At 71.5% G+C, this 57,671-nt stretch carries 52 protein-coding genes (1 of these 52 running past the window's edge); 18 read left to right on the top strand and 34 right to left on the bottom strand.

Annotation, left to right across the window (positions count from 1 at the left end; translation table 11 throughout):
- From WBN91_RS18595 to WBN91_RS18585, 3 genes are all read right to left on the bottom strand, one after another.
- A protein-coding gene (locus tag WBN91_RS18595) for a 3' terminal RNA ribose 2'-O-methyltransferase Hen1 (protein ID WP_337725029.1) crosses the window boundary here: on the bottom strand, nt 1-765 show its 5' portion. The gene continues 621 nt to the left of window position 1, outside the view; only the first 765 of its 1,386 coding nucleotides appear in the window; it begins with the start codon at nt 763-765; its stop codon lies off the left edge, out of view.
- 42 nt (nt 766-807) lie between these two features.
- A complete protein-coding gene (locus WBN91_RS18590) occupies nt 808-1,653 on the bottom strand; it encodes a maleylpyruvate isomerase family mycothiol-dependent enzyme (RefSeq protein WP_337725028.1) in 846 nt (281 codons plus the stop codon).
- Nucleotides 1,654-1,726: 73 nt separating this feature from the next.
- A complete protein-coding gene (locus tag WBN91_RS18585; protein ID WP_337725027.1) occupies nt 1,727-2,488 on the bottom strand; it encodes a TIM barrel protein in 762 nt (253 codons plus the stop codon).
- Nucleotides 2,489-2,638: 150 nt separating this feature from the next.
- Between WBN91_RS18585 and WBN91_RS18580 the strand changes: the two genes are divergently transcribed.
- Both WBN91_RS18580 and WBN91_RS18575 read left to right on the top strand, forming a co-directional pair.
- Nucleotides 2,639-3,100, top strand: coding sequence for a VOC family protein (locus tag WBN91_RS18580; RefSeq protein WP_337725026.1), 462 nt, complete (start codon nt 2,639-2,641; stop codon nt 3,098-3,100).
- A 291-nt stretch (nt 3,101-3,391) separates the two neighbouring features.
- The gene (locus WBN91_RS18575; protein WP_337725025.1) at nt 3,392-6,415 is read left to right on the top strand and encodes an AfsR/SARP family transcriptional regulator; all 3,024 of its coding nucleotides are present in this window, start codon (nt 3,392-3,394) and stop codon (nt 6,413-6,415) included.
- On the opposite strand, the gene WBN91_RS18570 is transcribed toward WBN91_RS18575, so the two are convergent.
- On the bottom strand, nt 6,412-7,524 hold the full coding sequence (locus tag WBN91_RS18570; RefSeq protein WP_337725024.1) for a S1 family peptidase: 1,113 nt from the start codon (nt 7,522-7,524) through the stop codon (nt 6,412-6,414). The genes WBN91_RS18575 and WBN91_RS18570 overlap by 4 nt on opposite strands.
- A 233-nt stretch (nt 7,525-7,757) precedes the next feature.
- On the opposite strand from WBN91_RS18570, the gene WBN91_RS18565 reads away from it, so the two are divergent.
- Nucleotides 7,758-9,941: an RICIN domain-containing protein gene (locus WBN91_RS18565; RefSeq protein WP_337725023.1), complete on the top strand. Its 2,184-nt coding sequence runs from the start codon at nt 7,758-7,760 to the stop codon at nt 9,939-9,941.
- Between the two features lie 40 nt (nt 9,942-9,981).
- Here WBN91_RS18565 and WBN91_RS18560 read toward each other — a convergent pair whose 3' ends face one another.
- The 4 genes from WBN91_RS18560 to WBN91_RS18545 all read right to left on the bottom strand — a co-directional run bounded on the left by WBN91_RS18560 (nt 9,982) and on the right by WBN91_RS18545 (nt 13,890).
- Complete coding sequence (locus tag WBN91_RS18560; protein ID WP_337725022.1) at nt 9,982-10,857, bottom strand: RNA polymerase sigma-70 factor; 876 nt, start codon at nt 10,855-10,857, stop codon at nt 9,982-9,984.
- A 98-nt stretch (nt 10,858-10,955) separates the two neighbouring features.
- A complete protein-coding gene (locus tag WBN91_RS18555; protein ID WP_337725021.1) occupies nt 10,956-11,171 on the bottom strand; it encodes a hypothetical protein in 216 nt (71 codons plus the stop codon).
- Nucleotides 11,172-11,314: 143 nt separating this feature from the next.
- Nucleotides 11,315-12,151 (bottom strand): class I SAM-dependent methyltransferase, encoded by an 837-nt coding sequence (locus tag WBN91_RS18550; RefSeq protein WP_337725020.1) that lies wholly within the window; start codon nt 12,149-12,151, stop codon nt 11,315-11,317.
- 119 nt (nt 12,152-12,270) lie between these two features.
- Nucleotides 12,271-13,890 (bottom strand): LuxR C-terminal-related transcriptional regulator, encoded by a 1,620-nt coding sequence (locus WBN91_RS18545; RefSeq protein WP_337725019.1) that lies wholly within the window; start codon nt 13,888-13,890, stop codon nt 12,271-12,273.
- Between the two features lie 113 nt (nt 13,891-14,003).
- Here WBN91_RS18545 and WBN91_RS18540 point away from each other — a divergent pair, with 113 nt between their 5' ends.
- The 5 genes from WBN91_RS18540 (at nt 14,004) to WBN91_RS18520 (ending at nt 18,137) form a co-directional block, all read left to right on the top strand.
- Complete coding sequence (locus tag WBN91_RS18540) at nt 14,004-14,483, top strand: hypothetical protein (protein WP_337725018.1); 480 nt, start codon at nt 14,004-14,006, stop codon at nt 14,481-14,483.
- A gap of 88 nt (nt 14,484-14,571) precedes the next feature.
- Complete coding sequence (locus tag WBN91_RS18535; RefSeq protein WP_337725017.1) at nt 14,572-15,399, top strand: DUF4097 family beta strand repeat-containing protein; 828 nt, start codon at nt 14,572-14,574, stop codon at nt 15,397-15,399.
- A 32-nt stretch (nt 15,400-15,431) separates the two neighbouring features.
- The gene (locus WBN91_RS18530) at nt 15,432-16,661 is read left to right on the top strand and encodes a serine hydrolase domain-containing protein (protein WP_337725016.1); all 1,230 of its coding nucleotides are present in this window, start codon (nt 15,432-15,434) and stop codon (nt 16,659-16,661) included.
- Between the two features lie 404 nt (nt 16,662-17,065).
- Nucleotides 17,066-17,566, top strand: a complete 501-nt coding sequence (locus tag WBN91_RS18525; RefSeq protein WP_337725015.1) for a hypothetical protein — start codon at nt 17,066-17,068, stop codon at nt 17,564-17,566.
- 49 nt (nt 17,567-17,615) lie between these two features.
- A complete protein-coding gene (locus WBN91_RS18520) occupies nt 17,616-18,137 on the top strand; it encodes a DUF1360 domain-containing protein (protein WP_337725014.1) in 522 nt (173 codons plus the stop codon).
- 20 nt (nt 18,138-18,157) lie between these two features.
- On the opposite strand, the gene WBN91_RS18515 is transcribed toward WBN91_RS18520, so the two are convergent.
- The gene (locus WBN91_RS18515) at nt 18,158-18,568 is read right to left on the bottom strand and encodes an ATP-binding protein (RefSeq protein ID WP_337725013.1); all 411 of its coding nucleotides are present in this window, start codon (nt 18,566-18,568) and stop codon (nt 18,158-18,160) included.
- A gap of 180 nt (nt 18,569-18,748) precedes the next feature.
- On the opposite strand from WBN91_RS18515, the gene WBN91_RS18510 reads away from it, so the two are divergent.
- Nucleotides 18,749-19,120, top strand: a complete 372-nt coding sequence (locus WBN91_RS18510; RefSeq protein WP_337725012.1) for an STAS domain-containing protein — start codon at nt 18,749-18,751, stop codon at nt 19,118-19,120.
- A gap of 75 nt (nt 19,121-19,195) precedes the next feature.
- Nucleotides 19,196-19,843, top strand: a complete 648-nt coding sequence (locus WBN91_RS18505) for a HemK2/MTQ2 family protein methyltransferase (protein ID WP_337725011.1) — start codon at nt 19,196-19,198, stop codon at nt 19,841-19,843.
- 3 nt (nt 19,844-19,846) lie between these two features.
- Here WBN91_RS18505 and WBN91_RS18500 read toward each other — a convergent pair whose 3' ends face one another.
- The 8 genes from WBN91_RS18500 to pfkB all read right to left on the bottom strand — a co-directional run bounded on the left by WBN91_RS18500 (nt 19,847) and on the right by pfkB (nt 28,328).
- The gene (locus WBN91_RS18500) at nt 19,847-22,378 is read right to left on the bottom strand and encodes an ABC transporter substrate-binding protein (protein ID WP_337725010.1); all 2,532 of its coding nucleotides are present in this window, start codon (nt 22,376-22,378) and stop codon (nt 19,847-19,849) included.
- A gap of 127 nt (nt 22,379-22,505) precedes the next feature.
- Nucleotides 22,506-22,769 carry an HPr family phosphocarrier protein gene (locus WBN91_RS18495; RefSeq protein WP_337725009.1) on the bottom strand — a complete coding sequence of 88 codons (264 nt, stop codon included), beginning with the start codon at nt 22,767-22,769 and terminating at the stop codon, nt 22,506-22,508.
- An 11-nt stretch (nt 22,770-22,780) separates the two neighbouring features.
- Entirely contained in the window at nt 22,781-24,376 is a 1,596-nt protein-coding gene (ptsP, locus tag WBN91_RS18490) for a phosphoenolpyruvate--protein phosphotransferase (RefSeq protein WP_337725008.1), read from the bottom strand.
- Between the two features lie 28 nt (nt 24,377-24,404).
- The gene (locus WBN91_RS18485; protein WP_337725007.1) at nt 24,405-25,445 is read right to left on the bottom strand and encodes a zinc-dependent dehydrogenase; all 1,041 of its coding nucleotides are present in this window, start codon (nt 25,443-25,445) and stop codon (nt 24,405-24,407) included.
- Nucleotides 25,442-25,897 carry a PTS sugar transporter subunit IIA gene (locus tag WBN91_RS18480; protein WP_443217746.1) on the bottom strand — a complete coding sequence of 152 codons (456 nt, stop codon included), beginning with the start codon at nt 25,895-25,897 and terminating at the stop codon, nt 25,442-25,444. The genes WBN91_RS18485 and WBN91_RS18480 overlap by 4 nt, the downstream gene beginning before the upstream one ends.
- On the bottom strand, nt 25,890-26,192 hold the full coding sequence (locus WBN91_RS18475; RefSeq protein ID WP_337725005.1) for a PTS lactose transporter subunit IIB: 303 nt from the start codon (nt 26,190-26,192) through the stop codon (nt 25,890-25,892). Before WBN91_RS18475 ends, WBN91_RS18480 begins: the two co-directional genes overlap by 8 nt.
- Nucleotides 26,193-26,206: 14 nt before the next feature.
- Nucleotides 26,207-27,319 (bottom strand): mannitol-specific PTS transporter subunit IIC, encoded by a 1,113-nt coding sequence (gene mtlA / locus WBN91_RS18470; protein WP_337725004.1) that lies wholly within the window; start codon nt 27,317-27,319, stop codon nt 26,207-26,209.
- 73 nt (nt 27,320-27,392) lie between these two features.
- Nucleotides 27,393-28,328 carry a 1-phosphofructokinase gene (gene pfkB / locus WBN91_RS18465; protein WP_337725003.1) on the bottom strand — a complete coding sequence of 312 codons (936 nt, stop codon included), beginning with the start codon at nt 28,326-28,328 and terminating at the stop codon, nt 27,393-27,395.
- Nucleotides 28,329-28,498: 170 nt separating this feature from the next.
- Between pfkB and WBN91_RS18460 the strand changes: the two genes are divergently transcribed.
- Together WBN91_RS18460 and WBN91_RS18455 are read left to right on the top strand one after the other, a co-directional pair.
- Complete coding sequence (locus WBN91_RS18460; RefSeq protein WP_337725002.1) at nt 28,499-29,260, top strand: DeoR/GlpR family DNA-binding transcription regulator; 762 nt, start codon at nt 28,499-28,501, stop codon at nt 29,258-29,260.
- 149 nt (nt 29,261-29,409) lie between these two features.
- Entirely contained in the window at nt 29,410-29,646 is a 237-nt protein-coding gene (locus WBN91_RS18455; RefSeq protein WP_337725001.1) for a hypothetical protein, read from the top strand.
- Nucleotides 29,647-29,661: 15 nt separating this feature from the next.
- On the opposite strand, the gene WBN91_RS18450 is transcribed toward WBN91_RS18455, so the two are convergent.
- The 3 genes from WBN91_RS18450 to WBN91_RS18440 form a co-directional block, all read right to left on the bottom strand.
- Nucleotides 29,662-30,024, bottom strand: coding sequence for an HNH endonuclease (locus WBN91_RS18450; protein WP_337725000.1), 363 nt, complete (start codon nt 30,022-30,024; stop codon nt 29,662-29,664).
- A gap of 35 nt (nt 30,025-30,059) precedes the next feature.
- A complete protein-coding gene (locus WBN91_RS18445; protein ID WP_337724999.1) occupies nt 30,060-31,424 on the bottom strand; it encodes an EF-hand domain-containing protein in 1,365 nt (454 codons plus the stop codon).
- Nucleotides 31,425-31,627: 203 nt separating this feature from the next.
- Complete coding sequence (locus WBN91_RS18440; RefSeq protein WP_337724998.1) at nt 31,628-32,281, bottom strand: ArsR/SmtB family transcription factor; 654 nt, start codon at nt 32,279-32,281, stop codon at nt 31,628-31,630.
- A gap of 35 nt (nt 32,282-32,316) precedes the next feature.
- Between WBN91_RS18440 and WBN91_RS18435 the strand changes: the two genes are divergently transcribed.
- Nucleotides 32,317-33,675 (top strand): MBL fold metallo-hydrolase, encoded by a 1,359-nt coding sequence (locus tag WBN91_RS18435; protein ID WP_337724997.1) that lies wholly within the window; start codon nt 32,317-32,319, stop codon nt 33,673-33,675.
- A complete protein-coding gene (locus tag WBN91_RS18430) occupies nt 33,672-34,889 on the top strand; it encodes an MFS transporter (protein ID WP_337724996.1) in 1,218 nt (405 codons plus the stop codon). Before WBN91_RS18435 ends, WBN91_RS18430 begins: the two co-directional genes overlap by 4 nt.
- On the opposite strand, the gene WBN91_RS18425 is transcribed toward WBN91_RS18430, so the two are convergent.
- The 8 genes from WBN91_RS18425 to WBN91_RS18390 are packed head-to-tail and all read right to left on the bottom strand — an operon-like array spanning nt 34,886 to nt 39,561.
- The gene (locus WBN91_RS18425; RefSeq protein ID WP_337724995.1) at nt 34,886-35,218 is read right to left on the bottom strand and encodes a YnfA family protein; all 333 of its coding nucleotides are present in this window, start codon (nt 35,216-35,218) and stop codon (nt 34,886-34,888) included. The genes WBN91_RS18430 and WBN91_RS18425 overlap by 4 nt on opposite strands.
- Nucleotides 35,219-35,220: 2 nt before the next feature.
- Nucleotides 35,221-35,469: a hypothetical protein gene (locus tag WBN91_RS18420; RefSeq protein WP_337724994.1), complete on the bottom strand. Its 249-nt coding sequence runs from the start codon at nt 35,467-35,469 to the stop codon at nt 35,221-35,223.
- Nucleotides 35,450-35,896 (bottom strand): MerR family transcriptional regulator, encoded by a 447-nt coding sequence (locus WBN91_RS18415; protein ID WP_337724993.1) that lies wholly within the window; start codon nt 35,894-35,896, stop codon nt 35,450-35,452. Before WBN91_RS18415 ends, WBN91_RS18420 begins: the two co-directional genes overlap by 20 nt.
- Nucleotides 35,893-36,234: a hypothetical protein gene (locus WBN91_RS18410; protein WP_337724992.1), complete on the bottom strand. Its 342-nt coding sequence runs from the start codon at nt 36,232-36,234 to the stop codon at nt 35,893-35,895. Before WBN91_RS18410 ends, WBN91_RS18415 begins: the two co-directional genes overlap by 4 nt.
- Before the next feature lie 53 nt (nt 36,235-36,287).
- The gene (locus WBN91_RS18405) at nt 36,288-37,040 is read right to left on the bottom strand and encodes a cation transporter (protein WP_337724991.1); all 753 of its coding nucleotides are present in this window, start codon (nt 37,038-37,040) and stop codon (nt 36,288-36,290) included.
- Complete coding sequence (gene cmtR / locus WBN91_RS18400; RefSeq protein ID WP_337724990.1) at nt 37,037-37,381, bottom strand: Cd(II)/Pb(II)-sensing metalloregulatory transcriptional regulator CmtR; 345 nt, start codon at nt 37,379-37,381, stop codon at nt 37,037-37,039. The genes WBN91_RS18405 and cmtR overlap by 4 nt, the downstream gene beginning before the upstream one ends.
- A 30-nt stretch (nt 37,382-37,411) precedes the next feature.
- A complete protein-coding gene (locus WBN91_RS18395) occupies nt 37,412-38,362 on the bottom strand; it encodes a sigma-70 family RNA polymerase sigma factor (RefSeq protein WP_337724989.1) in 951 nt (316 codons plus the stop codon).
- A gap of 11 nt (nt 38,363-38,373) precedes the next feature.
- Nucleotides 38,374-39,561: an NAD(P)/FAD-dependent oxidoreductase gene (locus tag WBN91_RS18390; RefSeq protein ID WP_337724988.1), complete on the bottom strand. Its 1,188-nt coding sequence runs from the start codon at nt 39,559-39,561 to the stop codon at nt 38,374-38,376.
- Nucleotides 39,562-39,766: 205 nt separating this feature from the next.
- Here WBN91_RS18390 and WBN91_RS39185 point away from each other — a divergent pair, with 205 nt between their 5' ends.
- The gene (locus tag WBN91_RS39185; RefSeq protein ID WP_443217745.1) at nt 39,767-39,928 is read left to right on the top strand and encodes a hypothetical protein; all 162 of its coding nucleotides are present in this window, start codon (nt 39,767-39,769) and stop codon (nt 39,926-39,928) included.
- A 34-nt stretch (nt 39,929-39,962) separates the two neighbouring features.
- On the opposite strand, the gene WBN91_RS18380 is transcribed toward WBN91_RS39185, so the two are convergent.
- The 6 genes from WBN91_RS18380 to WBN91_RS18355 all read right to left on the bottom strand — a co-directional run bounded on the left by WBN91_RS18380 (nt 39,963) and on the right by WBN91_RS18355 (nt 53,884).
- Complete coding sequence (locus WBN91_RS18380; protein WP_337724986.1) at nt 39,963-43,880, bottom strand: NB-ARC domain-containing protein; 3,918 nt, start codon at nt 43,878-43,880, stop codon at nt 39,963-39,965.
- Between the two features lie 525 nt (nt 43,881-44,405).
- Nucleotides 44,406-45,272 carry a hypothetical protein gene (locus WBN91_RS18375; protein ID WP_337724985.1) on the bottom strand — a complete coding sequence of 289 codons (867 nt, stop codon included), beginning with the start codon at nt 45,270-45,272 and terminating at the stop codon, nt 44,406-44,408.
- Nucleotides 45,269-49,330, bottom strand: coding sequence for an AAA domain-containing protein (locus tag WBN91_RS18370; RefSeq protein WP_337724984.1), 4,062 nt, complete (start codon nt 49,328-49,330; stop codon nt 45,269-45,271). Before WBN91_RS18370 ends, WBN91_RS18375 begins: the two co-directional genes overlap by 4 nt.
- Before the next feature lie 343 nt (nt 49,331-49,673).
- Nucleotides 49,674-51,911 carry a S8 family serine peptidase gene (locus WBN91_RS18365; protein WP_337724983.1) on the bottom strand — a complete coding sequence of 746 codons (2,238 nt, stop codon included), beginning with the start codon at nt 51,909-51,911 and terminating at the stop codon, nt 49,674-49,676.
- A gap of 145 nt (nt 51,912-52,056) precedes the next feature.
- Nucleotides 52,057-53,088 (bottom strand): glycosyltransferase, encoded by a 1,032-nt coding sequence (locus tag WBN91_RS18360; protein WP_337724982.1) that lies wholly within the window; start codon nt 53,086-53,088, stop codon nt 52,057-52,059.
- A 133-nt stretch (nt 53,089-53,221) separates the two neighbouring features.
- Nucleotides 53,222-53,884 (bottom strand): winged helix-turn-helix transcriptional regulator, encoded by a 663-nt coding sequence (locus WBN91_RS18355; protein ID WP_337724981.1) that lies wholly within the window; start codon nt 53,882-53,884, stop codon nt 53,222-53,224.
- Between the two features lie 94 nt (nt 53,885-53,978).
- Between WBN91_RS18355 and WBN91_RS18350 the strand changes: the two genes are divergently transcribed.
- The 3 genes from WBN91_RS18350 to WBN91_RS18340 all read left to right on the top strand — a co-directional run bounded on the left by WBN91_RS18350 (nt 53,979) and on the right by WBN91_RS18340 (nt 57,526).
- Entirely contained in the window at nt 53,979-54,743 is a 765-nt protein-coding gene (locus WBN91_RS18350) for an SDR family NAD(P)-dependent oxidoreductase (RefSeq protein WP_337724980.1), read from the top strand.
- A 234-nt stretch (nt 54,744-54,977) separates the two neighbouring features.
- On the top strand, nt 54,978-56,591 hold the full coding sequence (locus tag WBN91_RS18345; protein WP_337724979.1) for an FAD-dependent oxidoreductase: 1,614 nt from the start codon (nt 54,978-54,980) through the stop codon (nt 56,589-56,591).
- A 98-nt stretch (nt 56,592-56,689) separates the two neighbouring features.
- Complete coding sequence (locus WBN91_RS18340) at nt 56,690-57,526, top strand: NYN domain-containing protein (RefSeq protein ID WP_337724978.1); 837 nt, start codon at nt 56,690-56,692, stop codon at nt 57,524-57,526.
- Nucleotides 57,527-57,671: the final 145 nt, after the last annotated feature.

Below are 57,671 nucleotides of genomic sequence, written 5' to 3'. Positions count from 1 at the left end.
CAGCGAGACCTTGCGCTCGGCGATCGTGGGCTCGGCCAGCGCGTTGTCCAGGTCCTCCGGCTCGACGTCGTCGAGGTCGGCCAGCCGCGCCAGCGCCGACTCCACCAGCGGCCTCTTGCGCGCCAGGTACCGGGTGGTGATCAGCTCGCGGTCGGGGTGGGTCGACAGCCAGCCGTCACCGGCGCGCAGCAGCTTTTCGACCTCGTCGTCGTCCACCCAGTAGTGCTTGCTGCCGTCGAGGACGGGCAGCAGGACGTAGAGGTGCTTCAGCGCGTCCGACAGCTTCAGGGTGCCGGTCAGCGTCACGGCTCCGTAGCGGGAGTCCGTGCCGTCGGTCAGCGGGATCGGTTCGACCTCGGAGGCCCAGCCCAGCGGGGTGAAAAGTCGGTCCACCAACGCGAACGGCAGCACGGGGATGTGAACCCGCAACGGGATCGGCGTGGCCGCCAGCTCGGCGCGCGACTGGCTGCGCCCGTTCATGGCCGTGCGGAACACCGAGCCCAGGGCGACGGTGAACAGCGAACCGGCGACGTACGGGCGGTCGTTGACGTACTGGGTGAGCGTGCTGCCGGGACCTCGCACCAGCGCGACGGGGTCGACCTCCAGGAGCAGCGCGACGGTGCACTCCTGGTCGTCGGCGCGCGGGTAGAAGACGTGCGCGGTCCCCGCCGAGGTCCGGAACTCCTGCGCCCGGTCGGGGTGCTTGTGCAGGAGGTGTCCCAGGTCGGTGGCCGGCTGGTGGGTCGTGGTCAAGGTCAGCAACACGCACGGAAGTGTGACCGACTCGGCCGCTCGCGCGCGGCTGATTTACGACAACGGCTGGGCGTTGGTGGGCAGCCGGACCGTCCTCAAGAACTCCGGCAGCAGCCAGGGCCTCTTCCCGGAGACGATCAGCTTCCCGCTCAGCCCCGCTTTCAGCCGGCTGACCCGGCCGAACAGGAGGAGGTTCAACGTGGCCGGGTCGAACCGGACCCGCACGTCGGCCTTTTCGTCCTCGACGGTCACGTGTCCCCGGTGCAGCACCAGCGTGACCGGTGTGGTGTGGCGCGACCGGAAGGCGACCGCGATGCGTCGGTCGCTGGGCGGCGGGCCGTCGAGGAGCTTGCCGGTGCCGTTGCGGATCATGCCGACGATGAAGAGGTCGAAGAAGGGCGCGGCTTCACGGACCGGCATCGGCCACGGCGCACGCAGGGCACGGGCGATGTCCCAGCCGTGGACCAACATTTCGTTGACCAGATGGGCCAGCACGCCCCCGACCGGCACCCGCGAGTCCCCCAACCAGGGGATCGGCCGCTCGTGGTCCGTGCCTTCGGTCATCTCCAGCAGATTGTCCACAGTGGACTTCAGGTTGTCCGACAGCCTTTTGTGGTCACGGTCCGCGAAGTGCCGCAACGCCATGCTGTTCAAATCGGCGACCGTATCGACCGTGACCGAACGCACCCGATCGGCAAGCTGCTTGACCGGTACCGTCCCGCCTTCAGGCGTGAGTATCGCCGTGTACATGGTGGCGATCGAGTTCACGTGGGCGATGGTGTCCGCGACAGTCCAGTCGTCAGTCGCCTTCACCAACGGCGGCGCCCCGGCCACCATCTCGGCAAACCTCCGCGCCACCCCTGGCAACACCTCACGCACCACTGCCACTTGGTCGGCCACGCGCCCACCCCCATCGTCGCCGTTGAACCATAACAGCGTGATGGATGGTCGGACTTCTCCGTTGTTGCGGACTTCAGACGAGCCCGCGGATGTACTCCAACGCCTCCACGGTCCCCACGGTCGGCATGCACTCCAACCCGATCCGCCCGCTGTACCCAAGATCCCGCAGCACACTCAGCTCATGCGCCCAGTCGACCGTGCCGGTCCCCGGCTCATGCCGCCCCGGCACATCAGCCGTCTGCACGTGCCCCACCCGATCAACCCGCCCAGCCAACACCACCTCAGGCCGCTCCCCCATCACCAACGAGTGGTAGTGGTCGTAGAGCATCTTCACGTGCGGCGACCCGACCTCGTCCACGATGTCCAGGCACTCGACGGTCGAGTCGAGAAACGTCCCCACGTGGTCCACCCGCGAGTTCAGATTCTCCAGCAGCAATACGGCTTCATACCCGTCCAACACCTCCGCAGCCTGCCGCAAGCCATCCACCACAGCCCGCCGCTGCTCCTGCCGAGACACCCCATCCCGCTCGTTCCCGACCGTGATCACCAGGTAGGGACACCCCAGCCGATCGGCAAGAGCCGCCGACTCCCCCACCGCCTCGAGAAACACGTCGTGCGTGCCCGGGTCGACCAGGGTCCCCATCGGGTCCACACACATCGTCTGCAACACAACCCCGGTCTCCCGCAACGCAAGCTCCAGCCCGCCCACGTCCCGCCCCCGCCACCCCCAGATCTCCACAGCAGGCACCCCAAGGTCAGCCGCGGCCTTCACCCGCTCAGCCACCCCGTCCCGCTCCCCGAAGAGCCACTCCAGATTGGCGGACAACTCGTACATGCAGACCCCCAGTCACTCAGGACCGCACGTTAACGCACTCAATCACACACAACCAGCCACCTGGCAACAACTCGCCACGCCCCATCACCTTTCCCCGATCGGCAGGAATCGAGGACAGCACCTGACCGCAAAGAGTGCGACAGTGGTCCCATGAGCCGTCAGATCCAGATCACCTTCGACGCCCACGACCCCGCCGCCCTGTCCACCTTCTGGCGCGACGCCCTGGACTACGTCCACCCAGCCCCACCCGGCGTGACACTGCCCGAAGGCGCAGACCCCCTGGCGGCCTGGGACGACTTCCTGTCCCGCCTGGGCGTCCCGGAAGACCAACGCAACACCCGCTCGGCGATCGAAGACCCCACCGGCGAAGGCCCCCGCCTGTTCTTCCAAAAGGTCCCGGAGGACAAGGTCGCCAAGAACCGAGTCCACCTGGACCTCCGCGCCGCCCCCGGCCTCCAGGGCGAGGAGCGCATGGCGGCCCTGGAAGCCGAGTGCGAGCGACTGGTGGGCCTGGGCGCGACCCGCCTCCGCCGCCACGAACCCAGCCCTCCGATGGAAGCCGGCTTCATCGTCATGCAGGACCCGGAGGGCAACGAGTTCTGCCTGGACTGACCCCGAAAGCCAAGCCGCCGAGGCGCATCCCCTGACCGAAGCACTCCTCCAGGAAGCGCTCGGCGGCTTCGTGCATCTCCAGCCCGACCGCCGCGAGCGCGGATGCCGCCCACGAATGCGGCAAGCGTAGCCCCGGGTCGCCGCCGGCGGGGCGAGACGGCCAGGAAAACGGGTAACGCCAGGAGCGAAAGCAACTTTTTGCGCATGTCGCGCATCTCCCCTCATGAGTGCTGCGCGACATGGTCGGCGACCTGACTTGCAGTAGACTTGCAACAAGGGGGAGGTACCGGAGTGGAGTTCCGGGTCTTGGGCGCCGTGGAGGCGTGGGCGGACGGGGCGCGGCTCGATCTCGGCTCCCGCAAGCAACGTCTGCTCCTGGCGGTCCTCCTGCTCGAACCCGGACGCACCGTGCCGCGCGACCGGATCACCGACCTGCTCTGGCCCGACGACCCGCCGATGAGCGCCCGCAACACCGTGCAGACGCTGGTGTCCCGGCTGCGGGCGGCGTTCCGGGCCGGCGGGCCGGAGTTGCGGTCCGAGGGCGCGGGGTACGTGCTGCGCGTCGACCCCGAAGACGTTGACCTGCACCGGTTCCACCGGCTGGCCGCCCGCGCTCGCGAGGCCGACGACGAGAAAGCCGTGCTGCTGTTCGACGAAGCTTTGGCGCTGTGGCGGGGCGAGCCGCTGGCGGACGTGGCCGCGCCGGAGACCGCGCGGCGGCTGCTCGCCGGTGTCGAGGAGGCCCGGTGGACGGCCTTAGAGGACCGCATCGACGCGCAGTTGCGGCTGGGGCGCGGGAGGGACGTCCTGGCCGAGCTGACCGCGCTGGTCGCCGCGCACCCGTCACGGCAGCGGTTCGTCGGGCAGCTCATGCTCACCCTGCACCGCGACGGTCGCACCGACGACGCCCTCCACGCCTACCGCGCGCTGCGCACCCGTCTGGCCGAGGACGCCGGGCTGGACCCGTCGCCGGACTTGAAACGGCTGGAAGCGACCATCCTGGCCGACGAGGACGGAACGGCGCGGGAACAGGTGCGGCCTGCCCAATTGCCGCACGACGTGCGCGGGTTCGCCGGTCGCACCGCCGAGTTGGCCCTGCTGGACCAGGCCGGGGACGGCTGCGACGTCCACGTGCTGACCGGCATCGCGGGTGTGGGCAAGACCGCGCTGGCCGTCCGCTGGGCGCACCGCGCCCGGCACCGCTTCCCCGACGGCCAGCTGTACGTGGACCTGCGCGGCTTCGACGCCGAGCACGAGCCGCTGCGCCCCGCCGTCGCCGTGACCCACCTGCTGCGCGCCCTGGGCACCGACCCGCGCGCGATCCCGCCCGACCCGGACGAGCAGTTCGCGCTGTGGCGGTCGCGGCTGGCCGACCGGCACGTGCTGCTCGTGCTGGACAACGCCCGCGACAGCGGCCAGGTCGTCCCGCTGCTGCCGCCCTCGGGCACGGTGCTGGTCACGAGCCGGCTGCGGCTGGGCGACCTGATCGCCCGCTGCGGCGCGCGGGCGCTGACCGTGGGCGTGCTGCCCGAGGAGGACTCGCGCCGCCTGCTGGAGGCCGTGCTGGGCGGTCCCGTGCCGGCGTCCGAGGCCGCCGAGCTGGCCCGGCTGTGCGGGCACCTGCCGCTGGCGCTGCGCCTGGCGGCGGCGAACCTCAGCGACGGCGACGTGCCCGGGATCGCCGACCTGGCCCGGGAACTGGCCGAGGGCGACCCGTTGACCGGGCTGAGCGTCGACGGGGCCGAGGAGAGCGCGGTGACGACGGCGTTCGCCCTGTCCTACCGCGCGGTCGGGGCCGAGCACCGGCGGTTGTTCCGGCGGCTGTCCCTGGTCCCGGGCCAGACCTTCACCGACCGCCAGGCGGCAGCGCTGACGGGAACCCCCGTCCCGCAAGCGAAACAGCGGCTCAAGGCGCTGGCCGCCGCGAACCTGGTCGAGCGCCACCAACCCGGCCGCTACCGCTTCCACGACCTGCTGCGCTGGTACGCCGCCCGCCAGGTGCTCGCCGACGAACGCCCGGAGGACCGCGACACCGCCCGCCGGCGGCTGTTCGAGCACTACCTGACCGCCTCCGACGCCACCGGACGCCTGCTGATCCCGCACTTCCTGCGCCTGCCGCGCGAGGCGGCGGAGGTCTTCGCCGACGCCGACGAAGCCCTGGCGTGGCTGGACGAGGAGTGGCCGAACGTCGCCGCCGCGGTCGAGCACGCGGCCGAGCACGGCCCCCACGAGTTCGCCTGGCACATCGCCGACGCCCTGCGCGCCTACTTCCACCACCGGGGCCACCGCACCGAGTGGATCCGGGTCGCGACCCGGGGCCTGGTCGCCGCGCAGGCCGCCGGCGCGCCCCAGCCGCAGACCGCGATGCACCTGAGCATCGCCCTGGCCTGCGTGAACAGCGGCCGGTACGACGAGGCCCGCGGGCACCTGACGACGGTGCTGCGGGAGGGGTTGGCCGACGCGTGGCCCGAGGGTCAGATCGCCGTGCTGAACAACCTCAGCGCCGTCCACCAGCGGTTGGGCGAGCCGCGCGAGGCGATCCGGCGCGGACTGGAGTGCCTGCGGCTGACCGAGGACCACCCGACCCCGCCGGGTGCCGTCTCGATGGCCCTGGCCAACGTGGGGTTCGCCTACGAGCAGATCGGCGAGCTGGACCAGGCGCTGGTGCACTTCACGCGGGCGCTGGACCTGGCCGAGCGCGGCGGTGCCCGGTTCAGCGTGGCTGTTCTGTTGGTGGATTTGGGCAACGTGCACCGAGACCGGGACGACCGGGTCGCGGCGGCGGAGTTCTACGAGCGGGCGCTGGCCGCCAACCGGGAGCTGGGCTACCACTACGGCGAGGCCGCCGCGCTGTCCGGACGGGCGCTGCTGACCGCCGGCGGTGAGGCGCGAGCGCTGCCGGCCGCGGGTGGTGACGGACGAGCCGGCGGTGACGGACGGACTGGTGGCGGCGAGGGGCGGGCCAGTGATGACGCGCGGGCGGATGCGATGGAGGCTGTGCGGCTCACGCACGTGATCGGCGACCGAGGCACGGAGGCGTGGGCGTTGGTGTCGCTCGGAGAGGTGTGCCTGCGGTCGGGTTCACCGGGTGAGGCGGCCGAGCACTTCCAGCGCGCCTTGGACATCGCCCGCGAGACGAGCTTCACGTGGTGCGAGACCGCCGCCCTGGCCGGGCTGGCCGCGGCGCGACTGGCGCTCGGCGACCGGGACCGCGCCGGGGGGTGCGCAGACCAGGCCGCCGAACTCGCCACCCGTGCGGGCTACCGGCTCTTGGCCGCCCGCGTCAGCCGGACGCTCGACGCCGTCCGGGCCTAGTACACGCGCAGGCCCTTGTCGATCAGGACCGCCTGCAACGGCTGGTAGTACGACCGGCGGTTGCTGACGCCGTCGCTGCACGGGCTCAGGACGTCGTTGCCGCCCGACGAGATGCCCAGGGCCGTCTCGCCGGAGAACAGCGGTCCGCCGCTGTCTCCCTTCCTGGAGCACAGGCTGGTTTTGATCATCTTGCGGAGGGTGACGCCGCCGTCGTAGTTCACCGTCACGCTCGGGTCCAGCACCTTGCCCACGAAGTCCTGGCTGATGGTGCCAGTGCGCTTCACCGACTCGCCGTCGCGAACCCAGCGGGAGCCGGTGATCTGGTGGGCCGAGCCGTCGCGGTACTGGACCATGCCGAGCGGGCTGATGTTGGACGCCCGGTACTCCACGACCGCCCAGTCACCCGGCTCGTACTGGAAGCTGGTCATGCGGCCCAGGAAGTGGCCGCCGGAGTACCGGTCCCAGTCGTAGTGGCCGCCGATCATGCAGTGCCCGGCCGTGATCATGAACTTCTTGCCCGACGAGTTGGCCACGTTGAACCCGGCGCTGCACAGGCGCTGGCCGGAGACGATGCCGACGCCGCCGCGCATGTCGTAGGCGGTGCTCTCGATCTTGCCGGGCAGGTGCTCGACGCTGACCGCGCCGGCGTGGCGGGCGGCCAGCGTGGCCAGGCGGGCCTGATCGGCGGGCGAGACGCCCTCGTGGATCTCCACGGCGACCCTGTTGGTGCTGGCGTCCACGCCCCACGAGGTGTTGGCGATGCCCGCGAGCTGGTCGAACTCGGCGTGGATGGCGGTGAGGGCCGCGGTGCTGTTGGCGACCAGCTGCGGCGTGCCGCCGGCGTCGCGGACGGTCTGGGCGGCGGCCTCGTCGGTGACGCCCACGACCAGCCGGCCGTCGTCGTCGTGGTAGACGCCCGCGGTCCGGGTGTCGCCGAGTTCGGCGGCCACCTCGGTCGCGCGGTCGGCGGCGGCGTCGGCGGCCAGCGCGGCGGCGCGGTCGGGGTCGCCGAGCGGCTCCGCCTGGGCGGCGGGGGCCGTGAGCAGGGAGGTCAGGGCCAACCCGGTGGCCACCACGGCCGTCCCGAGGCGGCGGGGGATGCGCATCATGCTCTCCAGGGCTTGGAGGGTGTGAGGTCCGGAACCGGCCTCGTGACAAGCGAACCGTGGACGGCTTGCAGAGGACTTGCAGAACGGGAGCCGACCGGCGGACGGGCGACCCCAAAAGTCCAAGCGTGCGGCCCGCAACTCCATTGCCGGCAGGTGCGGATCGTTGCACCCTGCTCGAAACCCTGTTCGGCCCCCGCCGCCGGATCGTCCACACCGGACACATGGAGCAGCGCATGACATCCCTGCACAGCAAGGCCAAGCTGCGGAGCGCCGCCGTCGTCGCCGCGGTCGTGGTGGCCGCCGCGGTGACGCCCGTGGCGCAAGCCGCCACCTACACCGTCACCTACGGCACCACCGGATCGTACGCGCACCCGACGGACACCCCGGCGAGCACGTTCATCGACAAGGACGGCACGTTCTACTTCCAGCAGTCGGCGTCGCTGTACGGGGCGACCCAGCCCCGGTACTGGGCGTTCTTCACCGGCGCCAACTTCGACACCGCGACCCGCTCCAGCGCCATCAGCGACGCGGTGAACCCCAACAACGCCAACGACAAGAACAACGACACCACCTGGCGGTGCAACAACAGCCCCACGGGCTTGGAGTCGACCTACGCGCCGGCCGGGTCGTCGTACTCCCAGCCAAACTTCTGCACGCTGATCGGCGTGTGGGTGGACCCGGACACCGGGCACTGGTACGGCTTGGTGCACAACGAGTTCACGCCGCAGCCCTTCGGCGACGGCCTGCACTACGACTCCATCGACTACGCGGTCTCCACCGACCAGGGCCGCACGTGGACCATCAAGGACCACGCGATCACCTCGCCGTACAGCACGAAACGCGGTGACACCACGGCGTTCCCGCACCAGACCTACCACTACGGCACAGGCGACCAGCGCCTGTTCGTGGACACGGCGTCCGGGTACTTCTACGTGTTCTACGGGTCGCGGATCGTGGACAAGAGCGGTGGCTGGAAGGCGTTCTACGGGCACGTGGCCCGCTCACCCATCGCGTCGAAGATGGCCAAGGGCTCGTGGCAGAAGTGGTACGGCGGCGCGTGGACGCAGCCCGGTATCGGTGGCCGCGAGAGCACGATGGTGCCCACGTCGACCAACCCGAACGGGTACGTCCCGACGACGGCCGAGTACAACCCGCTCAACACCGGCACCGCGAGCCAGCAGATCGCGGACGGGAAGATGCCGCCCATCTCTCCCCTGTTCGTCATGAACATCGCCTACAACGCCCACCTGGGCCTCTACATCGGCACCCCGCAGGCGGTGGACCAGTCCGGCAACGCGCCGCAGGAGGTCTACGCGACCGCCGACCTGACCACCCAGAAGTGGACCCTGCTCGGCAACTCCGGCAGCTACCGCAACGCCTCCTGGTACCGCTGGTTCCTCGACAGCGCGAGCAAGACCGGTTCCACGATCATCGGCAAGGACTACCGCTCGTACTGCTCGATCGCGTGCACCAACTCCAGCGGCGAGTACGCCAACACCACCATCACCTCCAGCGCCGGCGAACCGGCCCTGTTCGACCCGGCCCGCACCTACACGATCGGCACGGGCACCAGCCGGGTCCTGTCCCAGGTCTCCGGCAGCTCCGCCACCACCTCGGCCGCACCGACCGGGTCGGCGCTGGAGGCCTGGCGCTTCACCGCCAACGGCGACGGCTCCTACCGGATCGCCAACGCCTCGACGGGCCAGCTCCTGGGCGTGGGCACGTCCTCGGCGTCCACCCGGGCCTGGGGCACCAAGCCCACCGCCACCGCCGGCGGTCCCACGGTCGGCCAGCAGTGGTGGGTCGTCCGCACCACCGGCCAGAGCACGTACCGCCTGGTCAACCGCTACTCCGGCCTGGTCCTGGCGCTGTCCTCGGACACCGCCCGACCGGCCGAGACCACCCCGGCGCGGTTCTGGACCAACACCACCGGCAACGCGGTCGGCGGCGCCCGGACCGCCGCCGAGCAGACCCTGACCATCACCCCGGTCGGCGCGGCGGACCCGTCCCTGAACGGCACCAGGACGGTGACGACCTCGGGCAAGGCGCTGGACAACCCGGGTTCCTCGACCACCGCCGGCACCCAGCTGATCACGTGGACCCCGAACGCGGGCGCGAACCAGCGCTGGCAGTTCACCCAGCAGGCGGACGGCAGCTACACCATCGTCAACCAGGCCTCCAACCTGTGCGTGGACGACTACGCCGGCGCGACCACACCGGGCACCAAGGTGATCCAGTGGACGTGCACCGGCGGGGCCAACCAGCGGTGGCAGGCGACCAAGCTGGCCAACGGCCTCTACACGCTGACGAACGTCCACTCTGGACTGTTGCTCACCACGGCGTCCACCACCAACGGCGCTCTGGTGACACAGGAGACGAACAGCGGGTCGGCTTTGCAGCAGTGGTCGATCGGCTAGAAGCGGGAGGCGGGTCGCTGCGGCGGCCCGCCTTCTTCGTTCATCGGGTCAGCGCGGTCGTCTGGTGCGCGTGCGACAGCTTTTCCGGGTTGCGCACCGAGTACAGCCCGGTGATCCGACCGCCGTCCACCCGGATCGCCACCACCGCGTCCAGCTCGCCACCGATCCGGTAGATCAACGCCGGATACCCGTTGACCTGCGCGGGTTCCAGCACGCCCACGGCGGCGGCCCGGCCGAGCACCTCGACCACGGCGTCCACCCCCACGACCGGCGCCGGCGCCGCCGGGACGACCCCGCCGCCGTCGCCGACCAGCACGACGTCCGGCGCGAGGAGGTCCAGCAGGCCCCGCAGGTCGCCGGTCTCGACCGCCCGCCGGAACGCGTCGATCACCTCGTGCGACTCGGCGGGCGTCACGACCTCGCGCGGCCGACGAGCGGCGACGTGCGCCCGCGCCCGGTGGGCGATCTGCCGCACGGCGGCGGGAGTCTTGTCGACCGCCTCGGCGATCTCGTCGTACCCCAGGTCGAACACCTCGCGCAGCACGAACACCGCCCGCTCGGTGGGCGTCAAGGTCTCCAGGACCAGCAGCATCGCCATCGACACGCTGTCGGCCAACTCGACGTCCTCGGCGACGTCCGGCGCGGTCAACAACGGCTCGGGCAGCCACGGCCCGACGTAGGCCTCCTTGCGCCGCCCGAGCACCCGCAGCCGCCCGAGGGCCTGCCGGGTGGTGATCCGCACCAGGTAGGCGCGGTGGTTGCGCACCTCGCCCAACTCGACCCCGACCCACCGCAGCCAGGTCTCCTGCAAGACGTCCTCGGCGTCGGCCGCCGACCCGAGCATCTCGTAGGCCACGGTGAACAGCAGGTTGCGGTGGGCGAGGAACACCTCGGTGGCGTCCGGGCTCTCAGCCATCGCGGGGTCTCCTTGTCGCTGTGCGGCAGTGTCCTCACCAGACACCGCGCACCAGCGCTGTGTGACACCCTGTGACCCGCGTCACCCGACCGAGGGACTCACTCGGCGTTCATGTGCCAGGTGCTGCCGCTGACGTTGATCTGCGCCCGCGAACCTTCCTGGCCCCCGGCCGCCGGTTCGTCCACCGCCATCGCACCCAACCCCGCCACCAACACGGCGGCGGCCATCACCAGAGCAGGCCCGCGGCTCCTGGCACTCCGACCCCGAATCCCACCGAACGCCGGCAACGCCACCACTCCGCCATAGGCTGCCATCACCACTCCACCTCCTCCGCTCTGCCAGGGGGATACCCCGTGAGACGGAAGGTGAACGAGCGAACCGGTTTTCACCAGGAAGAGTGCTGGACACCCTGCACTGCCCGACCCTGGTCGGACGGAACTCTGTGGACGCCGGCCATTTAGGGCTTGGTGCCCACACCGATGTTCAGCGGGGCCGTGAGGGCGGTGGAGCCCGTGGTGGTGGCGTGGTCGCGGAGCATGCCGTCCAGGACTTTGATGGTGTCGGTGCGTTGGGTGGTGGTGAGGGTGGCGACCAGTGCGCCGGGGATCGGGTTGCTGCCCAGGCACCAGTCCCACAGTTGCCGGCCGTTGCGTGGCTCGATGCGTTCCTCGTGACTGGTGTCCACGGTGACGTCCCGTAGGCCGGACTCGGTCAGCCTTCGGTGCAGGACGTCCGGGTCGGCGACCTGGAACTCCAGCATGGGCTCGTCGTCGGGGGGTCCCTCGAATTCCGGTACCACGGCCTGTACGGCGGCGATGAAGAAGTGCAGGGCCTCGAAGCGGTCCGGGTCGCCGTAGGCGGTGAGGAACACGCGTCCGCCTGGCTTGGTCACGCGGACCATCTCGCGCAGGGCCGTCGCCTGGTCGGGGACGAGCATGACGCCGAATTGCGAGCCGGTGACGTCGAAGGTGTCGTCGGGCAGGTCGAGGTGGTGGCAGTCGGCCACGCGGGCCTGCACGTCCAGGCCCTCGGCCGTCGCCCTTGCGGTGCAGTGGTCGACCATCGCGGGCGACCAGTCGGTGGCCAGGACCCGGGCGCCCAGGCGGGCGGCGGGCAGGCTCAGGCCGCCGGTGCCGGCGGCTACGTCGAGGAACGTCTGGCCCGGCCGCAGGCCCGCGAGGCGGAGGCCGGTCAGGGCCACGTCGGCCTCGCCGGGGGCCACGTGCTCGTCGTAGTTCGCGGCGATCGCGTCCCAGGCCTCGACCGGGGAGGTGGGTTGCTGCACATCGGTCATGTCGGCACTTCCTTCCGGTTTCCCCTCGGTGTCCAGGACGCTAGGCGGGACGGGGGCGCGGCCTCTTCGGGCGAACGACCCAGTCGCCCGGAAACGGGCATGGGTAGTTCTGTCCACGCTCAGATCAAGGAGTGCTCGTAGGCGTAGGCGGTGGCCGCCGCGCGGGAGGGCGCCTGGATCTTGGTCAGGCAGTTGCTCACGTGGCGGGCGACGGTCTTCTCCGACAGGCCCAGTTCCTTGGCGATCGCCCGGTTCGTCCGGCCGGAGGCGACCAGGCGCAGCACCTCCACTTCGCGCGCGGTCAGGCCGCCGCGGGTGGTGGTGAGGGCGTCGACGCGCTCGACGTCCGGGGTGGCACCGAGGCGGAGGAACGCGGCCCGCGCGCTGTCTAGTTCCATCGTGGCCGTCTCGTGGTCGCCGAGCGCACGGCACGCCAGCGCGGTCAGCACCCGGACGCGAGCGGTCTCGTGGGGCGCGTCTAGTGCGCGCCATGCCGTCGCGGCGCGGCGGAGTTCGCGTGACGCCGCCTGCGCGTCGCCCTCGGCGAGCCGGACCGCGCCGGCCGCCGAAGCCGCCTCCGCCGCCAGGTAGGGCGAGTCGAAGGCAGTGGCGAGGGTCGCGAGTTCGTCGGCACCGGCCCGTGCCGCGGGCACGTCGTCGGCGGCGATCATCACCTCGACGTGGGCGGGCAGCACGCGGGACCGCGCGGCCGGGTCCTCGGTGTCGGCGACGACCCGGCGCATCACGGCGGCGGCCACGTCGGTCCGGCCCTGGGCGAGCCGCAGCAGCGCCAGGCCCGGTTCGGGCGGGCGGCCCGCCTCGCCGGCGCGGCGGTAGCTCTCCTCGGCCGCCGCGAACTCGCCGCGCAGCCTGCGCAGCTCGCCCAGCTGGTAGTGCGCCGCGCCCAGGGTGTCCCACCGGACCGGCTGGGACAGCAGCGCGCACGCCCGCTCGGCGGCCTCCAGCGCGTCGCCCCACGCGCCCTGCAACCGCATCAGCTCGCACCGGTGCACCAGGCAGTTGCCCCGGTACGGGACCAGGTCGGGCTGCGCTTCACACCACCGGGTGAGCGCGGCCGTCCACTCGCGGGCGCGGCGCAGGTCGAACAGGTCGGCGCACACCGCGATCACGGTGCAGTAGACGATCCCGGCGTACAGCGGCGTCACCTCGCCGGCCGTCACGCCCACCATGACCTCGTCCAGCAGCGCGACCCCCGCCGGGACGTCCCCGCGCAGGACCAGGCACAGGCCCTGCCCCAGGCGGGCCATCGCGACCAGGTCGAGGTCCCCGGACCGCCGGCCGACCTCGACGCCGCCGGTGAACGCCGCCTCCGCCGCCACCGGGTCGCCGCCCCACATCCGGGGGAAGGCGTCCCAGGTCCGCAGCCACGCCCGTTCGGGGCACTCGCCGCACCCCTCCAGCACGCGCTCCGCCCGCCCGAACCACCCGCTCCCGGGCGCGGTCTCACCCCGGAAGACCAGGCCCGCGCCGACCAGGACGGCGGCGCGGGCGGCCCGCCGCGGGTCGTCGCGGCGCAGGGCCTCGTGGTGGGCACGGGTCCACACGCGCGTGGACAGGTCCTCGTCGCCGGTCAGGTACGCGGCCAGCGCGAACCGCTCCAGGTCGTCCAGGTCCAGGGGCACGTCGTCGTCGGCCGCCGCGAACCGGGCGACCGCCGCGCCCCACGCCTGCCGCGCGAAGGACTCCCGCCCCTGCTCCAGCACGTCGGTCCTGGTCACCCCTCCAGTGTGACGTTGCCGGCCCCGCCGCGCGCCCGCCGCATTTTTGCGGATTGGAGGACATAGGGTCTGCGCACGCACCACCAGCGCAACCAGGCAGGAGCACGTCCACCGTGGCCAGAACCCTCGACCCCGCCCGCGTAGAGCAGGACGCCCGCAGCCGCTTCGCGGAGCTCGGCGCGGCGCCCCCGGCGGTGCGCGACGACAACGGGGTCGAGCACTCCCCCGCCGCCCGGTACGTCGAGGTCTGCCGCCGCGCCCGGCTCATCGCCGCCAGCGACGGCCTCGCCGACGCCGTCGTGGCCCACCTGGCCGCCGCGGGCGTCGAGGCCGAGGTCCACCAGGTCCGCGTCGACCCGGCCGAGGGCGACGAGCAGGTGATGGCCCTGCGCGCCACCGCCGCCGGCGCCCCGGTCCTCGTGCCGCTGCGCCCGGGGGCGACCACGGTGCGCGTCTACCCGTTCACCGACGACCTCGTGCTGTCCGAACCGGCCCTCCACGTGGTCGAGCTGCCCGCCACCGCCCGAGCGGGCGACGGCTGGGTCGACGCGGCGGCCACCGCCCAGGCGCTCGCACCCCACTTGCAGCCCTGACCTGCGGTTCCCCGCCCCTGACAGCTGTCAGGGGCCGTGTCAGCCCGGTGACTGCTCGGCGTCAGGTCCGGCGGCGATCGTTCTCGCCATGACCTCCTTCACCACGCCGAACCCGATCACCGCCACGCTGACCACCGCCGGCGCCCAGGTCCGGGTCACCGCGACCGAGCGCCCCGACACCGTGGTGCACGTCGAGCCGCTGAACAGCGCGAACAAGTCCGACCTGAAGGTCGCCGAGGGCGTGAAGGTCGACTTCGAGGCCGGCGAGCTGTCGATCAAGACGACCAAGTCCGGTGACAAGACCGGCTCGGTCGCCATCACGGTCGCCCTGCCGGCCGGCTCCCGACTGGTGCTGAACACGGCGTGGACCGACGTGCACGCCGACGGCCCGCTCGGCGACTGCGCCGTCAGCACCGCCTCCGGCCGGATCAAGCTGGACCAGGTCGCCGCACTGCGCGGCAACCTCGCGGACGGCGGGCTCACCGTCGAACGCGTGACCGGGACCGTCGAGATCGACGGCGGCGCGGCGAGCGTGCACCTCGGCGAGGTCGACGGCACCGTCCGGTACCAGGGCACCACCGGCAAGATCCGGATCGGCCACGCCCACTCCGACGTCGACCTCGGCGGCTCGAACGGCAGCTTCGACGTCGAGCGCGCCGACGGCAGCGTCACCGCCCGCGCCGCCGACTGCCCCATCCGCATCGGCCGCCTCACCCGCGGCAACGCCGACCTGGCCAACGCCTCCGGCGGCATCGAGGTCGGCATCGCGGAAGGCGTCACCGCCGAGGTGGACGCCGACAGCACCAAGGGGGTCGTCCACAACTCCCTGCCCGTCCGCAACCCGGGCGACACCACCGTCAAGGTCCACGCCCGCACCCGCCGCGACGACATCGTCATCCAGCGCGCGGCCGTCTGAACCCCCCAACACTCCGGAAAGGACCGATCACCATGAACACGACCACCGCGCACGGTGTCGAAGCGGGCTGGGGCAAGGTCGCCGACGTCTTCCGCGCCAACTTCGACGAGGACCCGGGCGAGGTCGGCGCGGCGTGCGCCGTCTACGTGGACGGCCGTCCCGTGGTCAACCTGTGGGACGGGCTCGCCGACCGCGAGGCGAACCGGCCGTGGCGCGAGGACACCATCGTCCAGGTCGCCTCCACCACCAAGGGCGCCACCGCGATCTGCGCCCACCTGCTGGCCCAGCGCGGCGAACTGGACCTCGACGCGCCGGTGACCCGGTACTGGCCGGAGTTCGGCGCGGCGGGCAAGGAGGACATCCCGGTCCGCTGGCTGCTGTCCCACCAGGCCGGTCTGCCCGTTGTGGACGGTCCGCTGACCTTCGAGGAGGCCTGCGCCTGGGAGCCGGTCATCCGCGCGCTGGAAGCGCAGAAGCCGTTGTGGCGGCCGGGAACCGAGCACGTCTACCACAGCGTGACCTACGGGTTCCTGGTCGGCGAGGTGGTGCGGCGGATCAGCGGCAAGTCGCTCGGCACGTTCTTCGCCGACGAGATCGCCGCCCCACTCGGGCTCAGCGCGTGGATCGGGCTGCCCGAGGAAGAGGAGCACCGGGTGTCCAAGCTGCACTACGCCGCGCCGTTCAGCCTGGAGGAGCTGCTCGCCGGCATGGTCAAGGCGACCGGCCTGGACGCCGAGACGGTGACCGCGTGGGTGCAGGCGGTGTGGGGCGCGGACTCGGTGCAGGCCCGCGCCGGCGAACTGGGCGGCGCTCTGGACCACACCACCGAGTACCACACCACCCGCGCCTGGCGCGCGGCGGAGTTCCCGGCCGCCAACATGCTCGCCGACGCGCACTCCGTGGCCCGGATGTACGCGGCCACGGTCGCCGAGGTCGACGGCGTGCGCCTGCTCGAACCGTCCACTGTGGAGCGGATGACCGAGGTGCAGACGGACAAGACCCGGATGCACGGCCTCCCCGAGGGCCTGGACATCCCGGCCGACCGCAGCTTCAACATGTCCCTGGGCTTCTGGCGGGCGTGCCCGCCGATGCCGATGGTCGGACCGGCGTCCTTCGGGCACCCGGGCTCGGGCGGCTCGATCGGGTTCGCCGACCCGGAGTCGGGCGTCGGCTTCGGCTACGCCACCAACCACTGGAGCTTCCGCGCCGACGACCCGCGCGCGGCGAACCTGGCCCAGGCCGTCCGGGACTGCCTCGGCTGATCCCCTGTGCCGCCAAGCCCTCCACTCCGTGCGAGTGGGGGGCTTGGCGGCGTTGCGCACGTGATCGACAGCACTTGACCGGTGTGCCGGTCGTCCAGGACAATTCTCCCCGCAGAGGGGAGTACCCACTCGGCTCGTGATCGTCACTACGGTCGCCCCGCGGCGACTCGGTCACAGCGCCACCGCGTCCGGTGGTCGGGGAGACCTCGGTTCGAACCAGAACCGGAGGACCCGGCCGTGCGCGTTCCACCTCCCGCCACACCCATCGCCGCCCTGAGTGCCGCGCGCTGATCCTGCGCCACGGCAAGCCTTTTCGCGTCTTCCGACGCCTGCTCACCCACACTCGCTCCCGCCGGCGGCACGGCACACGCGTGCCGTTTGGTGGGTCCTCTCAAGGGGGTCCTGTGAAGAACCATGCCTTCGCGCGCCTGCTCGGCGTGCTGCTCAGCGTCCTGGTGGCGGCGGGGTGCGTCTCGCTGGCCGAGCTGGCCAAGCTGGCGGGCCGCGTCGAGGACGCCGGGTACTCCGGTGTCTCGGTCCACCACCAGACCACCAACGGCTACGACACGATCTCCGTGTCCGCCTTCAAGCCCACCGAGACCGACGACGGCGAGGCGATCTTCCGCCTGATCTGGGACACCTACCCGGAGGAGGTGGACCGGGCCGTGGTCGCCGTCAACGGCAAGCCCAGATCGGCCACCGCGGCGGAGATGGAGGCTGCTTTCGGAGCCCGCAAGGTCCAGCCCGAGGAGTCGAGCACGGCGGCCACCGTGGCGTGGCTGGCCATCGTCCTGATCCTCGCCTGCGCGGTGGTGGTCGTAGTGGTCGTCCGCGTCCGCCGACGTCGCCGCCGGCAACTCCCGCCGCCGCCGTACCCGCAGGGGCCGTACTACTACCAGCCCTGACGACCGACGTGGCCCCGCCGGCCACCCGCCGGCGGGGTTTCGGGAAGTCGTGGCCGGCAACTCCGCGTACATGGTGATGGTCGAACGGTGGCGCCGCGCGCGCTCCGCCTACGCCGGGCGGGAACGGCGTCCGCTGGGCGGGTACCTGGCTTCGCTGGTGTCGTACGCGGTGCTGGTCGGCGCGGCGACGGTGGTCGGCAGGCGGCGGGGTGCCCGGCTGCCGGACCGGTCGTCGCCGGGTGACGTGGTCCTGCTGGCGGTGGCGACGCACAAGGCCGGCCGGCTGCTGACCAAGGCCTCGGTCACCAGCGTGCTGCGGGCGCCGTTCACCCGTTTCGAGGGTCCCGCGGGCCACGCCGAGGTCAACGAGTCGCCGCGGCACGGGGGCGGTCGGCACGCCGTGGGCGAGCTGGTGACGTGCCCGTTCTGCGCAGGTGTGTGGGTCGCCGGCGCGCTGACGACCGGCCGTGTGTTCGCGCCGCGCGCGACCGGACTGGTGACCACCGCGTTGACGGCCGTGGCGGTGTCGGACTGGCTGCACCTCGCCTACGACCGGGTGAAGAACCGCTGACCCCGGATTCCGAACGCCGTTCAGGTGGCGCAGTCCAGTTCCGCCCACACGGTCTTGCCGTCGCGGTGCGCGCTGACGCCCCAGTCCACGGCCAGGTTGTGCACGATGACCAGGCCCCGCCCGCGGTCCTCGCCCAGTCGGGACCGCCCGAGGGTGGGATGGTCGGGTTCGGCGTCGTCCACCTCGAAGCGGACCAGGCACGGGCGTGACGTGCGGCGCAGGCGGATGCCGCGAGGGCCGGAACCGTGGTCGTAGGCGTTGCTGACCAGTTCGTTCACCACGAGCAGGCAGTCGTCGCGGGTGTCGTCGGACAGGTCCGCCAGGGCGTCGGCGACCCAGCGGCGCACGGTCGCCAACGTCGGGGCCTGGTCGGTCAGCTCCCGGGTCAGCGGGTCCGGCCGGTCGCGGTGTCCGGTCTCCACCAGCCTCACGCCCCACTCCACGTGCCTGCGCGGGCGCCCGCGCCGCCGCGGGGACTGCCGCCTGGGGTGTCACCCCCTCGACCAGCCTAGGCGAAGGTCGGCCCACTCGACTTGCCCGGCCGGGTGCTCGGGCCTACGTTCGGTGGTCCGCGCCTGGCGCGGCGCGCCGCGAGAGAGGTGGGACGCGGTATGGCCGAGCATCCCGAGAGGGCGCTGAGCCTGGAGACCACCGAGACCGACGGGGTCGTCGTGGTCGAGGTGGTCGGCGAGGTGGACATGGCCACCTCACCACCGGTGCGCGCCGAGGTCTCCCGACGCCTCGACGCCCGACCGACCGCCCTGGTCATCGACCTGCGCGGGGTGGTCTTCTTCGGCACCACCGGCATTTCGATGCTCGTCGAGGCCGAGCACCACGCCCGCCGCCTCGGCGTCCCCCTGGGGATCGCCGCAGACCAGTCCTGCGTGCTGCGTCCCCTGGCGGCGACCGAGGTGGACTCCCTGCTCACCGTGCGCCCGGACCCGGCGGCGGCGATCGAGGCCGTGCTCCCCGACCGGCGGTAGCCACTCGCGTGCCGCCCCGATCAGGTGAACCTGGGCCGGGAGTTTGGGGCCGCGCTGTCGGGGCACCTCCCTCCCATGTGGCTGTGGAGACCGCCTGGGGTGTACCGCCCGCAGGACGACACGTGGCTGGTCGCGGAGGCGTTGGCGGGCGCGGGTTTCCCGGTGGGTGCGAGCGTCCTGGACGCCTGCACCGGCACGGGAGCCCTGGGGGTGGTGGCCGGGTTGGCCGGGGCGGGCGAGGTGACCGCCGTGGACGTCAGCCGGCGGGCGGTGGCCGCGGCCCGGGTCAACGGCCTGCTGCGCGGGGTGCCGGTGGAGGCGGTGCGGTGTGATTTCGGGGACCTGGTCGGACGGCGGCGGTTCGACGTCGTGCTGGCCAACCCGCCCTACGTGCCGAGCGGGTCGTTCGTGCCCAAGGGGCGCGCGCGGGCATGGGACGCCGGCGAGCGGGGCCGCGCGGTGCTGGACCGGCTGTGCGCGGTGCTGCCGTTGCTGTTGGCCGACAAAGGTTTCGCGTTGATCGTCCACTCCGAGCTGTGTGATGAGGACACGACGCTGCACCAGTTGCGCGGCGGCGGGCTGAAGGCCTCCGTGGTGGCCCGCCGCACCGTGCCGTTCGGCCCGGTCCTGCGCCGCCGGTCGGGGTGGTTGCGCGACAACGGCTACCTGGCCCCCGACCAGGAGCACGAGGAACTGGTGGTGGTCCGCGCCGACGCGCCCTGACCGTCACGCGAACGCGGTGACGTAGGTGAGCACGATGGCCAGGATGTAGGTCGGGTAGGCGACGCGGGCGGCGACGGCGAGCCTGCGTTCGGATTCCACCCGACCGCGGTTGACCAGGCGCTTGCGCAGCATCGCGATCAGGACGCAGTTCGCCGCCAGCAGGATGAAGGCGTAGTAGCCCCATTCCAGCGCGACCGTGTAACTCACTGACGGCAGTTGCGAGGTCACGTTGTTGAGCAGCACCGCTGTGCTCAGGATCGCCGTCACGCCCATCGACACCGGGGCCGCGCCATCGGTGGCTTTGAAGAACAGCGACAGGTAGGTGACTCCGATCAGCAGCACGAGCGGCAGCAGGTTCTTGACCAGGAACGGCAGCAGGTCTCGGGCGATGTCGACCTCGGCGGCGTACTGGCTGTAGTACAGGCCGCTCGCCGCACCGCCGGTCGTGGGTTCGCCCAGGGCGTCGCTGCTGCCCACCGTGCGCTGGAAGAACCGGACCGAGGTGGCGTGCCAGTTGGGCAGGTCGTCGATGCCCGCTTCGCTGTCGGTGCCGCTGCGCAGGTAGTCCTCGGGCCGCTGGCCCAGGATCTCCTTGTCGGTCACGTAGGTGACCTGGTCGGCGGTGAACGCCCGGTTCTGGAGGCTGACGGCCAGTTTCTGGTGGTCGAACGGGAAGCTGCGGAACTCCAGGCCGCCCTTGAAGCGGTCGGCGACGCGGTAGAGGCGGTAGGTCCGGCCGTTCTCGGTGACGTCGCGCAACGGCGTGCCCGGTTTGAGGTCCGCCTTGACGGCGTTGACGAACTGCACGTCGGAGGCCTTGTGGTCGCCGGTGTACTTGAGCCACAGGAAGAAGTCCGCGAAGTAGGTGCCGTCCCGGGTGTCCAGGTCGCGGATCTCGTTGAGGTTGATTCCGGTCGCCACGACCTGGCGGCGGGTGAGGTACCGGTCCCCCACCGGCAGGACCTCGCCGCTCGCCAGGCCCTCCCGCAACGCCTTGGGCGAGGGCGGGTCGTAGAGCCCGAGTTGGACGGGCGCGGACACCAGCCGCGTGCCGTCGCTGGTCACGAAGGACACCGGCATCTGCGCCGAACCGGCGGCGCTGAAGTACAACGGACCCAGCAGTGCCGGGAACGAGTTCTTGCGGTCCTTCAAGGCCGCCAGGCCGTCCCGGATCTTGCGGCGGTCCTCCGCCCGGTGCTGCTGGTCGAAGGCCAGGCCGCCGGTGCGCACGGCGTGCAGGCCGACCGTGAGGGCTTGGCGCGCGGTCGCGGCGGTCCACAAGGGACGGACGCCGAAGCGGTCCTGGTAGGCCTGGGACCACACCAGCGCCGGGCCGGACAGCGAGTCCAGGGCCAGCGGCGTCCCCAGGTGCAGGTCCGTGGTGTAGCGGCCGGGCGTGCCCTGCTGCTGCTCGTCGCGCAACAGCGCGGTGTGCAGCGTGTCGGTGCCCATCGACGCGGAGCCGAGGATCGGCGCGGTGAACCCCGCGTCCCGCAACCGCTTGACCAGGGCCACGCCGCGCCGCTCGGCCGTCGCCAGCACGACCGGGCCGGACGCGTCGATGGACATCACCTGCCGGGTGGCGGCCTCCATCGACGCCTCGTCGCCGACGGGCGCGGTGGCGGTGACGGTTCCGGTGAAGGAGCGCTGGTAGCTGTCGCGGATGGACTGCCCGTACTCGTCGTCGTCGTACACGATCGCGGCGGAGGTCGACCCGAGCACGTGCGAGGTGTACGCGGCCAGGAAGTCGGCTTGGGTGCGGTTGCCGAACACGCTGCGGAAGTACCACTCGCTGTCGTCGGTCAGCCGGGGTGACGCCGCGGACGGCGTGATCGCGGGGATCCCGGCCCGCTTGTAGATCTGCTGCGCGGCCAGGGCCGTGGTGCTGGCGCCGTGCCCGATGACGTACATCGCCCTGTCCTCGCGCACGATCTCCTCGGCGATGGCGGCGGCGCGGTCGGGCTGCCCGCCGTCGTCGTAGACCAGCAGTTCGACGGGCCGCCCGGCGACCCCGCCGCCGCGGTTCACGTCGTCCACCTGCATCCGCACGCTGTTCTCCATGTGCGCGGACGCCTCGGCCAGCTCGCCGGTCAACCCGGTCACCAGGGCCACGTGCACCGGCGGCCCGGACTGCCCGCCCCACGCCGACCACATGCCGCCCACCGCGAACAGCAGTGCGGCGACCAGCCCCACGGCCGCCCACGCCCACGGCCGCCGCCGCGCCGGCGCGACGTCCGGGCGCGGCGGCTCGACCAGGTCCGCGACCTCGGGCGGCGGCGTCGCCCCGGTCGCCGGGAGCGCCGCACGGGCCCGCAGGGTGGCGGGGTCGGCCACGATCTCGGCGGCGCGGTCCAGGCAGAACCGCCGCTCCCCCGGGTCGTCCACCAGTTCGGCCAACCACCGCCAGGCCGGCTCGTACCCGTCGTCCTTGGCGAGCGCCGACCCGAGCAGCTCACGTGCCCGCCGCGGGTCGGTTTCGCGCACCTTGAGCGCGGCGTGGGTGAGGCCGGACGCGGTCGTCGGCAGATCGGACACAGTTCCCCTTCCGCTGGAACAGCAGGGAACTTCGCACCGATCGGCGACGAGGAACAAACGGCTCACACGGTCGGCTGGGAGAACCACCGCATCGTGCGAATTCGACGGGTGACTCCGGTCACACCTGTCAGGTGTCGTCGTGGGAGAGGAGCTCGGCCAGTTCCGCCAAGACCCGGTCGGCCTGGTCGCCCTCGGCGGTGAGGAGGACTTCCTCGCCCGCCCGCACGCCCAGGGACATGACGGCCAGGATGCTGGACGCGTCGACCAGGTGGTCCTCGGCGCGGCCGATGCGGATGACGAGCGGCTGCTTGCGGGCAGCTTCGGTGAGGAGTTTGGCGGGGCGGGCGTGGAGGCCCGTCGGGGACGCGATGGTCACTCTTCTGCTGGGCAACCTTGTTCTCCTCACGCGGTGAGCGCCCGCCGGGCGCGGTGGGCCAGTTCGGTGCAGTGGGCGAAGGTGTGCTCGCGCAGTGCGGCACGGACGTGCGGCAGAGCGGGCGCGGACATGGACAGGCTGGTGACGCCCAAGCCCACCAGAACCGGGGCCAGCGCCGGGTCGCCCGCGGCCTCGCCGCACACGCCCACCGGCTTGCCGGCGCGGCGGCCCGCCTCGGCGACCAGGGCGACCAGGTCCAGCAACGCGGGCTGCCACGGGTCCAGCAGCGCGCCCAGCTCGCCCAGCACCCGGTCCGCGCCGAACGCGTACTGCGCCAGGTCGTTGGTGCCGATGCTGACGAAATCGACCTCCGCCAGCACTTCGTCGGCGCGCAGCGCGGCGGCCGGGACCTCGACCATCACGCCGACGCGGGACAGCCCGAACGACCGGGCCAGCGCGGCGAACTCGCGGGCCTCGGCCGCGGTCGCGATCATCGGGGCCATCACGCGCACGTCCGCGCCGTGGTCTGCGGCGGCGTCGGCGATGGCGGCCAGCTGGTCGGCGAGCAGCTCCGGTCGGCGGCGGGCCACCCGGTAACCGCGCACGCCCAGCGCCGGGTTGGGCTCGTCGTCGGAGTTGGCGAACGGCAACGGTTTGTCGGCGCCCGCGTCCAGGGTGCGCACCACCACGGGTCGTCCGCCGAAGGACGCGAACACCTCGCCGTAGACGCGCCGCTGCTCCTCGCGGGAAGGGGCCTCAGTGCGGTCGAGGAACAGGAATTCCGTGCGGAACAGGCCGACGCCCTCCGCGTCCACCTCGCCCTCAGCCGGGCCACCCACGTTGAGCAGCAACTGCACGGGGTGACCATCCGAGGTGGACCCGGGGCCGTGGTGGAGGGCCGGAGCCGCGACGGTCGCACGGCTCACCCGGTCGGCGAGTTCGGCGTCCGGCGACACGACGACGACCCCGCGCGTCCCGTCGACCACCACGCGGTCGCCGTCGACCAACGACTCCGCCTCGGCGCACCCCACGACGGCGGGAATGCCCAGGGCGCGGGCCAGGATGGCGGTGTGGCTGGTCGGACCGCCCTTCGCCGTGACGATCGCCAGCACCTTCGCCGGGTCGAGGGTGACGGTGTCGGCGGGCGCGAGGTCCGTGCTCACCAGCACGAACGGCTCCTCACGCACCGGCACCCCGGGGCTCGGCACGCCCAGCAACACCGCGATGGCCCGGTCCCGCAGGTCGACGAGGTCCCCGGCGCGCTCACCGAGGTACCCGCCGAGCGCCGCCAACGCCGCCACGTGCACGCCGAACGCGTCGTGCACGGCCCACGCGGCCGGACGCCCCTGCGCCACCGCGGCACGCACCCCGGTCACCAGGGCCGGGTCCTCCGCCATCGCGATCTGCGTGTCCAGGATGTCCCGGGCCGTCCCGTCGAGCCCCGCCGCACGCGCGCGCAGGTCGGCGACCACTGAGCCCAAGGCCGCGATGGCGACCTCTTCGTCGGCGGGGCCGGGCGCGGGCACCTCGGCAGGTAGCACCGGGGCCGCCGCCAAGCGGGCGACCACGCCGACCGCCTGCCCGCGACCGGCCGGGTTGCCGGTCAGTTGTCTGGAAGCCACCTCAGCTCCTCCCTCGACGACCACGGCGTCAGGGCTCGATCGTCACCTTGATGGCCGTGCCGCCGGCCACGACGTCGAGCGCCTCCAGCACCTTCTCCAGCGGCAGGTGGTGGGTGATCAGGTCGGCCACCGGCACCGCGCCCGTGGCGATCAGGTCCAGCGCCCGCTTGTTGTGCTCCGGGCTCGACCCGTTCGCGCCGACGATGGTCAGCTCGCGGTAGTGCACCAGGTTCGAGTCGCACGCGATGACCGGGTTGTCCTTCGGCAGACCGCCGAAGAAGCTGATCCGCCCGCGCCGGGCCGCCATCCGCAGCGCGTCCTCCTGGGTCTTGCCCGCCGCCGACGCGGTGATCACCACGTCCGCGCCGCGCCCGCCGGTCAGCTCCAGGACCTCGGCCACCGGGTCGACGTCGGCCGCGCAGATCGCGGCGTCCGGCTTGACCAGCTCGGCGGCCATCTCCAGCCGGCCGCGGTTGAGCTCCACCAGCAGGACGCTGCGCGCGCCCCGGGCGCGGGCGAGCCGCACGTGCAGGCACCCGATCGGTCCGGCGCCGACGACCACGACGGTGTCGCCGTCGCCGACCCGGGCCAGCTCCTGGCCGTTGAGCACGCACGCCAGCGGCTCGGCCACCGACGCCTCCGCGAAGGTCACGCCGTCCGGGATGCGGTTGACGCCGTCGACCTTCAGCACGTTCGACGGGACGACCATGTACTCGGCGAAGCCGCCCTCGAAGTGGTAGCCCATCGACAACTGGTTGGGGCAGATGGTCATCCAGCCGCGCCGGCAGTCGTCGCACTCGCCGCACGGGATGGCCGCGATGACCTGCACCCGGTCGCCCGCGGCCCACCCGTCGACCCCGTCGCCCACCGCCACGACCTCGCCCGCGATCTCGTGGCCGATCACCCGCGGCGGGTCGATGTGGTGGTGCCCGTGCCGGAAGATCTTCAGGTCCGTCCCGCACGTCGAGGTGTTGCGCACGGCCAGCTTCAGCTCGCCGGGGCCCACCGCCGGTTCGGGCGTGTCCTCGATGCGGATGTCGCCGGGCGCGTAGAACCGGGCCACCTTCACTGGGTCTTCTCCTCGTCGTCGATCTCGACCGTCCGCAGGATGCGCAGGACGGTGTCCGCGTCGGGCGCCTCGCGCAGCTCGGCCGCCTGCTCCGGCACCATCAGCACCCGCGCGAGGGCGCTGAGGACGCCGACCTGCTCGGTGTCCCGCGCGGCGATGCCCACGCACAGCCGCACGTCCTGGCCGCCCCAGTCGACCCCGTCCGGGAACTGCACGACGGTCAGCGCGGTGCGCCGGACGTGCTCCCGGGAGGCGTTGGTGCCGTGCGGGATGGCCACGCCCTCGCCGATGAACGTCGACACCGACGCCTCGCGCTCGTGCATGGCCGCCACGTAGTCGGGGGCCACCGCGCCGATCTCCACCAGCACCGCGCCGACCTGGTCGATGGCCGCCGCGCGGTCGCCCGCGGCGCGGCCCAGGCGCACGGCGTCGGCGGTCAGCAGCTCAGCCAAGTTCCCCACCGTCCCGGATGGCGGCTTCCACGCGGTCGAACACCGGGTCGCCCAGGAAGTTGTGGAAACCGAGGACCACCGCGCCGGAGGAGTTCTGCCGCGCCCGCGGCACCAACCCCTCCTGGCACAGCACGACCTGCGCGTCGGCCGGGATCTCGTTGACCGGGCTGTGCTGCACGGTCACCTTGTACGGCTTGAGCCGCTTGGCCAGCTGCGACGCCACCATGACGCTGCTGCCCATGCCCGCGTCGCAGGCGATGACCACCTTGCTGATGTCCTTGCCCTGGATGCTCATCCTCGACCCTTCGATCAGGCGGCGACCACGCCGCCGTTGCCAACCTGCTGCTCACGTTCCTCGCGGCGGGCGTCCCGGCCGAACTTCAACAGGGCCGCGGCGACCACGAACGCGACCACGGCGGCGGCCACCACGCCTGCGATCACCCCGAGGTGCGAACCCTTCGGCGTCACGGCCATCAGCGCGATGATGCTGCCCGGCGACGGCGTCGCCACCAGGCCCGCGTCGAACACGCTGAAGGTCAGCACGCCGGTCGCGCCGCCCGCGATGACCGACAGCAGCAGCTTCGGGTTGGCCAGCACGTACGGGAAGTAGATCTCGTGGATGCCGCCGAGGAAGTGGATGACGATCGCGCCGGGCGCGGTGGCGCGGGCCGCGCGCGGGCCGAACAGGGTCAGGGCGGCCAGCACGCCCAGGCCCGGACCGGGGTTGGTCTCGATGAGGAAGTGGATGGCCTTGCCGTGCTCCAGCGCCTCGGCCACGCCCAGCGGGCTGAGCACGCCGTGGTTGATGGCGTTGTTGAGGAACAGGATCTTGGCCGGTTCGACGATGACCGAGGCCAGCGGGAGCACACCGACGTCGAGCAGCCACTGCACACCGCTGCCCAGCGCCTTGGTGATCGACTGGACCACCGGGCCGATGGAGAACATGCTCAGCACCGCGAGCGCGCCGCCGATGATGCCCGCGCTGAAGTTGTCGACGAGCATCTTGAAGCCGGGCGCGGTCCGCACGCCGACCTTCTCGTCCCACAGCTTGATCAGGTAGCCGCCCAGCGGGCCGACGACCATCGCGCCCAGGAACATCGGGATGTCCGCGCCGACGATCACGCCGAACGTGGCGATCGCGCCGACCACCGCGCCGCGCTGCCCGTGCACGAGCCGGCCGCCGGTGTAGCCGATGAGGGTCGGCAGCAGGAATTTGATCATCGGCCCGACGAGTTCGGCGACCGTGGCGTTGGGGATCCAGCCGGTGGGGATGACCACCGCGGTGATCAGGCCCCACGCGATGAACGCGCCGATGTTGGGCATGACCATCGCGGCGAGGTGGCCGCCGAAGCGCTGGACGGCGACCCGGGCGCGGCGGGCGGGGGACGGTGTGTCGGTGACCTCGGTGTTGTGGCTCGTCATCGTTGACACTTCCACTCGTGCTGTCGGGACGGGGGAGCCGGCGGCGGACCGCCTGGGGTTCGGGACCGGCGGATCAGGTGTCGATCCGGCGTTCCCACTCGACGTCCGGGTGCACCACCACCCGGTGTGCGCGCACTTCTTCCGGGCCCGGCATGGTGCTGCCGGGCAACGACACGGCCGCCGCCCCCCAGGCGACGCCCGCGGCCAGGGCGGACGGGCCGTGCCCGCCGGCGGAGAGGAACCCGGCGAGCAGCGCGTCCCCGGCGCCGACCGAGCTGCGGGCCTGCGCCCGCGCCTCGGCGTGCCAGGTACCGTCGCCGTCGACCAGCACGGCGCCGTGCCCGCCGAGGCTGGCCAGCACCGCCCCGGCGCCGCGGGCCCGCAGCTCCCCCGCCGCGTCGACCACCTCCCGCAGCGTCCGCAGTGGACGGTCGACCACCTCGGCCAGTTCCTCCAGGTTGGGTTTCACCAGCGCCGGCCCGGCCTTGACCGCGGCCGGCAGCGCGGCGCCGCTGGTGTCCACCGCCACCTCCACCCCGATCGGGGCGAGGCGGTGGATCAGGTCGGCGTAGAACTCGTCGGGCACCCCCGGCGGCAGGCTGCCCGCCGCGACCACCCAGTCCACCCCGGGGGCGTGGTCGAGCACCGCCCCGAGGAAGGACTCCAGCTCGGCGGCGGTCAGCCGGGCCCCGGCCTCGTTGATCTTCGTCACCGTCGCGTCCGGCTCGACCACGGTGATGTTGCTGCGCACCGGTCCGAGCACCTCGACGCGCACGACCTCGACGCGGTACCCGGTCAGCAGCCGGATGAGCTGGTCGCCCTCCGGTCCGCCGGCCGGGACCACGGCGCGGGCCTGGTGGCCGTTGCGCACCAGGGCGCGGGCGACGTTGATGCCCTTGCCACCGGGCTGGACGTGCACGGCGGCGGCCCGGTGCAGCTCGCCCCTGGTCAGCCGGGCGACCTCGACGGTGCGGTCCACGCTCGGGTTGGCCGTCACGGTCAGGAACACGTCCACCACCTCGGCGGGTCAGGAGCGGTTTGGTTTGAGTGAGATTAGATGTGTTTGTGTGGGTATCGCAAGAGCTGCTTCGAAAGTTCCTGCGAGTACGCTGGAGAACCCACACGAACCCACATGGATAAGCTGAGCCACGCCGGCCAGCGACGCAGCGAGGGGCAGCCATGTACGCGGAGGAGCGCCAACAGGTCATCCTCGACCGGGCCAGGGCCAAGGGCCGGGTCGACGTCGCCGCGCTGGCCGAGGAGTTCGCCGTCACCACCGAGACCATCCGCCGCGACCTGACCACCCTGGAGCGGCACGGCCTGCTGCGCCGGGTGCACGGCGGGGCCATCCCGGTGGAGCGACTGGGTTTCGAGCCCGCCATCGCCGCGCGCGAGGGCGTGATGACCGCCGAGAAGGAGCGGATCGCGAAGGCCGCGCTGGCACTGCTGCCCGAGGAGGGCACGATCCTGCTCGACGCCGGCACCACGACCGCGAAGATGGCCGACCTGCTGCCGCTGGACCGGGAACTGACCGTGGTCACCCACTCGGTGAACATCGCGCTGCTGCTGGCCAACCGCCCCAACCTGACGGTGATGCTGGTCGGCGGCCGACTGCGCAGCCGCACGCTGGCCTCGGTCGACACGTGGGCGTTGCAGGCACTGCGGGACACCTTCGTCGAGGTCGCTTTCATGGCCACCAACGGCCTGTCCCTCGAACGCGGCCTGACCACCCCCGACCAGGCCGAGGCGATGGTCAAGACGGCGGCCATCGGCGCGGCCCGCCGCGCGGTCCTCCTGGCCGACCACACCAAGATCGGCAACGACTACTTCGCCCGCTTCGCCGACCTGACCGACATCGACACCCTCATCACCGACACCGGCGTCGACGCGGCGGTGGCGGAGGAACTCCAAGCCGCCGGACCGGCCCTCGTCCTGGTCTAACCGCTATCCGCCTATTCGCCTGTTCGCACGACGCAGAGAGGCACGACAGAACCTGCTGGCCTTGGCCGGCGTGCTCCGGGCTGCCTGGGGAGCGGATCGCGCCCTCGTGGCCCGAACTGCTCGGCCGGGTCGCGGACGCGGGCATCCCCGTGGTCCGCCCCGGCCCGACCGCGTCCGCGGAGGGCGAGGCCGCGCTGCCGGCGCTGTACCCCTACGCCAAGGACCTGAGGGAAGCGATCGAGAACGCCGAACTCCGTCCCGTCACCCCGCACTACTACCGCGTGAGTGCCGTGCTGCGGGAGGGGTTCGACGAAGCGTTGCGCAACAACGGCACCCTGCCCTCGGACTTCCGGCAACGCTTGGAGGACGCCTTGGCGGGCAAGTGACCTCGGGTTGGGGCGTCAGCTCGCCTCACTGCCGAAGCGCAGGGCCATTTCCGCGTTGACCTCCACGAGTCGCTGGAGGAACGCCCGTTCGTCCAGCCGTTTGCGGCGCAGCCAGCCGGTGACCTCGGCGTTGCACTTGCTCGCGTTGCACGAGCCGCAGGCGGGCACGATGTTGTCCAGGGTGTACCGGCCGCCGCGGGACAGTGCCTGCACGCAGTCCTTCTGGAGGGGTGTGCCGGTGGCCCCGCAGTAGGCGCAGCCGCCCCACGCTGTCTTCAGGGCGGTCCACTCCGTCGGGCTGAGGTCGTTCTCGGCGCGTTCCATCCGGCGCTTCCGCTTGCGCGCGGCGCGCACCCTCCTGCTGCCACCCACCGCCATGCGTGGACCCTACGCCTTTCCCGTGTTCCAGTGGATCACAGGCGGCCGAGCAGGAGGCGGGCGGCGGGGAGGTCTTGGTGGCCGGTCAGGAAGTCGCGCAGGGAGGCCTCGAACTCGTCGCTGTGCAGGGTGCCGTCGCCGTCGCGGTCCAGGTCGCGCAGTGCCGCGACGAGTTCGTGGCGGCGGGGGCTGTGGTCGAGCAGGCGGGCGTACTCGGGGCGGTGCACCTCGCCGTTGTCGTCGCGGTCCACCAAGTGCCGCAGGACCGCCGCCACCGCGCCGTACCCGCGTTCGGGGTCGGGTTCGCCGGGGTAGCGGTCTTCGGCCACGGCCTGGCGGTACAGGGCGAAGGTCACCGCGCCGTCCCGGGGTGTGCCGGTGACCTCGCGCAGGTCGTCCCACCACGACTCGAAGGCGTCGTGGACGGCGGTCTCGTCGTTCTCGTCCAGGTCGAAGTGCGTGCTGACCTCGCGGGCCATCGCCAGCAGATCGCTCCACCGCAGCACGCCGTCGCCGGTCTGGTCGAGCACGGTGGTGAAGAAGGACTCCGGGGTCGGCGCGTCCCGCTCACGGCGCGGGACGGCGGCGGCCCGCACCGACGCGGCGGCCGGCGGCATGTACCGCCACGCCTTCGGCAGCACGCCCACCGCCAGGCGAACCGCTTGGTGCACACCGCCCACGAGCAGGTCCGCGCCGGGCACCACGGTCAGCCGCAAACGTTCGCGGTACACCTCCGGCAGCGTCGCGACCGTGGCCTGCACGAAGGTGGACACCACGAGGTAGCGCACGGGCGCCCAGACCAGCGCGGGGATCGGCACACCGGGCGGCGGCGGGAGGCGGTGGATGCTGCCGGACAGCAGGTCCCGCACGGTGGCGTTGTCCTCCAGCACCTCTCCGACCATGCGGTCGAAGTAGGCGTCGAACTCGGCGGGCGTGGCGGGAACGTCCTCTTCGGACAGACCGAACAACCGGCCCACCGCCCGCCACTCCGCGTAGAACCGCTCGGTCTCCGCCGGCGACAGCGGATCGCCGGCCAACCGCTGCATGGTGACCACCGCTTCGAACAGCGTCAGGTGCACCCACGCCCGCGCCCCCGTCTCCTCGGCGGAGAACACCCGGCCGCGGTCGTCGGTCCCGCGCATCCGCCGGTGCAGGCGGTCCAGCCGGTCCAGCTCGCGGCGCTGCTCGGCGGCACTGCCGTAGACGTAGGTGTGCAGGCTCTCCAGGGTCCGGAACAACCTGCGCCACGGCCGCGCGTTGTACACCGAGAACCGGCTCACCGCCGCGCCGATCGCCGGGTGCGCGGCCTGGAGGACCAGCATCCGGTGCATCACCAACAGGAACCGCCACTCCCCCAACCGCTCCCAGGCGGCGGACCCCGGCCCCAGCTCCCCGGCCATGCGACACCTCCACCCGTGAGCCGCCAGACGTTAGTGCCCCCACCACCGCCGCCGGAACATCTCGGCGGCCGGTTCACCCGGATGTGCCGTCCAGGTCGGCCGCGAGTCCGCAGGAAGGCGGGGCGATCGCCGCGCCGGGTTCCACAGGCGGGGCGATGGCCGCGCCGGGTTCCACAGGCGCGGCCGGCATCCGCCCCGGATCGTCAGACCGCGAGCGGGAGGTTGGCCAGGCGCCACTCCAGCAGACCGTCCTCCAGGCGGCGGGCCGGGCGGCCCTGGCCGGCGAGGTAGCGGACGGCGTCGTGGGCCAGCACGCAGTACGCGCCACGGCAGTAGGCGACGACCTCGCGATCCGGGGGCAGCTCGGCGAGGCGGGCGGGCAGCTCCTCCAGCGGGATGCCGAGTGCGCCGGGGATGTGGCCGGCCGCGTACTCCTCGGCCGGGCGCACGTCCAGCACGGTCACCTCGCCGGACCGCACGCGCTCGAGCAGCTCCTCGCGGGTGACCTCGTCGGTGGCCGAACCCAGGTAGGTCGCGCGGGCGGCCTCGACGTCGGGCAGGTGGTCGTTGGCCACCCGGCGCACGAGCGCGAGCAGCGCGGCCACGTCCTCGCCGGACAGCCTGTAGTGGATCTTGGTGCCGGCGCGGCGGGTCGCCACCAGGCCGGCCTGCCGGAGGGTCTGGAGGTGCGCGGACGCGGTGGTCAGGCCCAGGCCTGCGGTGCGGGCCAGTGCCTCCACCGTGCGCTCGCCCTGCGCCAGCAGGTCCAGCAGTTCCAGTCGCTTGCCGCTGGCCAGCCCCTTGCCGACCCGGGCGAACTGCTCGTACAACGCGGACTTGGCCTCACGGTCCCCCATGCTTCCTCCACTAATCTTTGGAATAGTGTAGAGCCATGACCGGAGCACAGATCGTCGGGCTGGTCGACGAAGGGCTGGGCAACTCGGCCTACCTCGTCGACCTGGGCGACGGACGGGCGTTGGCCGTGGACGTCAGCCGTGACCTGCGCGCGGTCGAGCGCGAGGCCGCGCGGCGCGGGCTGGTGCCGGCCTTCGCCGCGGACACCCACCTGCACGCCGACTTCCTCTCCGGCGCGCGCCAACTCGCCTCCACCCGAGGTGCCCGGGTGCTGGCGTCGGCCGCGGGCGCGCGGGAGTTCGACCACCAGGGCCTGCACGACGGCGACGAAGTGGACCTGGGCGGGCTGACCCTGCGCGCGCTCGCCACCCCCGGCCACACGCACGAGCACCTGTCCCTGCTGCTGTCCGACGGCCCGCGCCCGCTGGGCGTGTTCACCGGCGGTTCGCTGCTGGTCGGCTCGGCTGCCCGCACCGACCTGGTCGCGCCGGACCGGACCGAGGAGCTCGCCCGTGCCCAGTACGCCTCGCTGCGCCGGCTGGCCGCGCTGCCGGACGAGGTCGCGGTGTGGCCGACGCACGGCGGCGGGTCGTTCTGCGCCGCGCCCGCCGGCGGCGACCGGGTGAGCACCATCGGCCGCGAGAAGGCGACCAACCCGCTGCTGGCCGTGGCCGACGAGGACGAGTTCGTCGCCGCGCTGCTCGGCCCGCTGGGCAGCTACCCGACCTACTTCCAGTGGTTGGGCGAGGCCAACCGGCTCGGACCGGCCCTGCTCGACCACTCCCCCGCGTTGCCCCCGCTGACCGTGGCCGCGACGAAAGCGCTGCTGGCCGACGGCGGACAAGTCGTGGACGTGCGGCCGTTGGCCCGGTACGCGGCGGCCCACGTGCCTGGGTCGCTGTCGATCCCGCTGCGCCCGGTGTTCGCCAGTTGGCTGGGCTGGCTGGCCCCGCCGGACCGGCCGCTGGTGGTCGTGCGCGACCCGGACCAAGACCCGGACGAGGTCCTGTGGCAGGCCCTGAAGATCGGCTACGACAACCTCGCCGGGGAGCTGGTCGGCCTGGACGGGTGGGTCGCGGCCGGGCAGCCGACCAGCGCCACCCGGCTGGTGTCCCCGCGGGAGGTCGAGGGCGTGCGGGTGCTCGACGTGCGGCAGCGGGCCGAGTACGCGGGCGGGCACCTGCCCGGCGCGGACCACGTCGAACTGGGCGAGCTGCCCGCACGTGTCGCCGACCTGCCCGACGAGCCCACGGTGGTGATGTGCGGTCACGGCGAGCGGGCGCTGGGTGCGGCGAGCCTGCTCGAACGCGCCGGGCTCCGCGACGTCGCCGTGCTCGCCGGGGGTCCGCGCGAGTGGGCCGACGCGACCGGCGGCGCCCTGGCGACCGGGTCGTGACCACCGCGCCGAAGCTCGGACTGCGCGCCAACCTCGCCCAGTTCAGCCTGCTCGTGGCGGTCAACGCCCTGGTCGGCGGGACGTTGGGCCAGGAGCGCACGGTCCTGCCGCTGCTGGCCGACCGCGTCTTCCACCTCGACGCCCACACCGCCGCCCTGACCTACATCGTCGCCTTCGGGCTCACCAAGGCGGCGACCAACTACGTGGCCGGCGCGTGGTCGGACCGGGTGGGCCGCAAACCCGTGCTGGTGGTCGGGTGGCTGGTCGCGATCCCCGTGCCGCTGCTGCTGATCTGGGCACCGCACTGGGGGTGGGTGGTGGCCGCGAACGTGCTGCTGGGGGTCAACCAGGGCCTGACCTGGTCCACCACGGTGATCATGAAGATCGACCTGGCCGGCCCCGACCGCCGCGGCCTGGCGATGGGCCTCAACGAGGCCGCGGGCTACCTCGCCGTCGCGGTCACCGCGCTGGCCACCGGCTACCTCGCGGCACGCTACGGCCTGCGCCCGGCGCCGTTCCTGCTGGGCCTGTCCTACGCCGCCCTCGGCCTCGGGCTCTCGGTGCTGCTGGTCCGCGACACCCGCGAGCACGCCCGCCTCGAAGCCCGCGGTCACACCGACGCCCGCCGGAAGGTGGTGGCGCACACCAGTTTCCGCGAACCCGCGCTGTCCACCGCGTGCCAGACCGGCATGGTCAACAACCTCAACGACGGGCTCGCCTGGGGCCTGTTCCCGGTCCTGTTCGCCACCGCCGGCCTGTCGCTGGGCCGGATCGGCGTGCTGGCCGCCCTCTACCCCGCGGTCTGGGGACTCGGGCAACTGGTTACCGGCCCGCTGTCGGACCGGTGGGGGCGTAAACACCTCATCACCGCCGGGATGCTCACCCAGGCCGCCGCACTCGCACTCGTCGCCGTGGGCCAGAGTTTCGCGGTCTGGGCGGTCGCCGCCGCACTGCTCGGCGTCGGCACCGCGATGGTCTACCCGACCCTGCTGGCCGTCGTCGGCGACGTCGCCCACCCGGCGTGGCGCGCCCGCGCGGTCGGCGTCTACCGGCTGTGGCGCGACGGCGGCTTCGCCGTGGGCGCGCTGCTGGCGGGGTTGGTGGCCGACCGGTACGGGTTGCGCGCCGCGGTCTGGGTCGTTGCCGCCGTGACCGCCGCCTCGGGTCTGCTCGTCGCGGTCCGGATGTACGAGACGCACCCCCGGCGGGGCTAGGAGCGCGGCGCGTACATGATCACGGCCACGCCGAGCAGGCAGATCGCCGCGCCGACGTAGTCCCACCCGTCCGGGCGGAACTTGTCGACCACCACTCCCCAGGCCAGCGAGCCGGCGACGAACACACCGCCGTACGCGGCCAGGATGCGGCCGAAGTGGGCGTCGGGCTGGAACGTCGCCACGAACCCGTACGCGCCCAGCGACAGCACGCCGGCGGCGATCCACAGCAGACCCCGGTGCTCGCGCACGCCCTGCCACACCAGCCAGGCCCCACCGATCTCGGCGAGCGCGGCCAGGACGAACAGCACGATCGAGCGCAGCACGGTCATGGTCAGGACGGTAGTGCGGTCGCCTGGCCGCAGGCGCACGTGGCCGAGCACTTGCGGCGGCGGGTGAGCAGCCGGCCGAACGCGGCGAGCGCGGCGACGGCCAGGCCGATGACGAACTGCCCCAGACCTGCGGTGAGCACCCCGGCCGCGCCCACGGCGGCGAGGATCGGCCCGAGGCAGCACAGCAGGCAGGCGGCCCCGGTGAACCACCACAGGCCGGTGCGGCGCCGGTCAGCAGCACACGTCGCCACGGGTGTTCCCCTCGTCGGCCAGGTCGGTGAAGGGCAGCGGGCACCCGGGTCGCTGGGCGCAGGCCAGCAGGTCGTCGCAGCCCGCGTCGAGGGCGCGCCGGAGGGTGTCCCGGATGACGCCGAGGTCGTCGATCTTGGCCTCCACCTCGGCGAGCTTCGCGGCGGCGCGCTCGGGCAGGCCCGGTTCCCGACGGCCGTGGCGGTGGGCGCCCAGGTCGAGCAGGTCGGCGATCTCGTCCAGGCTGAACCCCAGGCGCTGCGCCGCCTTGATCACGCGCAGCGCCGTGACCGCCTCCGGCGCGTACAGGCGGTGGCCGCCCAGGGTCCGCTCGGCCGGGGTGAGCAGGCCGATGCGCTCGTAGTACCGCAGCGTCTGCGGGTTCACGCCCGCCGCGTCGGCGAGCTGCCCGCTGCGCAGCGCGGTCACGACACGGCCTCGGCGCGGGCCGCGAGCGCCTCCAGCACGGCGGTCTGGCTGTCCGGCACGCGGATGTCCAGGTGGAGGCCGTCGCCGGTCGCGGTGAGCGCGAAGGTGAAGAACGAGCAGCACCCCGTCTCGCGCGCCATCAGGTCCGCGGCGCGGGCGGCGACCTCGGGCGTGGGGTCGAGGTCCACCCGCACGCCGGTCGGGTCGAGCCGCCGGACCGAGCGCGCGGAGGCGGCGAAGAGGTCGTCGAACTCCTTCTCCCGCAAGGGTTGTTCGGCGGTCGGCAGCGTGCAGGCGGCCACGGTGAGCGGCGTCCAGGACAGCGCTTCTGTGCTCATGGACCAACGGTAAGCCTGTACCCGGGTACAGGGTGCAAGCCCGACTGGTCGGATCAGCAGCAGTGGTCGCCGCGCCAGGCCTCGCGACCTTCCTTCACCGCGACGGCGGCGATGGCCAGGGCGACCACCGGGTCGGCCCACGACCAGCCGAACAGCGAGTTGAGCACCAGCCCGACCAGCAGCACGCCGGACAGGTAGGTGCACAGCAGCGTCTGCTTGGAGTCCGCGACCGCGCCGGCCGAGCCCAACTCCCGCCCCGCCCGGCGCTGCGCGTGCGACAGGAACGGCATGACCAGCAACGACACCGCCGCCAGCACGATGCCCACCGTGGAGTGGTCGGCCGACTCCCCGCCCACCAGGGACCGCACCGACTCGACGGTGACGCACGCGGCCAGCGCGAAGAACGACACCGCGATGACCTTCAACGCCGTGCGCTCGCGCGCTTCGGGGTCCGCGCCGGAGAACTGCCAGGCCACCGCGACCGCCGAGGCGACCTCGATCACCGAGTCCAGCCCGAACCCGATCAGCGCGGTGGAGGAGGCGATCGACCCGGCGACCAGCGCCACCACGGCCTCGACCACGTTGTAGGTGATGGTCGCGGCCACCAGCAGCCGCACCCGGCGGGTGAGCACCGCCCGACGCGCCGGCTCCGGGCCGGTCGTGGCCGGCGGGGCGCAGCAGCCGTCCCCGCAGGCGTCGAGCTGCTGGGGTTCGGTGCTCAGCGGCAGGTCGAGCCGCCGGAGTTCGGCGGTCACCGGAACGTTGAGCGGCCGGGGCCGAGTGGTCCGGTGGGGTTCGGTGCTCATCGGACCGCACCCGCGGTGGCCGGCTCGTCGTCCAGGCAGGGTTCGGCGGTGTCCACGGCGAGCACGACCTTGACCAACTCGCTCAACGCCCGCGCGAGGTGGGCGTCGGCCAGCGCGTAGCGGACCTGGCGGCCCTCGTAGGTCGCGACCACCAAGCCGCAGCCGCGCAGGCAGGAGAGGTGGTTGGAGACGTTGGAGCGGGTGAGGCCGAGGTGCTCGGCGAGTTTCGCGGGGTAGCTCACCCCGTCGAGCAGGGCGACCAGGATGCGGCACCGGGTCGGGTCGGCCAGCGCCCGGCCGAGTCGGGCCAGCGCGTCCTCCCGCGTCTCACACTTCAGCACGCGAGGAACAGTACAGCAGTGGCTGAACCCTCACCACTGTGCGATGAGCGGCGGATCGGGGTCGTGCCGCCGCCAGGACTCGGCGAGCCGGCCGAGGCGGGCCGGGGCGGCGATGCCCCGCACGGTGGCGATCCGGCCGTGGGCCAGGTCGAACGTCACCGCGCCCACGACCTTGTCCCCCACCACGAACAGGATGGCCGGGGCGCCGTTGACCAGCGCATAGTGGATCGAGGGCGTCCCGCCGGCGAGTCGGCGCTTGGCGGGGGTCGGCGTGAAGCCGGCGCGGACGATGGCGGCGATGCGGCGCGGGGTGTCGAACCGGAGCAGGGTCTTGGCCAGGCCGGCGCCGTCGGAGATCGCGGTCGCGTCGTCGGTCAGCAGCGCCACCAGCCGGTCCGTGCGGCCGGAGGAGGCGGCGGCCAGGAACTCCTCGACGATCCGGCGGGCCGACGCCGGGTCCACCTCGCCGCCGCGGGGGCGGTCGGCGGTGACGCGCCGCTTGGCCCGGTGGAAGTGCTGCTGGCTGGCCGACTCGGTGATGTCCAGGATCTCGGCGATCTCCGCGTGGCTGTGGGAGAACGCCTCCCGCAGGACGTAGACGGCCCGTTCGACGGGTGACAGGCGCTCCAGGAGCATCAGCACGGCCAGGGACACCGACGCGCGTTGCTCGACGGTCTCGGCGGGGCCGAGCATCGGGTCGCCGTCGAGGAGCGGTTCGGGCAGCCACGCGCCGGCGGCGCGTTCCCGGCGGACCCGGGCCGAGCGCAGCCGGTCCAGGCACAGGTTCGTGACGACCTTGGTCAGCCACGCTTCCGGCACCCGGACCAGCGCCCGGTCGGCGGCCTGCCAGTGCAGGAACGCGTCCTGCACGACGTCCTCGGCGTCGGCGGCGGAGCCCAGCAGCCGGTACGCCAACGAGGCCAGCCGGGTGCGGCCGGCCTCGAAGCGACCGATGTCGAAGCGATCGGCGGCGGTGTCCACGCGTCAGGACCCTAAGCGCTCACGGCCGCCCGCTGCCGCTCCGGCACGGCCAGGCGGTGCTTGCGCTTGGGCAGCATGAAGGTCGGGTGCGAAGTGGCCCACAGCGACATCCCGAGGATGCCGGCCTTGAGGCGCGCGGCACCGCGACCGCCCCAGAACTTGGCCTTCGCCTGCCCCTCGGCGTCGACCAGTTGCAGGATCCCGTCCCGCCGCCCGAGGCTGATGTGGTTGCCCACGTACTCCAGCTTGGTGGAGGCGATCTTGCCGCCGGTCAGGCGCGCCACGATCGCGTCCACGGCCTGCCGACCGGTGTAGCCGGCCGAGGCGCAGGACATCGGCAGCGGTCGGCCGTTGTCGCCGAGGGCGTGGGCGCTGTCGCCGGCGGCGTAGACGTTCGGGTGCGAGACCGACCGCATGGTGCGGTCGACGACGACCCGACCGTCGTCGGTGACCTCCAACCCGCTCGCGGCGGCGACACGGCCGACCGCGAACCCGGCGGTCCACACGGTCGCGTCGGACGCCAGGACCGAACCGTCGGCGCACAGCACGCGGTCGGCTTCGACGGCTTCGACCTCGGTGTGCTCCACAACGGTGACGCCCAGCCGGTCGCAGGCCCGGCGCAGGTGGGCGCGGGCTCCGGCGGACAGCCGTGCCCCCAGCTCGCCGCGGGCGACCAGCGCCACCGACAGGCCGGGCCGGGACTCGGCGATCTCGGTGGCGGTCTCGATGCCGGTCAACCCGTCACCGACGACCACCACGCTCCCCCGCCCGTTCAACGCGTCCAGCCGGTCGCGCACGCGCAGCGCCGAGGGCCGGGCGGCGACGTCGAAGGCGTGCTCGGCCACACCGGGGACACCGCGATCGTCGCCGTGGCTGCCCAGCGCGTAGACGAGCGTGTCGTACCCGAGTTCACCGCCACCCTCCGCGTCGGCCACCGCAACCACCTGCCGCTCGGGATCCACGCTGGTGACCCGGGCCAGGCGCACCCGGACACCGGTGCCCGCGAAGACGTCGACGAGCTTCGGCGCCGCGATGTCCTGCCCCGCCACGAGCTGGTGCAGCCGCAGCCGCTGAACGAAGTCGGGTTCGGCGTTGACCACAGTGACTTCGGCGTCTTCCGGGGACAGCCGGCGGGCCAGGTTCCCGGCCACGTAGGCCCCGGCGTAGCCGGCGCCGAGGACGACGATGCGGTGCTTCATCCTGTCGCTCCTGTTCGCTTGGTTGTCGGAGGTTGAGCGGGACAGCCCTCCGATTCCTGACAGGAACCGCGTGTGTCGTGGGTCACACCAGTCGTCGCACTCGTCCGCGGCGCGGCGATGTCGTGGGAGGAGGAGGCGTTGGTGGGGAGTCGAGCAAGTCGCGGACCTGTCGGAGAACGGCCCGGCCCTCAACCCGGGCGACCACGTGACGGTCCGCTACGACCTGGAGAACGGCCGAGTCGTCGACGCCGCCCTGGCCGACAACGACCAGGCGCACTGGGTCGTCGGCGGCATGCTGGGCGTGGTCATCCTGGGCGCCCTGTTCTGGAACCTCATCGCCTGGGCACCCGGCCCGAAACCCGAGTGACCGTCAGGGCCTGCCGCAGGGTATGTCGCCGCGGTCACCGAGTCCTCGAACAGCTCACCGACGCGCTGCCGCCAGTCGGTCGGAGAAGACCGCCGGGGCGGTCGGTGTGCCCGGGTGTGCCCGGAATGACCGTCGACTGGAACTCGAACAGGTACAGGCCGCCCCTCCCACCAGCGGCGATTCCCTGCCCGTCCGGCATCCACACGCAGTCGAGCACTTCCTCCTCGGTCCGCATCATCGCCTGCGCGGTGCCGGTACCCATGTCCCAGACCGACAAGGTGCGGTCGTGAGCAGCCACTGCGACCCGCCTGCTGTCCGGGGAGAGGGCGATGGCGTGCACCGCTTGGTGGTGAGCATCCATGTCGGCGAGTTGCGTCCCCGACTCGACGTCCCATACCTCGACGGTTCCGCTCCTCGTGGCGATGACCAAGCGCCTGGAGTCCGGTGACGCAACGGCGTGGGTCACCCAACCGCCAGGGCTGAACCGGGTCACCCGGCCGCCGGAGCGCAGGCTCCAGATCTCCACCCGACGGTCCCTGTGGACCACTGCGAGCCACTCGCTGTCGGGAGCCGCGACCATCTCCAGGAAACGGTCCCAGTGGCAGGGAACTTCCAGGAGGAGTTCGCCGGTGGCCACCGCGCGGACCTGGATCGTGTGGGACGAGGTGGCGGCGGCGATCCAAGCTCCGTCGGGTGACACCGTCATCGCGTGCACGTCCTGCTGGAAGTTCGCGATCCTCGCACCGGTCGTCGTGTCCCAGATCCGGATCGAGCCGCTGCCGTCCAATGTGGCCAGCCAAGACCTGTCCGCCGATGTCGCGAGATCCCACACCCGGTGCCGCAGACCAGTGAGCTCGGTTCGCAGCACACCGGCGTCCAAGTCCCATATGCGCACCTGGTGCTCGGGGTCGGCGTCCGTGTCCACGGTGGTCAACCAACTGCCGTCAGCTGCCGCCTTCACCAACCACACCGGCCCGATGTGCCCCGCGATCCTCAAGCGCTCGGTTGCCCGGGCCGTGTCCCAGATCCTCACCGCATAATCGCCGGCGGCGACCTCGTGCCCGATCGTGGCCAGCCAGGACCAGTCCGCCGCCGGGACGATGGCGCGGACTGGCACGCTGCGGTCCAGCGACTGGGCGCTGCCGACGTCGCCACCGACGTTCCACATCCGGATCGAGCCGTCGGCGCACGTCGCGGCGATCCACTTTCCGTGAGGCGACACCACGATCGAATTCATGGGTCCGGTGTGGTCGGTCAAGGCCAACCGTTCCTCGCCCGTCTCCACGTCCAGGATGCGCAGGCTGTTGTCCCCGCAAACAACGGCGATCCACGAGCCGTCCGGTGCCGCGGCCATCGCGCGGACGCGAGCCGGCAGATCGACGATCAACCGCAACGCCCCGTCGGCGGTGTCCCAGATCCGCACCGAGCAGTCGGTCCCCGCCGCGGCGATCCACGAGCCGTCCGGTGCCGCCACCGCTTCCCACACCTGTCCGGAGTACCCGGTGAGCTTGGCGCGGATCTCGGCCGTGGCCACGTCCCACACCCACACCTCTCCGGTTCTCCCGACAGTGGCCAACCAGTCGCCGTCCGGGGCGGTGATGGCCCACAACGGTCCTGCGTGGCCACGCAGGACCGATCGCTCTGTGCCGTCGGCGACGTTCCAGATCGACACGGTGTCGCCGAGTCCCGTTGTCGCGATCCAGGATCCATCAGGTGAGACCACCATCGAAGTCACCCTGGCGGCACCACACGCGATTGCCACATGCTCCTTGGCACTGGTGACATCCCAGATCCGCAACGTGTTGTCGTTGCCGATGGTGGCGAGAAAGTTCCCGTCGGGAGCCACGGCGACTTGACGCGCTTTGGTGGGCAGCACAGCGTTCTGCGTGCCGGTCGCGGTGTCGAGGATCCGCACCACTCCGTCCTCGCCGACCGTTCGGGCACGGTCCTCGCACACCACGGCGAGCCAAGCTCCAGAGGGAGCTGCTGCCAGACTGCCTACATTTAAGCGGAATTGAGCCCGTTCAGCTCCCGTCTCGACGTTCCACATGCGCACGGTGCCATCGGAGCCACTGGTGACAGCGGACAGCCCGTCCGCGGTGACCAGCATGTTCCGCACCCTGCCCACATGGCCTTTCAGCGTGCGGCGCAGCGCCGACATGGGCAGATCGGGAAGGCTCCACCTGTTCACCAGCCCCGGCGCGCTCCTGCCCTGCTCCAGCGCCAACGCTTGCAGTCCCCAATCGGGATCGTGTGCGACGCGGCTGTGCAAGACGTCGAGCAGGCTGTGTCCGGGTCGGGTGGGCATGAGGAGGTGCGCTGTCTTCCCGAGCAGCTCGCGCAGCCGAACACACCGCGCCGTGTCGACCAGGGCCAGATCTGCGTACGGTGCCGTCGGCCCGGACATCATCAGCCGGGCGCCGACCCAGCGCAGGTCGCTCGCGAGGGCGTCGGCCGCGTCCAGGAGCCCGGCGGCGAGGAGGTGCTCGACGAGGTGCTCCCACAGGTACCGCTGAGATCGATCGAGTTCCCACCAGGCGATGACCGCCTCGTCACCGTCCGACTCCGCATCCGGCGTCAAGGGTCGGACGCGACCCAGATCCGCAGCGATGTCGAGCAGCAGCGTTTTGTGCACCCGTGCAAGCTCTTGGTGCCCCATCTCCTCGATCAGGAAGTCGCGCACGACGTCGTGCATGGTGATCACGGCGCTCGCCTCTTCCGGCGCCAGCGCGAGCAGGCCCAGACCGTCGAGTCTGGCCAGCAGAGCGCGTGTCTCCATCAGGGACATGCCGCCACTGGCGCTCCAGAGGCGTCCGACGAGTTCGACCGGAATCGTCTCGTCCTCGGCGAAGACAGCGAGTTCCGCGAACCGCGACCGTTCCGACGAGGCCAGCAATCCCGTGCCGGCTTCGATCGTGCTCGCGACGGCCCGCTGCCGCTGGAACGGGTCGCTGACGTCGAGGTGCTGCGCTGACGCCCCGGTCAGCTCGTCGATGCGCAGGGCACCTGAACGGCGGAGCAGGCCCAGCAGGTCCTGGGCGCAGCGCACCAGGTCCGCGTTCGACTTCGTCTGGTCCACCAGGACCTTGTTCACCAGCCGCAGCAGCAGTGGCCAGCGGCCGGTTTCCGCCACCAGCTCGGCCACGGCCCGTGGAGGTAGCGGAGCGAGATCGGCGGTGAGCAACTGCCGTGCCTGCTCCGAGGTCACCTGGTCGACCCGCACCTGGATCGAGTCACCGGCCACCAAAGCGGGGATCCTGGTGGTGACCAGCCGCGCGCACTTGGTGCCCTTGACCGGAAACGCGGCTTCCTGCTCGGGGTACCACACGTCGTCGAGGATGAGCAGCCGGGCGGGACCATCGGCGAGCAGCGCCGCGAGGTGCTCGCTCGCTTGTCCCGGATCGGTGAACGAGACCGGCTTGCCGGGTTCGAGCCGTGTGATGAGGTCGTTCACCCGTTCCGCGATCAACGCCGGAGTCCGGACGTCCCGCCCGAGGGTCACCCAGTACACCCGGCCGCCGAACTGCTTCAACACCCGCAGATCGGCCCGGACGATCTTGGCGACGGTCGTCTTCCCGAACCCTCCGGCTCCGTGGACGGCAGTGGTGATCCCGACGGTCGTCCCGGCACGCCTGCTGAGCGCCGACACCACCTGGCCGACCTCGACCGGACGATCGACGACCCAGGGCTCTGGACGCTGGTCGACCGGCACCACCTCGGTCCACTGCCCGTCCACCTGCCGGTGCACCCACCACGCCGTCACGCCGGTCAGCGCGACCGCCACGGTGCCGGCGACCATCCACCGCAAGGGGTGAGCTTCCACCATCGGCAGCCACGGACCGGAACCACCGGTCGCGACGTTGACCGCCACCGCGACGAACGAAGCTGCTGTCGCCGCGGCCAGTCCAACCGCAGCCAACCGGCCGACCAACCACCAACGCCGAAGCGTCACCGTTGCATCTCCACGAAGGTCGCACGAACCGCTCGTTCACAGCCGACAAGCTCCACACCACTTGCGACGCGTCGTGGATCACGCCAAGCGCGTACCGCAGAACTCAGATCACCACGATCGGGCGAACCTTATCCAGGTTTCCTCGATCGCGTGGCAACGGCATACCTCAATCGGCGAAACATATCAGTGGACCCGACGCGACCTTGCCGCCTGGCGCACCGCGGCGACCGCTTACCGCAGCACGAGTACCTACTCGCGGGACAACTGCATTCCGAAGACCGGTGGATCTTTCCGCCGCACTTGGAATGATCAACAAGGCTCGTGAGGCAGCGGCGGGTGTTCACTGTTTCCGACACGCGACGTCAGTGTGTGCTCAACGCAAACCCATAACAGGAATGGCTGGGATGTGGGTGACGGACGGAGTCCGTCACCCACAATGCCAAGAACCTCATGGACACGCGCAGTTGCTCGCGCCGCCGGCCCGCAAGGGGAAGCGACGCGAAGCGGGCTGAGCGAACGCGCCGACTACACGGTTGCCCCATCCGCCGTTCGGAAGACCACGAGCTTGTCGAGGTCGTTCAGCAGTGCCTGCACCGGCGTCCAGCACATGGCGACCGTGTCCGCGTCCGGGGTGAAGTCCGTCTCGAACTGCCTGCGCGGGTGGATGTAGTTGCGGAACTCCCGCACGGGACGCATGAAGTCCTTCGCGTCGAGCTCGACCAGCCCTCGATCGTGCGCCGTGTCGAGGAGCAGTTCCAGACCCGCGCGATCGGCCGGGATCTTCCCCTTGCGACCGGCGAACCCTTCACGGAGCAACTCGGGGTAGTGGCTGGTCAGCACCGAGTAGAGCAGCCCTTCGACGAAGCTGCCGATGCCGAAGAGCGCGAGGAGGTACGAGCCGCTCGCCTCCGCGAACTGGCTCTCCCTGACCCGTGAGACCAGCATCTGGACCAACTTCTCCTCGCGGATCAGCTTGCGCAGCCGTTGCTCCACGTCCTCGACGTGGAGCACGACCTTGACCGTGCCGTTGCTCCCCAGCTCCCCGACCACCGGTCGGCCGCCGACGTAGCTGACCTCGAGCCTCTCCAGCTCGAGCACCTCGTTGACCGATCGACGGACGTCGTCCGCTGCCGCCATCCCCTCCAGGTACTCGATGGGGTCGCACAGCCGGCACAGGAAACGCTCGATGTCGGTCCGCGCGTGCTCCCGTTCGACCAGGGCGTCGACCAGCCAGCCGACCTTGGACGAGCCGTCGTAGTCAGGCGGGTCGATCCACCCGGCGTTGCGGAGGAGCGCTTCGACTTCGCGTCCCGTGCGCTCGTACGGACCACCCTGGTCGACCACGATCCTGGCAAGCCGTTCCACCGTCTTGGGGTCTAGCGGAAACATCATGCTCCCTGTCCGTCGACGAGCTGCTGAGCGCGCATCAGGGCGTGGCCGATGCGCTGTTCCATCTTGTTGGTGCGCCTGCGGAAACCGAGTTCGTCGATGCCCTGACCGATGCGGGTGTCGCGATCGACCTGCAACCGGTCGGTGAGCAGCCACAAGCACAGCTCGACCAACTCCCGGTCCGAGTAGTCGTCGATCTTCTGCCGTCGCGGCTCGGAGAGGAATCCGGGGCGAGGACCGCGTTCGACGGCGACTTGTCGCGGCTTCGGCGGGGGTGCGGTAGTCGCCGAGGGCGGAGCGATGCCACGTTCCGCGTCGAGCATGGCCTTCTCCCAGCTCTCCACGATCATGGCGGTCTGCGTGGCTCGATCGCGGAACCATTCGCTCGCCCACACGCGGTGGAACCGCCAGCCGAGGCGTTCCAGGTGCTCCTGGCGGAGCCTGTCGCGGTCCCGGGCACTCCCCAACCGGTGATAGGTGTCGCCATCCGCCTCGACGGCCAACACCATCCGACCGGGCTGGTCCCTGTGCCCCAAGGCGAAGTCGATGCGATAGCCGGCCACGCCCCACTGCGGGACGACCGGAACACCGGCATCGACCAGGGCGTCGTAGACGCTCCGCTCGAAGCCGTTCATCTCCTGCTTGCCCTGCGCACCGACGAGGCCCAGTGATCCCCCGTTGTCCGCGAACTCCAGGTACTGGCGCAGCAGGTCCGCGCCAACGCTCTTCGGGGACATGTCGAGCGGGGAGAACGACGTGACGATGTCCACCCGCTTCCGCGCGCGGGTGATCGCCACGTTGAGACGCCGCTCGCCCCCTTGGTGGTTGAGCGGACCGAAGGAGGTCATGCTGAGTTTGCCGCTCATCGCCTTGGCGGCGCCGATGCTGAAGATGATCGCGTCGCGCTCGTCGCCTTGGACCTGCTCGATGCTCTTGACGAACAACCGGCGCCCCGCACCCTGCATGCGCGCGTTGAACTCCGCCAGCTCGTCGTTACCGGCGTTGGCGCGCCGGAGAGCGAGGTCCACGAGCTTTGCGTGCTTGATGCTCATGGTGATGACACCGAGGGTGTCCTCGGGAGTGGCGCGGGCGTGCGTCAGCACCAGGTCGACGACCTTCTCCACCTCGGCTTCGGGGGAACCGTCACGTCCCGGTGCCACCCGACCGTCGACCTGGTGCAACGACAACGGGCTCACCGCTTGGCAACCGGGGAAGGTGATCAGCTTCCCCTGGTAGAAAGCCTTGTTGGAGAACGCGATCAGCCTCTCGTCCTGACTTCGGTAGTGCCACTCCAGCATCCGGGTGTTCGGGATGAAGGCGCTCAGGCAGGCGAGGATCGACTCGAAATCGCGGACCTGGGGTGTGTCGGGCTGGTCGTCGTCCTCGTCGTTGTCCGAATCGCCGCCGCTGAGAGCGTTGCGGAACCAGGCGCTGGGTGGCAACTGGCGCTCGTCCCCCGCGACGACGAGCTGCTTGCCGCGCATGATGGCGGTCATCGAGTCCTGCGGCTCCACCTGGCTGGCCTCGTCGAAGACCACCAGGTCGAACAGCCGCTGCGCGGGCAGGAGCCTGCTGACCACGATCGGGGACATCGCCCAGCACGGGCGGGCGGCGAGCAGGACGTCCGGCGCCTTGGCGACCAGCTTCCGCAGCGGCATGTGCCCCCGCTTGCGCTTCGCCTCGGCGCGGACCACGTCGTTCTGGTCCGGGTACGCATCGCGCGCCGCACGCAGCCTCTCGGCGACGCGCCGACGCACGCGCTGGGCGTTGAGCTGGAAGTGCGATGTGTCGAACTCGCGGAACTCGGACACGACGTGGGAGTGGTGCAGGCCGGCGAACTGCCCCAGGTGCGGGATGCGCACCCGGTACTCGTCGAGCAGGGAGCTGTACCACGAGTGGCGGAACATCGTGCGCGCAAGTTCGGCGTCCGCGTTCCGCTCCACCAGGACGTCGAGGAAGCGGCCCAACCCCATGCCGACGAGTCGATCGGTCAACTCGTTCAGCATCGGGACCTGGAAGAGGAAGTCCCGCTCCTCGTGCAGCCGCCCGACGTGCGTTGTCACCTCGTCCTCCGACCACTGGTCGGCTTTGGTCAGCTGCGCTCCCATCGCCACAGCGGCCAGTTGGTCGCGGGCCTTCGCGATGTCCTTGAGCGTTTCGGCGAGACCGACGACTTCCTGCGGCGCACCCCCTCCCACCGCCAGCTCCTGCCACCGGTCGCGCTGGGCGAGCGCCGCGCGCAGCTCCGCGTGCAGCGTGCGCCGGTCGCACTTCCCGGCCTTGCGGAGCGCCGCGGCCACCTTGCGCACCTTGTACCGATGCCACAGGTTCAGCGGTCGCGGGTTGGCCGACCGCCACCTGCGGTCCCCGGTGGCGAAGCAGTAGTCCTGGAGTTCGTCACCGAACACGTCCTTCTCGAACAGGGTCAACGTGCCTTCGACGTGGCGCAGGAGCGCCAAGACCTGTTCCCAGCCCGGCAGGTCCGTGGGGCGTTGGAAGCCCACCTGCCCGATCAGGCGGCGCATCCGGTCCTGCGCGTCCGGCCACGTCTTGGCGTGCAGCTCGTCGAGCTGCACGACCACGTCCTGCACCTGCTCGGGCGTGCGGATCTCGGAGTCCGACCAGGCGGACTCGCCGCGGTGGAAGCGGAGGCCGTCCGAGTTGACGAACCGCATGAGGTCGTCTTCGACCCGCCGAACCGTGTCACCGTGCAAGTCGCGCAACTCGGCCCCGCGGAAACGCACCGGGTTGTCGCCCTTGGGCGGCAGGGCCAGGAGGTTGTCGTAGAGGGAGAACGCCTTGACGCCCCACGGCTCGATCGCGGCGTGCAGGGCCCGGTCGTGGTGCAGCAGGTGGTCACGTCGTTCGGTCAACCGCTCGTGCAGGCCGTCCCCGTCCGCAGGCGGCTCCTTGCTCGCCCTGTCCAGCGACTCCGAGACCTGTTGCGCGACCTGCCGCTTGTCGAGCTTCTGCTGGTGGAGGTCGAACACCAGGTGCCCCAGGTCGACGTGCTCCAAGCGGTTGGTGACCGCCTCGATCGCGGCACGCTTCTCCGCGACGAACAGCACGCGCCAACCCCTCGCCGCCGCGGCGGTGATGATGTTGGCGATCGTCTGGCTCTTCCCGGTTCCCGGTGGCCCTTGGATCACGACGTGCTGCCCGGCCATCACCGCGTTGACCGCGCGCTGCTGGGACGAGTCCGCGTCGAGCACGAGGAACTCGTCCCGGGGGACGACCGCATCGGGCTCGACCGGTTGGTACCCGCCGGCAGATTCACGGAGTTGACGCTTGGCTGGTTCATAGCCCGCCGTCGCGGCGATGACGTCGTGCCCCGCCAAGAGCTCGGCGCAGTCCTTCAGCTCTCGGACCATCGGCAGCTTGTCGAAGCTGAACGTGCTGGCGAACAGCCGCTCCTCGAACTCGGCGGTGCGGCCGTGCTCGGCCACGAGGTCACTCAGCACCCGGTACACGAGTCCCGCGTGCGTCGTGCGGTCCTCGTTCTCGTCGAGCTTGGCGTTCAACTCGTCGGTGAGCTGTTCCACGTCGAGGTCGATGCCGTGCTGGCGGTTGAGCGCGTACAGCAGCACCGGGTTGACCTCAGGGGCTCCGACCATCTCGAGCACGTAATCCGTCTCCGCCGCGGTGCGGGGTGTGATCGTGAGCGGTTGGAGGACCAGAGGTGCCCGCAAGGGCTTGACCGGTGCCGTGCCCTTGGTCGATGTCGGCTGCAACAAGAAGAGCCCGTGGGCCAGCTTGCCCACGTCGTCGATTCCTTGTTCCTCCTGGAAGGTGAGCATCCTTCGCCGCAAATTGCGTGCTCTCTGACAGGCTGCCGCGTGCGCGTCACCGGCCGCCACCAAAGTGTCGAGCCTGGTTTTGCGACCCGAGAGCAGTTGCGCGATGGCTTCGGGAGTGGCCGCCGTCAGGTCGAGGCTCCACGTTTTGCTATCGCGGTAGTAGAGCAGTGTGTTGTTGGGGCCGAAGTCGATCAGGTCATCCGCCCACGACTCAGCCTTGGCCTTGACGAGTTCAATCCGAGCACGGTCGACGCCTATCGCCACCTGCTCTTCCCCCTTCGAAACGCTGCGATCGGCGCAAAACACCGAGCCCGCAGAGCACTGGCGAGCCGATCAGTATGCCGAAGGGAGCCGATGCCGGTCAGCGTCCGTTCAGGGCATACCCAGGACCACGATTGGGCGTGCGGGATACCGAGGGTGGAATACTTACCCCGATCAGCCCCGCTATCCGCACAATTGCGGCATTCCAGAAGGCGGGAACGTGCTATGCAACAGCCAAAGCAACCCAGCGCTCGACTTTCCGAGCCCTTGCTGAGCACAGAAGAACAGGCACTTACAGCGAAAGGGCGCCCCGAGCGGGGACGCCCTTTCGCACTGGAGCGAGGGATCAGCCGACGAACGCGTAGAGCACGCTGTGCGCGATCTCCGCCCCGCCCACCTTCACCCGCAGAGCCGCCGAGTGGTCGCCGAGGGCTGTGCCCTTGGCGGAGGTCGTGGTGACGGTGATGGTGATCGAGCCGGTGGCCGGGATGGTCACCGAGGGCGGGGCCGTGAAGGTCACGCCTGTGCCCTGGACCGAGTCCACGGAGAGGGTCGCGGTTTGGGCGGCGCCGGTCAGGCTGGTCAGGGTCACCGTGGCCGTGCGGGTTTGGCCCGCGCCGCTCGGGATGGTGCCGAAGGACGTGCTGACCGGGCCGATGGCGATCTTCGCGTCGACCGCCGCGAGCAGGTCGGCCAGGCCCGAGCCGGTGACGTTGACGTCGCGTTCGACCGTCGTGCCGTCGGTGTAGCGGGTCAGGACGCCCTCGCTCGCGGTGTTCACGATGGCCGAGCGGACCTGTTCGGCGGTCCACGTCGGGTGGGCGCCGCGCACGACGCCCGCCATGCCCGCCAGGTGCGGCGTGGCCATCGACGTGCCCTGGAGGAACGTCCAGCAGTCGGGCGAGCCGCCGCACAGGTGGGTCGGGATGCTGGACAGGACGTTCACGCCGGGCGCCACCACGTCCGGCTTCACGCGGCGGGCCGAGGTGTCGGTGGGGCCCTGGCCGGAGAAGCCGGCCATGATGTTGTCGTTGCCGGTGCGGAAGTACGCCAGCGTGGCGCCGATCGTAGCCGGCTGGCCGTTGGCGGCCACCAGACCCGCGGCGGAACCCCGGTCCACCATGTACGCCGGGATGGTCGGCGTCGGCTGCACGGCCGCGTCGCCGCCCATCGCGATCGGGTCGCCGGCCACGTTGTTCACCACGACCGTCGCGACCGCGCCCGCGTCCTGCGCCTTGCGGACCTTGGTGGCGAAGCTGCACGTGCCGCGCGAGACCACGGCGACCCTGCCGGTCAGGCTGCCCGCGGGCAGGGTCTCGCAGGCGACGCCCAAGCCGTTGGTGGTGCCGGTGACCACGCCCAGCGGGGCGGTCAGCGGTGCGGGGACGACCGGGAAGTCACCGGCGGCGGAGCGGTAGGTGGTCGCGCCGACGGTGATCGCGGCGCCGACGAAGTGGCCCACGGTCGAGGCGCCCGCGGTCAGCGCGCGCTCGGCGCTGCCCGTCGAGTCGACGGTGTAGTGGCCGGGACCGCTGTTGCCCGCCGCCACCGCGACGACCATGTTGGCCCGGTCCAGGTTGTCCACCGCGACCGTGCCGAGGTCCTGCGCGCCGGAGGCGTTGCCGCCGATGCTCATGTTGATGACGTCCATGCCGTCGACGTACGCCTCTTCCATCGCGTCGACGAGGTCTTCGTTGCGGACGCTCTGCACGTCGGCGGGGAAGACGTTGTAGTTGCCCAACTGCGCGGCGGGCGCGACACCGGAGACGTCGTAGGGCGCGGTGACGCCGTTGACGGTGGTGGGGGTGTCGAGGTTGCAGGCCACCGTGCCGGCGACGTGCGTGCCGTGCTCCTGGACCGCCTCGGGCGTGTAGCCCTGCTGGCCGCCCTTCATGTTGAACACCTTGGCGACGATCACCTTGTTGTTGGTGAACCGCTTGTCGCCCAACTGGGTGGTGGCCGGGAACCCGGCGTCGGAGAAGCACGGGTGGGTCTGGTCCACGCCCGTGTCGATGATGCCGATCTTGACACCCTTGCCCGCGTTGGCGTCCCCGCCGACCTGGCTGGACCGCCACGCCTGCACCGCGCGGACCAGACCGAGGTCGGGGTCGCTGACGTCGGCGGTGGTGTAGGTGCGCTGGTACTCCGCGCGGTTCACCTGGGGCGCGCCGCGCAGGGTGTCGAGCGAGGTGCCGTTGAGCCGGACCGCGACGGCGTTGAGGGCGAGGTCGTACTCGTTGACGACCTGCGCCTTGGGCGCGTTCGTCCGCAGCCACGCCTTGAAGTCGTTGCGCAACGCGGAAAGCGCGGCCCGCTCGGACTTCACGGTCGCGCTGGAGAAGTCGATCTTCTTGCCGGGCGCGGGTTTCGTGCGCGCGTTGACGCTCAGCGGGTCACCCTTGAGCTGCACCAGTGCACTACCGCTGTCCACCCCCGCCTGCGCGGCTTTGTCACTGCTGGCAGCGTTACCCCCGACTGCGGCACCACCACCCGGCGAGGCCGACAGCGGGCCGACGCACACGCCCACCGCGGTGGTGACGACGGCGGCGGCGACCAACCCTCGTCGAATGACCTGGGTCCTCATCACGACTCCTCCGTGGACGAGAGCGCCGACACAGCGCGCTCTGCCGGTGCCGGGAGGGTAAACCGCGCAGGAGGGGATTGGTATTTTGACCGTAAACCGTATTGCCGCCGGCGACATCCGCCAACGTCCACAGTGGACGCTACCGTCAGCCCGCGTTAACCAGGGTTTGTTCGAACAACCGGAACAGGTCGTCGTACCGGCGGCGCAGTTCGTCGACCAGCACGGTGCGCCCGGACTGGATCAGCGCCGCGCACTCGCGCGCCACGGCGTCCGCAGTGGGCACGTCGATCAGGCCCTGCGCGAGCATCCGGAACAACGCCGGCTCCACAGTGTCGACCTTGCTGCTGAAGTGGCGGAAGTTGGTCAACCACTCGATCGCCTTGCTGCCGGTGCTCGGGTGCACCTGGTGGTGGTTCAGCGCGTCCGGGGCCACCGCCACCCGGGCGCCGGCCTGGACCAGCCGGTAGCAGAGGTCCGTGTCCTCCAGGCCCCAGCGGGTGAAGCCCTCATCGAGGAGGCCGACCTCGACGACCTGCTCGCGCAGCGCGGACATGTTGCCGGTCGTGCCGATCATCCACGACAGCGCGAAGTCGGCCGGGTCGGGGAAGACTTCCAGCACCCGCTGGACGTGCTGCTCCCACCACGGCTCCGGCACCCCGTAGGTGGCGAGCACGCGGCCCAGGTCGGTTTCGATCGCGTGAGCATCGACAAGCGCGACTTCGGTGTCGGACTGCGGTAACTCCGCGAGCAACGCCGTCAGCCGCTCGTCCGTGCGCAACTCCGGGTGCCAGTGGGTGAGCACGCCGCGTTGCCCGCCCTGCACGAGCAGCGCCCCGCCGGCCGCGAACGCCTTCGCGTGCTCCGCCACGAAGTCCGGCGAGACGATCCGGTCGTCGTCGGAGAACACCACGACCTCGCCCGCCGCCACCCCGACCCCGGCGTTCCGTGCCGCCGAACGGCCCTTGTTGTCCTGGCGCACGTAGGTGATCGGCAGCCGCTCCGCGTACCGCCGCACCACCTGGGCGGTGTCGTCGGTGCTGCCGTCGTCGACGACGACGAGTTCGTAGTCCCGCAGCGACTGGCCGACGTAGGACGCCAGCGTCAGCTCCAGGTACCGCGCCTTGTCGAACGTCGGCATGACCACGCTGATCGCCGGAACCGCAGCTGCGCTCGCCATCGTTGTTCCTGTCGCATGTGGACGGACGATCTGGCCGGGTGCCGCGGATCGGCGCGACGCCCCGAATGTAGTGGTCACGCCCCGCCCACTGCAACCGCTCCCAGGCACGGCTCCGACTCGCGGTCGGGCGGGGTCAGGCGATGAGGGTGGCGTCGAACAGGAGTTGGGTGGCGTGCAGGCTGCCGGTCACGCGCAGGCGGTCCGCGTCGATCGCCTCGGCCACCGTCTGCTTGCCCAGCATGAGCCCGTCCAGCGTCTCCGGGTCGGCTTCGATCGCCGCGTCGGGCGAGCCGACCGCCTGACCGCGCACGGTCTCCACCAGCTCGCCCTCCACCACCCGCATGGTGAACCGGTCGCGCCCGATGTGGACCTCGTAGTCGGCGGTCCAGCGGCGGCGCTCGTCCGGGGTGAAGCACGCGCGCAGGTTGAGCATGATCGAGTCCGCCCCGACCTCGCCCTCCAGCGGCAGCACGGGCGAGCGCACGCCCCACAGGCCCAGCGCCGTCACGATCGGGTCCAGCTCGGCGCCCCACTCGGTCAGCTCGTAGACCCGCGACCCGGCGGGCGGCGGCAGCGTGCGCCGCCGCACCACACCGGTGTTCTCCAGGTCCCGCAGCCGCTGGGCGAGGATGTTCGGCCCCGCGCCGGGCAGCCCGGCTTGCAGGTCGGTGAACCGCTTGGGCCCCAGCAGCAGGTCGCGGACGATCAGCAGCGCCCAGCGCTCGCCGATCACGTCGAGCGCCTGGGCGACGCCGCAGCCGTCGCCGTATCTCCGCTTGAGGTGCACGTTCCCCATGTTACCTCCCTCTTCAGCGCATCCTTGCATCACAACCAGGAGTTGCTGCTACTGTTTATGAAGTAACTAGTCCATGAGCGCAAGGAGAACGACGGTGGCGAAGCTGAGCGGCAAGACGGCCCTGGTCACGGGCGCTTCACGGGGCATCGGGCGGGGCATCGCGCTGCGCCTGGCGGCCGACGGCGCGCGCGTCGGGGTCCACTACGGCTCGAACGACGCGGCGGCCAAGGAGGTCGTCGCGACCATCGAGCAGGCAGGCGGGAACGCGTTCCCGATCCGGGCCGAGCTGGGCGTCCCGGGCGACGTCGACGCGCTGTTCACCGCGCTGGAGGCGGAGCTGGCCGGCGCGCCGCTGGACATCCTGGTCAACAACGCGGGCATCCTCGACCCGACCCCGATCGAGGAGCTGGCGCCCGAGGCGTTCGACCTCACCTTCGCGGTCAACGTCAAGGCGCCCTTCTTCATCACACAGCGAGCGTTAGGCCTGGTCCCGGATGGTGGCCGGATCATCTTCGTCTCGTCGGCGGTGACCCGGATCGCCTCGACGTTCTTCCACTACACGATGACCAAGGCGGCCAACGAGGCCCTCGGCTTCACCCTCGCCCAGGCGCTGGGCAGGCGGTCGATCACGGTCAACTCGGTCGCACCGGGCGTCACCGACACCGACATGGGGTCGTGGGTGCACAGCGCCCCCGGGCTCAAGGAGGAGATCGAGGGGTCGACCGCGGCGGGCCGGCTCGGGCAGCCGTCCGACATCGCCGACGTGGTCGCGTTCCTCGCCTCGGACGACGCCCGCTGGATCACCGGCGCGACGGTCGACGCCAGCGGGGGCATGTGGCTGGGTCCGGCCGCCGAGTGACCCGGCGCGGCGGTGGCGACCGGTCGGCGCGGGCCGGTTGCCACCTCGCGTGGATTTACATAGGCCATTACTAGATCCATTGCCCATCGGCAAGACCCGCATGGTGTTACATCGACGTGATCCATATCACTAAGTGCACGAATGCTGCGCACGATCGCGTGTACTGGAGAAGCCTGATTCCACTCCTTTCCATGAAGTTTGTTGTTCTCAAACGGCAGTAAGGAAGGTGTGGAGATGACACAGGGAACCCACGACGCGGCGGCGTCGGTGCTCGACGGGATCCGGGAGGTCGGCGCCTCGTTCGGGCCGGTCACCATCACGCCCGGCGACCAGCAGTACGCGGACCTGGTGCGCCGCGAGCTCAACCAGCGGTTCATCGGCTCGCCCGAGGCGGTGCGGCTGGTCGGCCACGCCTCCCAGGTCGCGCCCGTCGTGCAGGAGGCGGTGCGGAAGGGCAAGCGGCTGACCGTCATCAGCGGCGGGCACTGCCTGGAGGGCTTCGTGTTCGAGCCCGACGTGCAGGTCGTGCTCGACGTCTCGCGGCTGGACCGCGTCTACTACGACCACCAGCTCAACGCGGTCGCCGTCGAGTCCGGCGCCACGCTCATGGACGTGTACCAGGCGCTCTACAAGACGTGGGGCGTGATCATCCCGGCCGGCATCTGCAACTCCGTCGGCATGGGCGGGCACGTCGCCGGCGGCGGGTACGGGATGCTCGCCCGGCAGCACGGCCTGGTCGTCGACCACCTCTTCGCCGTCGAGGTGGTCGTCGTCGACGCCGCCGGGCGCGCCCGCACAGTCCTCGCGACCCGCCGCGAGAACGACCCGAACCGCGACCTGTGGTGGGCCCACACCGGCGGTGGCGGCGGGAACTTCGGCGTCGTCACGCGCTACCTGTTCCGCAGCCCCGGCGCCAAGGGCAACCACCCCTCCGAGATCCTGCCCAAGCCGCCCGCGTCGGTGTACGTCAGCGCGATCGGCCTGCCGTGGAGCGAGCTGTCCCGCGACGAGTTCCGCCGCCTGGTCCGCAACTTCGGCGCGTGGCACGTCGCCAACAGCGCCCCCGACAGCCCGACCAACATCATCGGCAGCGAACTCGCGCTCACCCACGTGCACGGCGGGTTCATCGGCCTGATCACCCAGGCCGACGCCACCGCGCCCAACGCCCTGGGCGTCCTGGAGGACTACCTCGCCGCCGTGCTCGACGGCGTCGACACCCAGCCCCAGGCCCTGACCCGCGACATCGGCGAGCACCGCGCGATGGCCGCGTTCGAGACACCCCGCGAACTGCCGTGGCTCCAGGCGACCCGGTTCATCGGGACGGAGAACATCTCGCTCAACGACCCGACCCTGCGCGCCGACTACAAGTCCGCCTACATGCGCGGCAACTTCACCGACGCCCAGATCGACCTCTTCCACGACTTCCTCAACCGACCCGACCTGGACCGCGGCGACCTGTCCGTGACGCTGTCCTCCTACGGCGGCCGGGTCTCCGCCGTCGACCCGGCCGCCACCGCCCAACCACACCGGGACGCCCGGTTCCAGCTGCTGTGGATGGCGCTGTGGGGCGACCAGTCCGACGACGACCGCCACATCGGCTGGCTACGCGAGTTCTACAGCGCCGTCTTCGCCGACACCGGCGGCGTGCCGGTGCCCAACGACGTCAACGACGGGTGCTACATCAACTACCCGGACGTGGACTTGGGCAACCCCGAGCACAACCGCTCCGCCGTCCCGTGGCACGACCTGTACTACAAGGACAACTACCGCCGCCTGCAACAGGTCAAGAAGCGCTACGACCCGCGCAACGTCTTCCGCCACGAGCAGTCCATCCGCCTCCCGTCCTAGGCGCGCGGGCCGGCTCCGGTGGCGACGGCTTGGGCGCCGTTGCCACCGAAGCCCTCCGTCGCCCAGGACCGTCGGAGGCGGCGGGTACGGTTCCGCGGGTGGGGAACGGTGAGCGGATCGGGGTGTTCTACGACGGCACCTGGTTCGCGTATTTGAGCGACTACTTCACGTCGGTGCACCCCCGGGCCGCCCGGGTGGCGTTGGACGGGTTCCACGACGCCTTGCGCTGGTACGTGCACACCTTCACGAACGTGCCGCTGGACGAGTGCGTGGTGAGCGAGGCCCACTACGTGCGCGGAAGGATCGAGACACCCGCCGTGGCCTTCGACGCGGTGCTAGCGGCTGCCGGGGTGGTGCGGCACGACCTGCCGCTGCACTCGGGCAAGGAGAAGGGCGTGGACGTCCACCTCGCACTGGAGGCGTGGGAACGGGCGACCTCGGTGCCGTTGCGATGGGTCGTCCTGGTGACCGGGGACGCCGACTTCGCGCCACTGGCGTCGCGCCTGGTCGGGCGGGGCGTGCGGGTGGTGGTGCCGGTGGTGGACGGCGGGGTGATCGCGCCCTCCTGGATGCCACGGACGGCCGCGCCGCTGCGGGCTGCGGCCTCGGTGACGCCGACGTTCGACGAGCTGTTCGCACCGGCTGAGCGTGCCGACTACCCGCTGCGGGAGCCTTTCGTGCGGACCTCCGGGAGCGGGGCCTCGGTGGCAGGCGAGCCTCGGGGACGGCGCAAGGGCACCGTGACGGGGTGGAAGCCGGGACAGCCCCACGGGTTCATCACGGACACGCGCGGAGCGTCTTGGTTCGTGTCCCGCGACGACCTGCCGGACGGGTGGATTTCGTTGCCGGTCGGAACGCCTGTCTCGTTCTCCGGCCCTTCCACTCCCCCGGCCGGCCACAAGTACCCGCGCGCGTACGCGGTGCAGAAGGAATGACGACACCACCGAGCTTTCGCACCGAAGGAACGCTTTTCCGCTGAAGGCGCTACGCCCGAAGGGCGGGTGCTCTTGCGTTCCGCCAAGCGGCAGCGACCACGGGAAGGGCCTCGGTTTCTTTCCCCGTCCGGCCTGGGCGAAGCCC

The sequence above is a fragment of the Saccharothrix sp. CCNWYY140 genome (assembly GCF_037401995.1).
In the GTDB taxonomy this organism is placed as follows: Bacteria; Actinomycetota; Actinomycetes; order Mycobacteriales; family Pseudonocardiaceae; genus Actinosynnema.
The sequence above is the reverse complement of the archived record's forward strand: the minus strand, read 5'-3'. Positions and strand labels throughout refer to the sequence as shown.

Bases quoted from the DNA above. Each gene is read 5' to 3' on its own strand.
- WBN91_RS18585 (WP_337725027.1), bottom strand. From the start codon at position 2,488: ATGTACGAGTTGTCCGCCAATCTGGAGTGGCTCTTCGGGGAGCGGGAC.
- WBN91_RS18580 (WP_337725026.1), top strand. From the start codon at position 2,639: ATGAGCCGTCAGATCCAGATCACCTTCGACGCCCACGACCCCGCCGCC.
- WBN91_RS18570 (WP_337725024.1), bottom strand. From the start codon at position 7,524: ATGATGCGCATCCCCCGCCGCCTCGGGACGGCCGTGGTGGCCACCGGG.
- WBN91_RS18565 (WP_337725023.1), top strand. From the start codon at position 7,758: ATGACATCCCTGCACAGCAAGGCCAAGCTGCGGAGCGCCGCCGTCGTC.
- WBN91_RS18560 (WP_337725022.1), bottom strand. From the start codon at position 10,857: ATGGCTGAGAGCCCGGACGCCACCGAGGTGTTCCTCGCCCACCGCAAC.
- WBN91_RS18555 (WP_337725021.1), bottom strand. From the start codon at position 11,171: ATGGCAGCCTATGGCGGAGTGGTGGCGTTGCCGGCGTTCGGTGGGATT.
- WBN91_RS18550 (WP_337725020.1), bottom strand. From the start codon at position 12,151: ATGACCGATGTGCAGCAACCCACCTCCCCGGTCGAGGCCTGGGACGCG.
- WBN91_RS18535 (WP_337725017.1), top strand. From the start codon at position 14,572: ATGACCTCCTTCACCACGCCGAACCCGATCACCGCCACGCTGACCACC.
- WBN91_RS18530 (WP_337725016.1), top strand. From the start codon at position 15,432: ATGAACACGACCACCGCGCACGGTGTCGAAGCGGGCTGGGGCAAGGTC.
- WBN91_RS18510 (WP_337725012.1), top strand. From the start codon at position 18,749: ATGGCCGAGCATCCCGAGAGGGCGCTGAGCCTGGAGACCACCGAGACC.
- WBN91_RS18505 (WP_337725011.1), top strand. From the start codon at position 19,196: ATGTGGCTGTGGAGACCGCCTGGGGTGTACCGCCCGCAGGACGACACG.
- WBN91_RS18475 (WP_337725005.1), bottom strand. From the start codon at position 26,192: ATGAGCATCCAGGGCAAGGACATCAGCAAGGTGGTCATCGCCTGCGAC.
- mtlA (WP_337725004.1), bottom strand. From the start codon at position 27,319: ATGACGAGCCACAACACCGAGGTCACCGACACACCGTCCCCCGCCCGC.
- WBN91_RS18460 (WP_337725002.1), top strand. From the start codon at position 28,499: ATGTACGCGGAGGAGCGCCAACAGGTCATCCTCGACCGGGCCAGGGCC.
- WBN91_RS18450 (WP_337725000.1), bottom strand. From the start codon at position 30,024: ATGGCGGTGGGTGGCAGCAGGAGGGTGCGCGCCGCGCGCAAGCGGAAG.
- WBN91_RS18445 (WP_337724999.1), bottom strand. From the start codon at position 31,424: ATGGCCGGGGAGCTGGGGCCGGGGTCCGCCGCCTGGGAGCGGTTGGGG.
- WBN91_RS18440 (WP_337724998.1), bottom strand. From the start codon at position 32,281: ATGGGGGACCGTGAGGCCAAGTCCGCGTTGTACGAGCAGTTCGCCCGG.
- WBN91_RS18435 (WP_337724997.1), top strand. From the start codon at position 32,317: ATGACCGGAGCACAGATCGTCGGGCTGGTCGACGAAGGGCTGGGCAAC.
- WBN91_RS18425 (WP_337724995.1), bottom strand. From the start codon at position 35,218: ATGACCGTGCTGCGCTCGATCGTGCTGTTCGTCCTGGCCGCGCTCGCC.
- WBN91_RS18410 (WP_337724992.1), bottom strand. From the start codon at position 36,234: ATGAGCACAGAAGCGCTGTCCTGGACGCCGCTCACCGTGGCCGCCTGC.
- WBN91_RS18405 (WP_337724991.1), bottom strand. From the start codon at position 37,040: ATGAGCACCGAACCCCACCGGACCACTCGGCCCCGGCCGCTCAACGTT.
- WBN91_RS18390 (WP_337724988.1), bottom strand. From the start codon at position 39,561: ATGAAGCACCGCATCGTCGTCCTCGGCGCCGGCTACGCCGGGGCCTAC.
- WBN91_RS18375 (WP_337724985.1), bottom strand. From the start codon at position 45,272: ATGATGTTTCCGCTAGACCCCAAGACGGTGGAACGGCTTGCCAGGATC.
- WBN91_RS18365 (WP_337724983.1), bottom strand. From the start codon at position 51,911: ATGAGGACCCAGGTCATTCGACGAGGGTTGGTCGCCGCCGCCGTCGTC.
- WBN91_RS18360 (WP_337724982.1), bottom strand. From the start codon at position 53,088: ATGGCGAGCGCAGCTGCGGTTCCGGCGATCAGCGTGGTCATGCCGACG.
- WBN91_RS18355 (WP_337724981.1), bottom strand. From the start codon at position 53,884: ATGGGGAACGTGCACCTCAAGCGGAGATACGGCGACGGCTGCGGCGTC.
- WBN91_RS18345 (WP_337724979.1), top strand. From the start codon at position 54,978: ATGACACAGGGAACCCACGACGCGGCGGCGTCGGTGCTCGACGGGATC.